Source organism: Rhizobium sp. CCGE531 (assembly GCF_003627795.1).
Lineage (GTDB): Bacteria > Pseudomonadota > Alphaproteobacteria > Rhizobiales > Rhizobiaceae > Rhizobium.
Genome location: NZ_CP032685.1, coordinates 1368883 through 1426288 on the forward strand (window position 1 = coordinate 1368883; position 57406 = coordinate 1426288).

Below are 57406 nucleotides of genomic sequence, written 5' to 3' on the forward strand. Positions count from 1 at the left end.
CGCCGGCGGCGTCGAGAGCATGTCGCGCGCGCCCTTGGTCATTCCCAAGGCCGAAAGCGCCTTTTCGCGCAATGCCGAAATCTATGACACCACCATCGGCTGGCGCTTCATCAATCCGCTGATGAAGAAGCAATATGGCGTCGACTCCATGCCGGAGACCGGCGAGAACGTCGCCGAGGACTACAAGGTCACCCGCGAGGATCAGGACGCCTTTGCCGTTCGGTCGCAGGCAAAGGCCGCGACAGCGCAGGAAAACGGTCGGCTTGCCAAGGAAATCACGCCGGTAGCGATCCCGCAGCGCAAGGGCGATCCGGTCGTCGTCGGCAAGGACGAGCATCCGCGCGCCACGACAATGGAAGCACTCGCCAAGCTCGGCACGCCCTTCAAGAAGGAAGGCGGCACGGTGACGGCCGGTAACGCCTCCGGCGTCAACGATGGCGCTGCCGCACTCATCATTGCCTCCGAAGCGGCAGCGAGGAAATACGGCCTGACGCCGATCGCCCGCATTCTCGGCGGTGCCGCCGCCGGTGTTGCCCCGCGCGTTATGGGCATCGGCCCGGTTCCCGCATCGCGCAAGCTGATGGCCCGGCTCGGCATGCGCCAGGAACAGTTCGACGTCATCGAATTGAACGAAGCCTTCGCCTCGCAGGGGCTTGCCGTGCTGCGCGAACTCGGCATCGCCGATGACGACGCCCGCGTCAATCGCAACGGCGGCGCGATCGCGCTTGGCCATCCGCTTGGCATGTCCGGCGCCCGCATCACCGGCACCGCCGCCCTGGAGCTGAAGGAAACCGGCGGCCGCTATTCGCTCTCGACCATGTGCATCGGCGTCGGCCAGGGAATTGCCATCGCCCTCGAACGCGTCTGATTTTTCCCGATCGGCTTTGGTCCGTCGCTGCATGGGCGGCGGGCCATGCCCGCTGCCCGGCCCCGGATACCGGGCGCAATTACCGACGCCATCGGGAACGGCAAAGGCTCTGGCGCGTTTTCCTGCTGCTCAGTGGGATCGATCCATGCCGTCACGCCAGAAACTCCTAAAGTTATTTTCTTCAGGCGCACTTACCCTTCCCTTTGCCCTCATCCTGTTGCTATCGATCGCGCAAATCGCCTTCGCAGCCGAAGGGCAAAAGGCCAGCCACGCCTCCGAAGGGCTGTTTCTGGTGCAGATCGTTCTGCTTGTCGTATCAGGCAGGTTGCTCGGCGAATGGATGGTGCGCATCGGCCAGCCGTCGATCATGGGCCAGATCATCGCCGGCATCATTCTTGGCCCCTCCCTTTTCGGCTTGGCTTTTCCACATGTGCAGGCAAGCCTCTTTCCAGCGGACGCAAGCCAGAAAAACATGACCGATGCGATCGGTCAGCTCGGCATCCTCTTTCTTCTGCTGCTCGCAGGCATGGAAACCGATCTCGGCCTGGCAAAGCGCATGCGCAAATCCGCCGCCGGCGTCTCACTGACGGGCATCGTCATTCCCTTCGCCGCAGGTTTCGCCCTGGGGGAGCTCATCCCGGACGCCTTGCTTCCTGATCCCGAAAAGCGGCTGGTCACATCTCTCTTCCTGGGCACCGCGCTTTCCATCTCCTCGGTGAAGATCGTCGCCTCCGTGGTCCGCGAGATGGGCTTCATGCGCCGGAACATCGGCCAATTGATTGTCGCCTCCGCCATCATCGACGATACGATCGGCTGGGTGATCATCGCCATAACCTTCGGCCTTGCCGAAAAGGGCACGGTCGATCTCACAACTTTGGCGACCAGCGCGATCGGCACGCTGGCCTTCATGGCCGTCAGCTTCACCATCGGCAGACGGATCGTCTTTGAAATCATCCGCTGGACCAACGACAATTTTCGCAGTGACCTGCCCGTGCTCAGCGCCATCGTCGCGATCATGGGCACGATGGCGATCATTACCAACCTCATCGGCGTCCATACCGTGCTCGGCGCCTTCGTCGCGGGTATTCTCGTCGGTGAATCGCCGATCCTTACCCGCCAGATCGACGTGCAGCTTCGCGCATTGACGACGGCGCTGTTCATGCCCGTCTTCTTCGGGCTGACCGGCTTGCAGACCGATCTCACCGTGCTCGCCGACCCCTCCATCCTGTTGCTGACGGCCGCAGTCGTCGTTATCGCCAGCATCGGCAAGTTCGGCGGGGCCTTCGCCGCCGCCAAGATCAGCGGATACTCGAGATCAGAAGCCCTCGCGCTCGGCTGCGGCATGAACGCCAGGGGATCGACGGAAGTGATCGTCGCGACCATAGGCCTGTCCGTCGGCGTTCTGGACGAGAAGCTGTTCTCCGTCATCGTTGCCATGGCGGTTATCACGACGATGGCGATGCCGCCGACGCTCCGTTGGGCACTGGCACGCCTGCCGCTGCGCGAGGAGGAGCGCGACCGGCTCGAGCGCGAGCAATTCGAGAGCGAAAGCTTCCTGGCGAATTTCGAACGCATCCTGCTGACCGTCGACGGTTCGCAAAGCAGCCGTCTGGCGACCTGGATCGCCGCCTTCTTCGCGGTAACGCGCAAGATGCCGGTCACCGTTCTGGACATCCGCGGGCCGAAGGATGCCGAGAGAGAGCCGGAGCCGGCAACCGCGACAGCACAACCATCGCAAGGCCGGCCCATTGCCGACGATCTGCGCCAATATGCAACCGCTTTGTTGTCGTCGGCGCCGCCTGATAAGGAGATGGCCGCCGAAAGCGATATCCACGTCACGGTTCGGGAAAAGGACGGTGAACTCAAAACCGTCCTGGCGGATATATCGGGCGCCGGCCACGACCTTCTCTTCACAGGCATCGAACCTTCGATGGGAGAGGACGGTCGCTTCAGTGACGCCCTACAGGTCATGACTTCAGCCTTCAAGGGAACCTCCGCCATCGTCACGGCGCGGGGCGCGCTGCCGGAGCGGCCCCAGGACCTGCGAATCCTGCTCCCTGTCAGCGGCACGGAGCGCTCCGTCAGGGCTGCGGAATTCGGGCTCGCCGTCGCCAAGGCGGCGAACGCCCATTGCGCCCTGCTGCTGATCGTGGAACCGCGGCAGGCGAAAGCCATTCAGCGGATCAGCGATCACGGCAGCGATAATTGGGATGTTCTGAAAACGGTTGGAGCGATTGCCGATTACTATGGCGTGAAGATCGAAAAAGTCGTTCAGCAGGGACCTTCGCCCGAGCTTTCGATCCTGCGCCATGCCCGCGGCGGAAAATATAATCTGATCGTGCTTGGTGTGAGCAAACGGGCGAGCGGCAGCCTATCCTACGGCGGCGTCGCGGACACACTCCTGCAAACGGCCGACAGGTCATGCATTTTCATCGAAACCGATCTCGCAAATGCCCCGGTTGTTACGACTAGCGCCGGATGACTTTAGGTCTATTCGACCTAAAATCTGAATCCGTACGCGAAACAAATAGGGCGGGCATGATGTCGTCCGAAACCCGCGTACCCTTTTCGGCATCAAGCTCCAGGAAAGGCCAGTCCTGCAGGTTCAGGCAGACGATATAGTTTCGGTAGATCTCGGAGAGGTTGACGCTCATCGCGCTGCGGCCTTTGCGGTGACGCTGAGACCAGCTCCGGCGCTCAGGCCGATACCTGCCAGCGCCGATGTCCCGCATGCCTGACCGCAATCGGATGCTTGAGCGGCGGCGCGGGCCGGCCGATATGGTATCCCTGAACGGCATCGATGCCAAAGGATTTGACGAGATCGAGCTGCTCTTCGTTCTCGACCCCTTCGACCAAGATGCGATGCCCGCGATTGCGCACCAGGCCGATGATGTCTTCCAGAAGGATCTTGGCACCGTCGCTATTTGCCGCGTCGTGAAGAAACGATTTGTCGATCTTCACGGTTTCGAAATCCATCAGGCGAAGCCAGGATAGACCGGCAAAGCCCGTGCCGAAATCGTCCAGCCAGAATTTGATGCCGAGCCTCTTGAGATCCTGAACGCTGTCGAGCACGTCGGGGCGTATTTCCATGTCGACGCCCTCGGTGATCTCGAACGCAAGCCTGTGCCCGGAAACGCCGGTTTCGGCCAGGATGGCGGCCACCTGCGCTGCAAAGCCTGGAGCACGCAATTGGATCGGAGAAACGTTGACGCTGACCGTCTCGACGACGTCGCGGGATAGCAGCTCGCAGCACGCCCGCCTGATCGCCCAGTAGCCCAATTCGATGATGGCTCCCGTTCGCTCCGCTATCGGAATAAAGATCGCGGGGGAAGAACTCGAGCCATCGAGCAATTGCAGGCGCATCAGGGCTTCGTAGGCGCCTATTTCTCCCGTCTCGAGATATTGGATCGGCTGATAGACCAGAGAGACGAGATTCTGCTGGATGGCGATCTTCAATATGGCCGCGATGTTCTCGCTCGCGTCCCCACCCGGAAGCTCGTTCGGATCGAATATCCTGGCGCAGTTGCGGCCGCTCGCCTTTGCGGAATAAAGGGCGCGGTCGGCTTCATTGATGACGTTTTCCAGCTTCGTGCCGGCCATGTCTCTCGTGACGGTCGCCCCGACGCTGACGGTGACATGCCGGAAGCCGTCGAGCCGCTGGGCATGGACGATATCGAGCGCCTCGATCCCCTGGCAAATGGCTTCCGCCAGGGCCAGCGCGTCCGATCCGCGCTCCAGATCGAGTATGACGATGAACTCTTCGCCGCCATATCGTCCGACTGTCGCACCCAGGGGGGCCACAATATCCGACAGGGCATTGGCGACGGTGATGAGGCAATGGTCGCCTTCCTGGTGCCCGTAATAGTCATTGTATTTTTTGAAGAAATCGACGTCGACCAACAGGACCGCAAATGCCACGCCATCCTCGTGCCAGCGCTCCCAGAACTGCTTCAGCCTTATATCTGCTGCCCGCCGGTTTTCCATTCCGGTAAGGGGATCCGTGATGGACAGGCGCAGAAGTGCCTCCCCGCGTTCCGTCGCCTGGCGCTGCTGCAGTTCGGCTTCTCTGGCATTGAGGAAGACGTTGAAGCGTTCCTTGTTCAATTTCCAGTTCACATAGGAGGTGAAAACGAAACAGCAGAGGTAAAAGGTCGTAAAGGCCAGGCAATAGGCCGGGCTGTAGTGAAACTCCGCGAGCGACAGCAGAAAGATCGCGAAGATCAGCCCCGATGACGCGACGGCCAGAGCGAATTCGAGACTGAAGAAGAGGTTGACGCCCATCATGAAAATGGCGCCGAAGGCAGCATAATAGGAAAAGGCCTCCGCATTGACGGTCTGCAGCGTCGGCACCAGCCACACGACATATCCGAAGACCACGGCGCCCGCGCATGTAGCCTCAAGCTCTCCCGCGCGACGCTGGCGCGCAAACTGGATCTCCAGAATAAGGAGCGAGGCGCCGCCGATGAAAAAACGCGCCGGAATCGTCACATGAGAGACGTCGGGAGTGAATATCAGGTCGGTTACCAGGAAAAGAAGATAAACGGGCACCGCAAGCCACAGGCCGCTGCGAGCCAGGACACGACGCGCCTCGTTGCCGTAGTCCTTGTAGAGCGCACGAAGCTCGCCTGGATTACTCATCAAGCGAGCCTCCCTCCAGCCAAGACCGCTTTCTCCCGACAATCGACGCATACTCATCATCACCCAAGTTAGCCGAGACTTCATGTCCACCGCGTTACCTTTGCGTCGCTCGACTGAATAAATCACTCGGTTCACCAAGGCGGCTAATTTGATCCGTTTGATAACGACAGCGTTGCCGCAGCGACATTAACAAAACCATAGCGCTCAATTTTTATCTGAGATATGGTTTGCGGAGTGTTCACGGACTCGTTTAAAATTGAAACAATTTCAAACTGCTCTTGATGGCTATAGCCTCGTTACCGCGCAATCCATCTCCGAACATGCGAGATCGTCGGGTAACAATCTTACAACCGAACAAATTAAAGAGGGCGAAGCCGAACTCGCCCTTATTCTCTCATTGACACAGCAGGCATTTGAAGCGAGCGCGCCGGTTCAAGGCATCATGAAAGCCTTGACTGAGCGCCTGCAGGTGTTGAAGAACAAGGTGACGCCCCTGACCTGGACGCATCTCGCCTCCATTGCGCAGACGCATCCGGCTTCATCCTTCCTGCTTCAGGACCCTTTGACCCGATGGTCCTTCGAAAAGCCGCGCGGTTATAGTGGCGATGCCTACCTGCTTGACTTCATTTATGAACATCCATCTGTTGCCGCACAGGTGGAAGAAGCCTCGGCGCTCGGCGCCGAAGTTTACGATTTCACCCGGCGTGCCGCCTCCGCCGTCGCGGTGCGGGAGAGGCGGGATCTTCTGGCGGCGCATGTCGATACGGTGGCCGAGAAGAACGACAAGGCTGAAATCCTGGCGATTGCGGCTGGCCACCTTCGTGAAGCGGAGCGTTCCCAGGCTCTGCAAAGCGGCAGGCTCAAGCGCTGGATCGCGCTCGATCAGGATCCCGTCAGCGTCGGGACCGTGAGCTCGGCCTTCCACGGCAGCTGCGTCGAAGCGATCAACGGCTCCGTTCGCACCATCCTGGGGCGCGCGCAGAAGCTCGGCACGTTCGATTTCATCTATGCGGCCGGTCTTTACGACTATCTTGCCGAAAGCGTCGCCGTCCGGTTGACGGAGCGCTGCCTGCAGATGCTAAAGCCAGGCGGCAAGTTCCTTCTCGCAAATTTCGCAAAGGATATCGGCGTCGAAGGCTACATGGAAACCTTCATGAATTGGCCGTTGATCTGGCGAACGGACGAGGATGTTCACTCGATCATCGACAAGGTCAAGCATCCGGTCACGGATGTTTCGGTCACGCGCGGTGAAAACGGCGGCGTCATATATGCGGTCCTGACCGTGTAGCCCGCGAAAGCAATGCAATTGGCTAAGCCGCGTTGCGGCTTGGCCGGCAAAGACGGAATAAAGCAAAGAGCAGAAGATAGACCAGCATGATGGCTGCGAAGGCGGCGGATGTCGCCGTGTCTTGCGCGAAGACCTGCTTGCGCAGCATATAACCAGACGCCAGAAACGGCGCGTTCCAAACGACTGCGCCGAAGAATGTCGCGATGGCAAAGCCGGGTGCCGGTATGGCAAGCACGCCTGCGGGAAATGCCATATAGGCCCTGATCACCGGAATGAGCTGACCGACAAACGCCACCCATACCCGATGACGGCGGCAATGACTCTTCAGTCGCCAATACCACTCGTCCTTGATATCCAGATGCCTGCTCATCTTCATCACGAAGACATCTCCACGTGCAGCCCCCAACCATCGACCCATTCCATACCAGAACAACGAGCCTGCCGTTGAACCTGCAGCCGTGATGGCAATTGCGGCGGGCAGATCGCTGGAGTTGGTAACGCTCAACATGCCAAGCATGATGAACATGCCGATGGAAGGTATAATGGGTAGAAGTTTCTCGACCGTCGAACACAGCACAAGGCCAAGCAATCCCCATGAGGCCAGATCCGGCACGATACCCAATAGATCGGACGGATCGTTCATCTGCCGGCCACCGCACGAGGAAGCGGCTTGCGCCGGACGATCTTGTAGACCCTGGCGGGCGGAAAGTTGCGCAGCACCTGGCCATGCAGCGTTGCCTTGAAGCCGAACCGGTCGAGCAGCCGATACGGCACGGGACAGCGAACGCCATATGTGAACTGGTAGAGTGCGCCGCCTTCGCGCAGCCTCGACGAGACACCGGTCAGAATGGCGATGGCTGCCTTCGGCGACATGTTCAACAACGGCAGCCCGCTGATCGCAGAGCCGAACAGCACGCCTTCCGGCAAATCGTCAACGCCCAGCCGAGCCGCATCGGCGCAGACAACGCGAGCGGTGGGAAACCGCCGCCGAAGCATGCTGGCGAAATTATCGGCATACTCCACCAGCGTCAGATCCCTTTCGCAGACGCCGCGTGCAAGCAGGGCTTCCGTGAAGACCCCCGTTCCGGGGCCAAGCTCCAGAACGGGTCCAGCCGAGGGATCAACTTCGCTGGTGATGAGATTGGCCAGTATCGTGCTGGAAGGAACTATCGCACCAACCATTCGTGGATTGGTTAGCAGAGTTCGCAGAAATAGCGACGTGTTCGACATGTGTTCCCGCCTAAGAGAGATTCGCCTGCGCGGCAGGCCTTTCCTAGGTGGAACCGATTGCGGGAACATTGCACCGGAAGGTGCGCGACATCACCTATCTGTTGCAGGGAAGCTCAGCCGGAAAGCCGCGCCGCCGGTCGGTCCCTCCAGGAGGGCAACCCGTCCGCCATGAAGTCTGGCAATTTCCTGGACGAGGTTGAGCCCAAGGCCGAACCCCTTGCCGTGTCCCTGGAGACGATAAAACGGCTCGAAGATGCGGTTTCGCTCCCCCGGGGGAATGCCGCGGCCTTCATCGGCGACGGTAATGCCGGTCGCACGACCGACATGGACTGTTATCCGGCCGCCGCGGCCGCCGTGCTGGATCGCATTCTGCACGAGATTGGCAACGGCTCGCTCAAGCGCTGCCCGATCGCCGAGAATTTCAACCACGTCCTCATCCTTGATGAAACATGGCTCGTAGTTGGCGGCAATGGCGAGCGGCGCCAGCTCGGAAACCACATGCTGCGCGACTTCGACAAGATTGATCGCAGCCGGCTCGAAACGGTGATTGAGGCGCTGAAGATCGAGAAACTGCTCGGCCAAGGTCGCAAGGCGCACCGTATCCTCGAAGATCCGCTCCTTTAACGGGCCAGGCGGCAACCCATCAAGACGCGTCTGCAAGATCGCGACAGGGGTCCGCCACTCATGGGCAAGATGAGCGAAAAGACGCTTCTGTCGCTCATAACCTTCGTCCAACCGGCCGAATGCGTCGTTGACGGCTTCGACAAGCGGCAGGATCTCTCGCGGAACGTCATCCACCGGCAGCCTAGTGCCCTGACGATTGATGTCGATCTGCCCAGCGCGGGCAACGGCTGAATCGAGCGAGGAAAAGGCGCGACGGACGACCAACGGCGCCGCAACGAACGTTGCGATCGCCGTTACGATGAGAAGCGGCAGAAGGGCGCTGAAGAACACGATGCCCATGGCCATGACGATCCGAACAGTCGATACGCTGCCATCGACGCCCGTGAGCACCTGCACTTCGCCGGCCGGAGATCCTACCCATTGCAGCCGCGCGGCGGGCACGGCGCTTCCGCCGAGATTGCTGCCGAAGCGGGCCTGCCCGATGCCATCAAGCGAACCGCCGATATTCGCATAGGCCGGCGGAACGCTGCCATAGGCTATCATGGCACCGCCGCGATCCCGCACGACGAACCAGAGACCCGGCAACTCGGTGTGCCGTGCTGCAAGCGCCGGCGTCTCCTTCAGCATCAGCGTGCCATTCCGATGCCGGGCGATCGACCGCGCGATGGCGTCGATGGTTTCGTCTTCCGGCTGGAGGGAGATGAAGCTGCCGGTCATCCAGAGGGCGGCAACGATAAGAACCGCGAGAACAGTCAGAAAAATCGCCTGCAAGGCGGACAGGCGCAAAACGAGGCGCCATCGCAAGGAAGGCTGGCTGGCGCTCATGACGTCCTTCGCATGAGATAGCCGATGCCGCGAACCGGATGAATTTCCAGGCCGGATTCCATGGATGCGAGCTTGCGGCGCAAACGGGAGACATGTGCGTCCAGCGTGTTGGACTGGATATCGTCCGCGAAGCCATAAACAGCCTCTTCCAGTGCGTGGCGCGGCACGGTGCGCCCAATGCGGCGCGCAAGCGCTTCGAAGACAAGCAGCTCCCGGCGCGGCAGTTCGAGCCGTTCGCCATCGATCAGCACATCATGGCAGCCGAAATCATAAGATAGCTTGCCGAAGCTCACCACCTCGCTTCGCACATCACCCGGGCGGCGCATGATGGCACGCAATCGCGCCAGCAGCTCCTCCATGGCAAAAGGCTTGACGAGATAGTCGTCGGCGCCAGTATCAAGACCATCGATGCGGTCGTCGAGTTCGCCGCGCGCGGTCAACACGATCACCGGTGTTCCAACCCCGGCCGCGCGCAGCCTCGGAACGATCGAAAGCCCGTCTCCGTCCGGAACCTGGCGGTCGAGAAGGATAACATCGTAGGAGAGACTTCTCGCGGCCTCCTCGGCGTCGGCCAGCATCGATACGTGATCGACGATGGCGTCGCGAGCTTGCAAGGCGGCGCTCAGCGCAGACGCCATTTCCGGCTCGTCCTCAAGCAACAAAATCCGCAATGGCCACCTCTCTCATCGAACAACTGTATTGTATTAGGCGGATTGCGAGAACATTGCGGCGACAATCTTATGCGTCAGCGTTACGGCTGCAGAGACCGCACTCCGCCAGCCATCGAGCAGAACGATGTGGTCAACGATCATCGTCCACGCTACGGCAGGGGAGAACATCTGTTGCCCTCCCCCGCGCTAATGGCGGTGAAACCATTTTATTGGTAACCGGCGGCGCACGGAACCATTCTGGTCTGCGCCGCCGATCATGCTTTTTATACCTCGGATGCTGTCGGCCAAGGATCTTTCCGAGCCCGTTTCGATCGGCGGAATAGGATGCAGCGCTCGTGCCCATCCGTTCCAACCTAACCGAAGCGGCGCAGGTGCAGGGCCAGGGGATTGAGAAGGCTCCGTGTGTCCTCCCGTTCCGGCAGACCAATGTCACGAAGCTGATGATTCGAAAGTTCGGATACCTGCGCGCGCGTTTGCCGCTGCCTCCAGATGACGAGCAGCAGAGCGCGTGCGGTCCTCCAGACACCGAATTTCTGGCACAGTTCGTCGACCGTTGCCGTCAAACCTTCAGCAACTAAAAATTGTGAATGCGTCATTGTCCTTCCTGGCGCAATTACGCAGCCAGGTCCTCTTGAAGCTTGACCGGCTTCAGGAGCAAGCGCGCAAAGCGTGCGCGGATTCTTTCCCTCGGCAAGTCATAGTGTGGTTATTGGAAAAGTGCCTAAACGGCCGGAGATAAAGCTTTATTAGCTTTAAATAAAAGCTCGTCGCGTGGCTGGCATGATGCATACCGAACCAATAACGAGCATTCCGCCGGAGACGTATGTAAACATTTGTGTATGATGCATGTCACGCCTCCTCTGTCTGATTTGCGGATGAGCATATAATACGCGAGATCTAGGGATCGGCAACCCCACAATTTCGAATTGCAGGAATCCTGAGCGTGGTGTTGCGCGGACGCAACAGCTATTTCGGTGTAAAGTGCGGAGACACGGGGGGAGAATAGGTCAGCAAAAACTTTCGTTTGCAACGAAGCTCTGCGCCAAAGCGCCGCTAGAACGAATTGACGATGCCGCCGCCGGTGCGCATCTGTTGAACCATGATGTGGGCATGATAGTGCATAGCGCACTTAATCGCATAGATTTGCAGGACGACCGGGGAGCGGCGGTGCCGCAAGAGGTTGAGAAGCCGCCGGCGATAGACGGCGCGCAGATCCGCCTCCTTCACGCGACCCATCAAGCGAACGAAAATTCCGACCGCCTCCAGCGCCCATGTTGCGTTGAGAGCCAGGAGACGCAGGGGATGACGACGAAGATGGCGTAAGCGGGTGCTTTCCGGTTCGATGCGAGCATCGATGTAAAGTGCATCCAGCCGGTCGAAATAAGCCGCCGGCTGATGCAGATCGCTGAGGACGGCAAGATATCCATCCCGCAACGTTTCGCGCGAAAGATTAAGGGGAATGACGTTGGTGCCGAAGGCGGGCGGATCATCATGATCGAGCCTCCCTTCCTTGGCGAGACGCGTGTAGAGCGGCGTCTTAGGGATCGCCGCCAGCATGCCGATCATGGCATTGACGATGCGCGCATCCTTGATGAAGACACGCTGCGCCTCGAAGATGGTCGCATCGTCGCTGTCGAAGCCGAGGATCATGCCGCACCAGACTTCCATGCCCGTCTGCTGGATCGTGTGGATCTTTTCCAGCATCGTGCCGCCCTTGCGCAGATTCTGCAGCTTCTTGGTTTCGCGCAGCGCCGCCTCGTTCGGCGTCTCGATGCCGATGAAGACGACGCGGATATTGGCGTCGACCATCAGCTGCATCAGCTCCGCATCATCAGCCAGATCGATCGACGCTTCCGTCAGAAACGTCATCGGATAATGATGCCGCTCCTGCCAGGCGACGACATCGCGCAAGACTTCCTTGATCGCCTTCTTGTTGCCGATCAGATTGTCGTCGACGATGAAGGCCGTGTCCATTCCGGCGGCCAGCAAGGCCTCCATCTCGGCGATGACCTGCGCGCTGGCCTTGATGCGCGGCTTGCGGCCGAAAACCACGATGATGTCGCAGAAATCGCAAGTGAAGGGACAGCCGCGCGAGAACTGGATGCTGCCGACCGCATATTCATCCATCTTCAGGAGGTCGAAGCGCGGCACCGGCACCTTGCTCATATCCGTCTTGTCGGACTGCTCGTAGCGCCGCCCATGGTTGCCCTGCTGCCATTCGAGCAGGAATTTCGGCCAGGTTTCTTCCGCCTCGCCGATAAAGGAAACATCGACGAGATTGCCGAAATAGTCCTCCTTGACCGTAACCCAAGGTCCGCCGACGACGGTGAAGCAATTACGTCGTTTGAGCTCGGTCAGGATTTCCGTCATTCGGAAGCGCTGGACGATCATCCCCGTCAGCGCAACGATATCGGCCTTCTCGCACAGGCCGTAGTCTATCGGCTCGATATTCTCATCCACCAGCGTGATGGTATGTTCGGCCGGCGTCAGCGCCGCAAGCAAGGGCAGACAGGCGACCGGAAGATTGGCCTTCACATCGAACAGCGGCAGCGCGTGTTCCATGCCCCAGTAGGAGGTTTCGAAGCGCGGATTGATGATGACGATATGAGCCATTGAATATGCCGCTCCACGACTTTGCAGATCTGGTTCGGTATTGCGCTAAGCTTGTATCCCGTTCGCAGCCGTCATCGCCCGCCATTCGGCTGCGAAGCTTGGCATTGAGGCGGCTGTCTTAGCAGCCGTATATGAGCTCAACATTAAATTTCGCCCGGCCTGTGAGCGGGAGGTCGAACTCGCGCACGTTCCCGATCTCGCCGAAGCCCCGGAAAATTCTTCAGGCGCATGAATGAAAATTTTTCCGACAGCGATGTCGAAATCGACGGGAGGCGATCGTCTTTATTGCAGGCGCCGCGTGAGACGAATTCCTGGTCTTTCCCCGCGCTGATCAAGCTGGCTGAAAGGAGCTGCGAAATGAATTCGTCCTATCGTTGGGTGATTGTCGGTGCCGGTGCGCTGATGACCTGTGTGGCGCTCGGCGCGATGTTTTCCTTGGCGATCTTTCAGGTGCCCATTGCCGCCGACACGGGCTGGTCGCATGCCGGCATCGCGGCCGCCATGACGCTGAATTTCCTGACGATGGGTTTGGGCGCCTTCGCCTGGGGCGCCGCAAGCGACCGTTTCGGTATCCGTATCGTGGTCACGATCGGGGCGCTGCTGCTCGGGCTCGCACTGGTCCTGGCGAGCCGGGCCGGCTCGCTTCTGCAATTCCAATTGACCTACGGCATTCTCGTCGGCCTTGCGGCCAGCGCCTTTTTCGCGCCGATGATCGCGGCGACAACCGCATGGTTCGACAAGGGTAGAGGCCTGGCGGTGTCGCTGGTGTCGGCCGGCATGGGTGTCGCGCCGATGACCGTATCGCCTTTCGCCCGCTACCTCATTTCAGCTTATGACTGGCGCTTCGCCATGCTTGTCATCGGCATAATAGCGTGGGTCCTTCTTATCCCGGCGGCACTGCTGGTGCGGCGGGCGCCCGTTCTGGCAGAGACGTCCAGCTCGGGTGGGCAGGCGCAGGAGAAGGGCCTGCCGCTCGGCCGGATCTTCCGCTCGCCGCAATTCCTCGTCCTTGGCGCCACCTTCTTTGCCTGCTGCGCGGCCCATTCCGGACCGATCTTCCATATGGTCAGCTATGCCACGATCTGCGGCGTAGGCCCGATGGCTGCGGTCAGCATCTACAGCGTCGAGGGACTTGCCGGCCTCGGAGGCCGCCTGCTCTACGGCACGCTCGCCGACAGGCTCGGCGTCAAACCTGTGCTGGTCGCCGGCCTGCTGGTACAGGCGGCAGCGCTTGCGACCTATCTGCTGGTCAGCGAACTCGGCGAGTTCTATGCCCTGGCGGTCGTCTTCGGCAGTGCCTATGGCGGCGTCATGCCGCTTTATGCGGTGCTTGCGCGCGAATATTTCGGGCCGCGCGTCATCGGCACCGTCTTCGGCGCGGTATCGATGCTCTCAAGCATCGGCATGGCGGCCGGGCCACTGATCGGCGGCTGGATATTCGATAGTTTCGCCAATTACTCGTGGCTGTTCATCGGCTCGTCCATGGTCGGGCTGGGGGCAGCCGGCATCGCCCTTGCCTTTCCGCCGATGCGGCGCCTGCAGCTGCAGCCGGCATGAGATAGGCCAAGCAGTGCGGATACATGCCCGCGACCTCCGGCACGTACGGCATAATCAACGCGGCTGACGTCAACCTTCCCGACGCCGGCCTCCGGACACGGGTCCGCCGCGATAGCGACGGACCCGATATATTCGTATTTCTTGATGCTTTACGCACAGTTTTCCATAAGCGGCAGCGGTTGCAGGCATTGCAATTTTCAATTTTTAGCCAACACTCGCAGATGCATCAGGTGCGTGATCTCCCGGAGGAGGAAATCGGGAGAGCATCCACTGGCGCGACTTTCCGCGCCCATCGGCAGGAAAGTCCTGCGGAATGTCATCATGGGGGACAAGACACCGGTCTTTTGACCATGTCCCTGGTGCAATTGGGAGGAATGATTCATGGCAACCACGTCCATGGCCGAGACGAACGGTCGAGGCATGACCCGGGAAGAGAAGAAGGTCATCTTCGCCTCTTCGCTCGGCACAGTGTTCGAATGGTACGACTTCTATCTCTATGGGTCGCTGGCCGCTTTCATCGGTGCGGCCTTCTTTAGCGACTATCCGGAGGCGACCCGCAATCTCTTTGCCCTGCTGGCCTTCGCCGCGGGCTTTCTCGTCCGGCCATTCGGCGCCCTGGTCTTCGGACGGATCGGCGACCTCGTGGGACGCAAATATACCTTCCTCGTCACCATCCTGATCATGGGTCTCTCGACCTTTCTGGTCGGCGTTCTCCCGGGTGCGGCCAGCTGGGGTATCGCCGCCCCCGTGATCCTGATCATCCTGCGCCTGCTGCAGGGCCTGGCGCTTGGCGGCGAATATGGTGGTGCGGCCACCTATGTCGCCGAGCATGCGCCTGACAACAAGCGTGGCTACTATACGTCCTGGATCCAGACGACGGCAACGCTCGGCCTGTTCCTGTCGCTGATCGTCATCCTGATCGTGCAGAACGCCCTGGGCAAGGAAGCCTTTGCCGCCTGGGGCTGGCGCATTCCCTTCCTGCTGTCCTGCCTTCTGCTTGCTATCTCCGTCTGGATCCGGCTGTCGCTCAGTGAATCGCCGGCCTTCAAGAAGATGAAAGAAGAAGGCAAGGGCTCCAAGGCGCCGCTCTCCGAGGCCTTCGGCCAATGGAAGAATGCAAAGATCGCCCTTATCGCCCTGCTCGGCCTCACCGCCGGTCAGGCGGTCGTCTGGTATGCCGGCCAGTTCTACTCGCTGTTCTTCCTGCAGAACGTGCTGAAGGTCGACGGCCAGTCGGTCAACATCATGATCGCGATCGCGCTCCTGATCGGCAGCGGCTTTTTCGTGTTCTTCGGCTGGCTCTCCGACAAGATCGGCCGCAAGCCGATCATCATGGCAGGTCTCGTTCTGGCGATCCTGACCTATTTCCCGCTGTTCAAGGCGTTGACCCATGCGGCAAATCCGGCACTCGCCCAGGCGGAGCAGACCATCCGCGCCACGGTGACGGCAGCTCCCGGCGATTGCACATTCCAGTTCAATCCCGTGGGAACGGCGAAATTCAACAATTCATGCGATATCGCGACGTCGTTCCTGTCGAAGTCATCCGTTCCCTATACGGTTGCCGAAGGACCGGCCGGCCAGCCGGCAACCGTCAAGGTCGGCGACGCAACGGTGACGTCCTATGACGCCACGGCGGCGGCTGCAGGTGCGGCGGCCAAGAGCGCCGTCTTCACGCATGACATGAACCTTGCTTTGCAAAAGGCAGGCTTCCCGCTCGCCCGCGATCCCGCCAAGGTTCCCGACGCCAAGCTCGACGCCTTCATCGCCGCCAACCCGGAACTCGGGCTGAATGCCGCAACCGTGCGCGCGGGCGACAAGACGGTGACGCCCGTTGCCGATCTCGTGAAGGCGAAATTGCTGACGGCGGATCAGGCTGGCGGCGCAACCGAGATGCCGGTCTATACCGTCGCCAAGGGCGGCGCCTTCAAGATGGTTGCCGATCCCCCGGCAATCAATTGGCCTTTGACCATCCTCATACTGACGATCCTCGTCATCTACGTGACGATGGTCTATGGCCCGATTGCCGCCATCCTGGTGGAGATGTTCCCGACCCGCATCCGCTATACCGGCATGTCGCTGCCCTATCATATCGGCAACGGCTGGTTCGGCGGCCTGCTACCGGCAACGGTCTTCGCCATGAGTGCCGCCACGGGCGATATCTACTACGGCCTCTGGTATCCAATCGCGATCGCTGCGATGACGCTCGTCATCGGCCTTATCTTCGTTCGCGAAACCAAGGGCGTCGATCTCAACGCCATCAAGTAACCGCTGGGAAGCCCGGCCTGCGCTATGTCGCAGGCCGGGCTTTTCTTCGCTTGCCTTAGAGGACTTGATTGACGCGCGTTCAGGCCCCGCAAAGCGCGTGCAGCAATAACAAGAAGGAAAAGAGCACCATGAGGCCGGCCAGCAAATGTTGCAGGATCGACCAGATGCGTCGGCTTGCGGTGAGGCGCGGTTGAGTTGCAAGGGAAGCAAGGTAAAGAACTTTGTCCATAAAGGCTCCTGGCGCATATATCCGAATGGGCGAAGCGAATGCCGTCACGATTGCGGAAATCCGCGATATCTGAGCCCTTTATGTTGTCTATAAAATTAGTAGACTAAAGGAAGAGTTTTTCGGCTCTCTTGGCATTTCGGACAAATTAAACTCACGCACTGCAGGGCGTATATTGTCTGATTGATCTCATCGCCAGCCAACGGAGATCACCGGTAAAGCCAAGCCAAAATCGAATGAAAATTTATTCTATAGAATAAATCAACAAAGCAAGGCCGATCCTTGTGATTGGGTGGCAGTGGCTTACGTCTGTCGCAGACAATCATCGAGCCTGCACGCATGACCTTGCTGGATATCCAAAATCTCTCGCTTGCCTTCGGCTCGACGCAAGCCTTGGCGGGCGCGTCGCTCACCATCGACCGCGGCGAAGTCGTCGCGCTGATGGGAGCGAACGGCGCTGGAAAATCGACTTTGGTGAAAATCCTGTCGGGCATTCACCGTGCCGATTCAGGCAGGATCTTGTGGAACGGCAATGATTATTACGCCGATAGCCCAGCCGAGGCCGTAGCCCAAGGCATCGTCACCGTGCACCAATCCACCGACGTCGTCGGTGTGGCGGGCCTTTCGGTGGCGGATGCCCTTCTGCTCAATCAATTCGTCGACGGGCGACAGCCCTTCTTCCTGTCGAAGCGCTCGGTGCGGCGAAAGGCAGCGGCCATCCTGTCGGAAGCCGGTTTCGACCTGCCGCTCAATCGGGATTTCGGCGACCTCGGTACGGCGGACCGGCAGATGGTTGCCATTGCCCGCGCCCTATCGAACAAGGCGCAACTGCTGATCCTGGACGAACCGACGACAAGCCTTTCCGCACGCGAGACAGGCCGCCTCTACGACATCGTCCGTCAACTGAAAGCGCGCGGCCTCGGCATTCTCTATATCTCGCATCGAACCGCCGATCTCGATGCGCTCGCCGATCGCGTCGAGATCCTGCGCGGCGGCCGCAACGTCGGCGCCTTTACACGCCCCATCGATTTTAGCTCTGCCATCGAAACCATGATCGGGCGACCAATGACAGCGGCGCGCCCGCAGCGGCGCGAGCAGTTCGACCAGACGGTGCTGGAGCTTCAGGGCGTGCGGCTGCGTGCCGACAGCCCACCGATCGATCTCAAGCTCCATGCCGGCGAGGTCGTGGCGATTACCGGCGTTCTCGGCGCAGGCAAGAGCCGGCTTCTCTCGGCCCTTTTCGGCCTGGAATCCTTCGTCGCGGGCAACGCCCTTCTCGATGGCGCTCCCTTTCAGCCCGCCTCTCCGACGGATGCAATCGCGCGCGGCGTCGTCATGGCCGCCGCCGATCGGCATCGCTCCTCCCTCATGCCACCGGACTGGCCAGGCGAAAGCATTGCGGCCACGATCAGCCTGCCACATCTGACGCGATGGTATCCATCGGGCTTCCTGTTTTCAGGGCGAGAGATCCGTGAGGGCGAAAAGGCGATCCGGCGCCTTGGCATCAAGACGTCTCGCCCGGACGCATCCGTCTGGTCGCTGTCGGGCGGCAACCAACAAAAGGTCGTGCTCGCGCGCTGGGAGGCGGAGCCGAGCCGCCTGCTGCTGCTCGACGAGCCCTTCCAGGGTGTCGATGTCGGCGCTCGCCAGGACATTATCGCGGCGATCCGCGCCCATACCGATCGCGCCACGCTGATCGCGACATCCGATCCGGAAGAGGCGCTCGAAGTCGCCGACCGGGTGCTGCTGATGGAGCACCACACCCTGAAAGAAGTCGCTCATGCGAGTGCCGACGATCGGCAGAACGAGGAATACGCCTGATGAGTGAAGGAACCGTCCAAATCCCCCAGCAGAAGGCAGCAGACGGTGTGATATCCCCGCAGGAATTCGTGCGGCGGGGAGCGGTATTTTTCCTCCTTTTCGCCCTCGTCATCATCTTCAGCTTCGCCCAGCCGGCCTTCATCAACATCAACAATCTGATGAGCATCCTGCAGGCGGTTTCGGTCGTCGCCATCATCGGTGCGGGCGTTACCGTGACGCTTGCCATCGGCGGCTTCGATCTTTCCGTCGGCGCGGTGGCCGCCTCGAGCGTCATGGCCGCCAGCTATGCCATGATCGTCCTCAATCTCAACGCCTATGAGACCGTGCCGCTGGTGCTTGCCTTCGGCGCGATCGTCGGGCTCGTCAATGCCGTGCTGATCGTCCGGCTGAAAGTTCCGGATCTGCTCGCCACGCTTGCCACCATGTTCCTGTTGACCGGGCTGCAACTGATCCCGACGGCGGGGCGCTCGATCTCGGTAGGCCTCATCCTTCCCGATGGAACGACGGCAACGGGCAAGGTCGATCCTGCCTTCCTGGCGATCGGACGATCGAGCCTATTCGGCACCATCCCCTTCCCCGTCATTCTCATGCTGATCGTCGCCTTCGTGCTCTTTGTTCTTACCGAACGCACACGCCTTGGCCGCCTTCTCTATGCGACCGGCGGCAATGAAGCCGCGACCAGGCTTGCCGGCGCCAATATCGCCCGCCTGAAGACCTTTGCCTATGTGCTTTCAGGTACCCTTGCTTCGCTCGGCGGCATCATCGTCGCTGCCCGTGTCGGCCGTGGCGACGTCTCCTCCGGCGCCTCGTTGCTGATGGATTCCGTGGCAGCCTCGCTCATCGGCTTTGCCGTGCTTGGACTGCGGCGTCCCAACGTTCTCGGCACCACGATCGGTGCCGTCTTCGTCGGCATTCTTCTGAACGGGCTGACGATGCTGAACGCGCCTTATTACACGCAGGACTTCATCAAGGGCGCTGTTCTCGTGGGTGCGCTTGCGCTTACCTATGGCATCAGCCGCGGCAGAGCGTGATCCCTCGATCTATCCCAACCCGCGCTCACTGGATTTTCAATGATCAAATTGTTCAGGATCATCGCTTCGGCTTTTGTTGCCGGCTCGCTCTTCGTGACCACGGCATCGGCCGTTGGTCTTGCGTTCGCTCATTCCCACGAACCGGAGTTGAGGTAACCTGGAAACATTCGAGCCGCATGCTTTGCGCAATGCGGCTCGAACCAAATGCCCTAAAGCAGCTTTTCCAAGGTGATCGGCAGGTCGCGGACGCGCTTGCCGGTCGCATGGAATACGGCATTGGCGATCGCCGGCGCCACGCCGACGATGCCGACTTCACCGACGCCCTTGCCGCCCAGCGCCGAGGCATTGAAATCCGGCACGCCAACGGAGATCACCTGGATATCCGGAATGTCGGAATTCGTCGGTACGAGGTAGTCGCCGACATTGTTGTTGACGGTTCGCCCGTTGCGGGGATCGACCAACCCCTCTTCGAGGAGCGCTTGGCCGATGCCCATGATGATGCCGCCGCGCCACTGGCTTTCGACCAGCTTGGGATTATAGAGGCGACCGCAATCGAAGGCGGAGACCATGCGGGAGACGCGCACCGTGCCAAAGTCCACGTCGACCTGCACTTCGGCGAAATGGGCGCACCAGCTGTGCATCGAATAATCGCCCATGGTCGGTCCCTGAGCCCTGGCCAAGGTGGTCCAGGCCTGGAGCTGTTCCTGGGCGCTCGCACCGTCCGGCATGGTGTTGCGCCGGACTTCGATCTCTTCGCGCTTGAGCGCCGACATCAGTTCGGCCAGCGTGAGCGACGGTGCCTCGCCGCGCGGTGCAGCGATGCGGCCCTCCGCGAAATTGAGCGTATTCGCGCCCGTATCGCGGAACGGCGAATTGGCATCGCTGAGCGCAAGGCCGATGAGCTCGTCGCGCGCTGCGACCGCAGCCTTATGGACGGCTCCCATGATCGATCCGGCCAGCATCGAGCCGCCGGCGATCGCCGAACCTGGTAGCCGTGAATCGCCGAGATGGACTTCGACCTGATCCACCGGAATGCCGAAGACCTCAGCGGCACTCTGGGCGAGGATCGTATAGGTCCCCTGCCCCATGTCGATGGCGCCGCTGACGACCTCGACCCTGCCGTTCCCGAGAATGCGGATCATCGCCTCGCTCGGCGCCCGGATGACGGGGAAGGTGCCGCAACCGATGCCCCAGCCGATCAGGGTCTTGCCATCGCGCATCGAGCGCGGCGCGTGGCTGCGCCGCGACCAGCCGAAGGCTTCCGCACCCTCGGTCAAGGCCTCACGCAGCCGGCGCGTCGACCAGGGCTTGCCGGACTGATAGTCGTGAACGGCATAGTTCTTCAGCCTGAGTTCGAGCGGATCCATGCCGAGCTTATAGGCAAGCTCCTCAATCGCGCATTCGATGCCATAGGCGCTCGGGTTTTTGCCCGGGCCACGCAAGGCGCCGGGTGTCACGCTGTTAACAGGCACGATCCGGTGCTGCGAGGAAAAGTTTTCGACCTTGTAGAGGATCGATGTTGCCGCCCCGGTCTGTTCCGGCCAGTCAGCGGAGATGGATGTCTCACTGGCGCCACGATGGACGATCGCCTGCAGAATGCCATCTTCCGTCGCGCCGAGCGCGATCTTCTGTCTGGTCCCGGCGCGGCCGCCATAACTCGTGAAATTCTGCGGCCGCGTGACCGCAAGCTTCACCGGCCGGCCGAGCTTCCTTGCGGCCGCAATCGCGACGGCGCCATAGGCGAGCGGCTGCCCCTTCGATCCGAAACCGCCGCCGATGAAGGGTGAAATGATCCGGACATTTTCGTAAGCCATGTCGAACCATTCGGAATACATGCGCGCCATGCCGTGCGACCACTGGCTCGGTTCCCAGATCGTCAGCTGGTCGCCATCCCATTTCGCCGTCAGCCCGTGCGGCTCCATCGCCACATGATATTCGCGCGGCGTCGAGTATTCGGCCTCGATACGGACGGGGGAAGCGGCAAGCGCGGCCTCGGCGTCGCCCCAGGCGGAAGTGAGGGCGTCCACGAGCTTGCCTTCGCCGGCATTCGGATCGTTGAGATCGGCAACATGCTTGCTCTCTTCATAGGTGACGCGCACCAGCCTCGCCGCCTCCGTCGCCTGCTCGCGGCTTTCGGCCACGACGGCGGCGATCGACTGGCCGTTGAACTGCACCTGGCGCGGCAGCGGATAATAGGGTCCCTCGGCGGGCTTGTTGCCACCCCAGTCGGCACCGAGCTTGAGACCGAGATCGTCCTCCGGCGTCAACACCAGCAGCACGCCCGGCATTGCGAGCGCTGCCGAAGTGTCGACATTGACGATACGTCCGGCGGCGATCGTGCTCTGGACAAGGACGGCATAGGCCAGGTTTTCGACCGGATATTCCAGCGCATAGGTCGCCGTTCCCGTCACTTTCATATTGCCTTCGAAGCGCGACTGACGGCCGCCGACCGTCCCGTCGGAAGCATCGCCGTGCTTGCGGGGTTCCATCATGGTCATGCAAGGCCTCCCATCTTCAGAATGGCGCGGGCGATGACGCGCGGCGCGAGTTCGATCTTGTAACGGTTGCCGCCATGCGCGACGGCACCTTCCATGGCGAGACGGCTGGCCTTCTCAACGAGTTCAGCGTCGAGAGCTTTGCCGACGAGCGCCTGCTCGACGGCTCGCGCCCGCCAGGGCCTGGTGGCGATACCGCCGAGCGCCACGCGAATATCGCGCACGGTCCTGCCATCGGCTTCGAGCTCCAGGCCAACGGCGGCGCTTGCGGCGGCGAATTCATAAGACTGCCGGTCGCGGATCTTGATGTAGCTCGAGTTCCGGGCCGCGGCGGAAGCTGGAATAGTGACGGCCGTAATGATTTCGCCGCGATGAAGAATAGTTTCCTTATCCGGCGTATCTCCGGGCGCAAGGAAGAAATCGTCGACAGTCACCTTGCGGCTATCCGTCTCCACCACGGCGTCTAATGCAACAAGAGCGACCGCCAGATCGCCGGGATAGGAGGCGATGCATGATCCGCTCGTCCCGAGCACGGCGTGATTGCGCGTGATGCCGCCGATGGCAGCACAGCCGGAGCCAGGATTGCGCTTGTTGCAGGCCGAAAAGGTGCCCGGATCGCGGAAATAGGCACAGCGCGTCCGCTGCAGGAGATTGCCGCCGATCGTCGCCATGTTGCGAAGCTGGGCGGAGGCGGCCAATGCCAGCGATTCCGAAACCGCCGGGAATGCCATTCGGATATCCTCATGGTCGGCCACGTCACTCATCCTGGCAAGCGCGCCAATCCTGGCGCCGGCCGTATCGACCGCGATGCCGCTCATGCCGGAAAGATGGCTGATATCGACAACCGTGTCGGGTTCGCTCACCCCGCATTTGGCGAGATCGAGCAGCGTCGTGCCGCCGGCAAGGATCATCGCGCCGGCCTGTTGCGCCGCCTGACCGGCTTCGGCTGCGGATGTGGCGCGCAGATAGGAAAAGTTTCGCATCATGCCACCTCCGCTGCCTGGCGCACCGCCGCGACGATGCTGTTATAGGCCCCGCACCGACAGAGATTGCCGGACATATATTCGCGAATCTCCGCGTCCGAGCCGGCATGGCCCTCGCGAATGCAGGCGACCGCCGACATGATCTGGCCTGGCGTGCAATAGCCGCATTGGAAGGCGTCGTGCTCGATGAACGCGGCCTGCACCGGATGCAGATCGCCGGCGTCTCCGGCCAGTCCCTCGATCGTCGTTATCTCGCGGCCCTCGACCTGCGCTGCAAGTGTCAGACAGGAGAGCACGCGCTTGCCGTCGACATGGCAGGTGCAGGCGCCGCACTGGCCCTGATCGCAGCCCTTTTTGGTGCCCGGGAGGGAGAGATGCTCGCGCAGCGCATCGAGCAGGGTCACGCGCGGCTCGAGATCGAGTTCACGGCGCTGCCCATTGATGTCAAGCGCGATATGGATGGTTCGTGTCATGATAAGCTCCTGCCATCGTCACGAAAATGAGACCTACGAAATCTAGTAGCGTCTATTCGTCGGTCTACCGGTTGCTATATGATTTTTCAGGAAGACGAACCGCCAGTATTTCCTCACAGTAGCCGGCTCATCGGAATTAGACGTGGGGCGCGCGTCGATAAACGGAGGCGCCTCCGTTTAAATTACCGCCTCGTTTGTTTTCGTCAAGCCCCGACGCTGAGATGTGAGGGAAGACGAAATCAGCCTTCGAGGGATCGGGCTTGAATGTGCTTGGCGGTGGAACTGATATGCTGCGATGATGCGGTCCGGATTTGACGCGCAACAGCCGTCAAGCCGTCACATCGGCCTCATGGGCCTATGCTAAGCCCTCCGAAATTTGGAAGAATGCCGAACTGTTTGAACCAGGGAAATTTCACGCCATGACATTCTCTCGCCGCGTTACGGCTCTTGCCGCATCATGTCTTCCCTTCCTTGTCGCACCGGCCTTTGCCGATTCCGATGTGCTGTGGAAGATCGTGCATGACAAATGCGTCGTGCAGACTGCACCCTGCATTTCGGTGAATACGGCCGAACACTATGCGATGCTGAAGGATCTGCGCGGCGTTGCGCAATTTCTGCTGATCCCCACCGACAAGATCACCGGCATGGAAAGCCCGGCGCTTCTCGATCCGGCGACGCATAACTTCTTCGCCGATGCCTGGGCCGAGCAAGGCGATGTCGATGCCCGCCTGCCGCGTGCGATCCCGCGCGACGGCATGAGCCTTGCCGTCAACGCGCTGCAGGCCCGCTCGCAGAACCAATTGCATATCCATGTCGATTGCCTCAGCGCCGATGCGCGAGCCATCCTGAAGGCGGACGCCGACAAGATCGGACCGGACTGGGCGCCGCTTCCCGATGCCATTGCCGGCCACAAATTCGCGGCAATCCGCGTCAAGGGCGAGACACTGGGCGATTTCAATCCGTTCCTGGCTCTCGCCAAAACGTTGAAGGATCCGGCAAAGGAAATGGGCGATCACAATCTCGTGGTTGCAGGCGCCAATTTCGGCGATGGCCCCGGCTTCATCGTATTGACGGATGTGGCTTTGCCCGGCTTGGGCGGTGAGGATGTGCAGGATCACAGCTGCGCGATCATGTATTAAAAACAAAGAGATGCCGCCTTTAAGGCAGCAGACCCGGCTCACCGATGAGAAACCGCTCCCTTGCCAACCGGGGGCGAGCGGCCGATTTATGAACCCAGCCTCTAACAGCTATCACGATTCACGCCCTAATCTTTTAGGGGAAACGAATTCAATGTTATAGTCCCGGGTTGTGAGCCTGAGTCATGCGTCATCCGCTTGTTGAGCATCAGATCATCGCGCGGCGCTTGGCATGGAAGGCTCACGATCGAAAGCCCCAGGAGGCGCCTCATGAATCTTCAGATCAATAGCCAGTCCTATCAGGTCAACTCGGACGGAGACACGCCGCTACTTTGGATCATCCGTGACGAGCTGGGCATGACCGGCACGAAATATGGCTGTGGGCTGGCCCAATGCGGCGCCTGTTCGGTCCTTGTCGACGGAGAGGTGGTACGCTCATGCGTGACGCCGCTCGACAGCGTTGCCGGCCGCCAGATCACGACGATCGAAGCGATCGAGGCAGATCCGGTCGGCAAGCGGGTGGTCGCCGCCTGGATCAAGCATCAGGTTCCGCAATGCGGCTATTGTCAATCGGGGCAGGTCGTCGCGGCGACCGCGCTCCTTAAACAGACACCCAATCCTTCCGACGACGAGATTGCCGCGGCGATGATCAATCTCTGTCGATGCGGAACCTACAACGCGATCGAAGCAGCGGTCAAAGATCTCTCCTCGAAAGAAGGAGAAACGCTATGACCGAGACCAGCCGCAATCTCGTGCCGGAAGATGAGTTTCCGACCGGATCTCCCGTCAACATCTCGCGCCGGCACTTTCTCCTGACCTCCGCCGGCGCCGCGGCCGGTGCCTTCGTGCTTGGCTTCGGCGTTCCGGTCGGGCCGGCACGGGCCCAGCAGGCGGCCACCGCCATGCCTCCGGGGACACGCGTTCCCGCATTTCTGGAAATCCGTCCGGACAATACCATCCGTCTCATGAGCCCCTTCGTCGAAGGTGGGCAAGGCGTCTTCACAGCGATGGCCCAGATCGTCGGCGAGGAACTCGATGCCGATCCGAAAAGCTTCGCCGTCGAAAATGCGCCGACGGGCAACGACTATCTGGTCGTCTACGGCAAGATGCGCATTACCGGCGGCAGCATGTCGGTGCGCACGAGCTATGAGACCATGCGCAAGCTCGGCGCTCTGGCGCGCAACATGATCCTGCAGGCCGCCGCCAAGCGCCTGGATGCGCCCATTGCCGAGTTGACGACGGAACCGGGCCGCGTGATCCATGCCGCATCGGGACGCAGCCTTGCCTATGGCGACGTCGCTGCCGAGGCGCTGGATCTGCCGGTTCCCGCTCCCGAGAGCGTGACGCTCAGAGATCCGAGCAAATTCCGCTGGATCGGCAAACCGGTCGAGCGGCTGGATATGCACGACAAGTCGACCGGCAAGGCAATCTACGCAATAGATTGCAAGGTTGACGGCATGCTGCATGCCGCCGTCCAGCACGCGCCCCGCCTCGGCCTGACCATCGGCAAGATCCGCAACGAAGACCAGCTCAAGGCGATGCCGGGCGTTCATTCCGTCCACAGCCTGCCGGGCGCCGTCGCCGTCGTTGCCGAACGCTGGTGGAATGCCAAGCGCGCGGCCGAGGCAGCGCAGGTCGATTGGCGCGAACCCGGCCCGGATGCCGATCCCGCCTTCCGCTATATGCCGGCGGATTTCTCGACCGCGGCCTTCAACGACAAGCTCGCCAACGAGCCGGGCAGCGGCAAGGAGGCGGAGAATGTCGGTGATATCGCCAAATCATTCGACGGTGCCAAGACCGTCGTTTCGGCCACCTACAAGAGCCAGTGTCTGCGCCACGCGCAGCTGGAGCCGCCATCCACCCTGGCCCGGTTCAATCCGGACGGTAGTCTCGAAATCTGGCTGCCCAATCAGGCACCCGAGCAATTCCAGGCCGACATTGCCAAGCTGACAGGACTCGATCCATCCAAAGTAACGCTCCATAGCCCCATCCTGGGCGGCTTCTTCGGGCGGCACTTCCTATATCCATCCGCCAATCCCTATCCGCAGGCCATCCAGCTTGCCAAGGAGGTCGGGCGGCCGGTCAAGCTCATCTGGAGCCGCGAGGAGGAGTTTCTGCGCGATCCGATGCGCCCGATGGCGGCGGTGCGCTTCCGCGGCGCACTCGACGCCAGCGGCATGCCCGTCGCGCTCGAGGCCATCAGCGCTTGCGAAGGTCCGACGGAGGGCGTTTTCGGCCATAAGGAGGATTCGCTGGACCCGACAGCCCTGGAGGGCCTGACCGGCAAATCCTACGCCATCCCGAACTACCGCATCGCCCAGATCTATGTGAAAAACCCGACGATGCTTGCCTACTGGCGTTCGGTCGGCAACTCCATGAACGACTTCTTCTACGAGACGTTCCTGGACGAGCTGGCCGACAAGGGCGGGCAGGATCCCTATGAGATGCGCCTCAAACTGCTGCAGAAGAACGAGCGGCTGAGCAATCTTCTGAAAGCCGTCGGCGATCTCTCGGGCGGCTGGAAGCGGGGTCCCTTCACGGCGGACGATGGCTCACGACGGGCGCGGGGCGTGGCCATGGCCTCTCCCTTCGGCAGCCATACCGCGGCGATCGCCGAAGTCTCCATCCGCAATGGGCAGGTCGTCGTGCACGATGTCTGGGAAGCGATCGACCCCGGCAGCATCGTCAATCCGGCGATCATCGAGGCACAGGTCAATTCGGCGACCGCGCTCGGAATGTCGCAGGTGCTGATGGAGGAAGCCGTCTACAAGAACGGCGAGCCGGTGGCGCGCAACTACGATCTTTATCCGATCCTGCCGCCCGACCGCATGGCCCGCGTTCACGTCCGCATCGTCGAAAGCGGAGCCGAGATGGGCGGTATCGGCGAGCCGGGACTGCCGGCCATCCCACCGGCGATCGCCAATGCGGTTTCGACGCTGACCGGCAAGCGGATACGCAGCATGCCTCTCTCCAACTACACCTTTGAAAGCTGAGGCGCGGCAAACGCTGCGCCAGCCACACCGGCTCTCGGTCCATCCAGAATCGAGAGCCAGTGCGGTTGCCTCCTTCAATAGCCAAGTCCGAAATCCCGAAGCAAAGACATGAGGGCACATCCTTGAAGAGATTTCTTCTGGTTCTTCTTTTGATTGTCGTGCTTGTGGGCGGCGCCGTCGCGTGGTTCGTAACCCGCAAGCCGGCATCTCCCTTCGATAGCGTCGCCGCGGCGCAAACACCTTCGGAGGACCTGCTCCAGCATGGCGAATATGTCGCGCGTCTGGGAGACTGCGTTGCCTGTCACAGCACGCCGAAGAGCGCACCCTTTGCCGGCGGGTTGGAGATGGGGACGCCGCTCGGCGCCATCTTTGCGACCAACATAACACCGGACAAGGAAACCGGCATCGGCAACTATACGCTCGCCGATTTCGACCGCGCCGTCCGCCAGGGCGTTGCACCCGATGGACATCGCCTCTATCCGGCAATGCCCTACCCCTCTTATGTGAAAATGAGCGACGACGATATCCGCGCGCTCTATGCTTATTTCACGAGCAGGGTCGAGCCCGTTCGGCAGGCGAACAAGCCCTCCGACATCAAATGGCCGATGAACATGCGCTGGCCGCTTGCGCTCTGGAATGCGGTCTTTATCGAAAGCGGAACCTATCAGCCCAAAACCGCCGGCGATGATCAGTGGAATCGAGGCGCCTATCTCGTCCAGGGACTGGGCCATTGCGGCAGTTGCCATACGCCGCGCGCAATAACCATGGCGGAAAAAGCGCTCGATGAAAGCAGCCCGCTCTATCTCTCCGGCGCACTTCTCGACGGCTGGTATGCTCCGAGCCTGCGCGGCGACGCCAACACCGGCCTCGGCCGATGGAGCGAAGAGGACATATACGCCTTCCTCAAGAACGGCCGAAACGGCCATGCCGTCGTCTTCGGCTCCATGGCGGATGCCTTCAACAATTCGACCCAGTTCATGAGCGATGACGATCTCAGGGCGATCAGCCATTATCTGAAGTCGCTGCCCGGCGATCCCACCCGCGACGACACCCCCTGGCAGTATGACGAAGCCACGGCGAAGAACGTCGCCCTGCCCGCCCGTCAGCAAATACCTGGTGCCCAGACATTCGTTGCGAAATGCAGCTTCTGCCATGGCATCGATGGTCGCGGAAAAGAACAATGGATCCCGCCGCTGGCCGGCTCCGCCGCGTCGCTCGCAAAGGAAAACGCCTCTCAAATCAATGTGACGCTGAACGGCTCCAGCCGCGTCGTGGCGAACGGCATTCCGGACGCCTATCGCATGCCGCCATTCAGGCAGCAGCTTTCCGACCAGCAGATCGCCGATGTCCTGACATTCGTGCGCTCATCCTGGGGAAATCACGGTGGAGCGGTCGCGCCTGTTGACGTGAAATCCTTGCGCGAGCATACCGATCCGGTAAGCAGCAGCCCCATCATATTGCAGATGCGGTAGCTTCATGTTGCAAGCTGGCCGATTGCGGCCAACTGGACCCTTGCGGAGGGCTCGTCATGGGTGAAGCATTTCCCGCCACATCGATGCCCGACCGCGACTGGTGGTCGGCACTCTGGCCCGATCCGCAGGGCATGCTTCAAGCGCTCGGCATTACGCCTGGCATGACGGTCCTCGATCTGTGTTGCGGCGATGGATATTTTACGACACCGCTGGCGAAACTCGTCGACGGAAAGATCTATGCGCTCGATCTGGATGAAAGCATGATCGAGATGGCGAGAGCCGAAACCGCGCGACAGGGGGTATCCGTGCGGAAATGGATTCACGCCGACGCGCTGGATATGGCAGCGCATCTTCCCGAAAAAGTCGATTATGTCCTCATGGCCAACACGTTCCATGGCGTTCCCGATCAGCCGGCCCTCGTTCGCGCCGTTCGTTCCGTGCTCGCTCCACAGGGGCTGTTCGGCATCGTCAATTGGGAAGCCCGGCCGCGCGAGGAAACCACGGTGCTTGGACAGCCGCGCGGGCCGAGGAGCGAGATGCGCATGCCGCCCGCAAGGCTTGCCGCCATCGTCGAGCCCGGCGGCTTCATATCGCAGGCCACGGTCGAGCTGCCTCCCTATCACTACGGCGCCGTTTTCCGCGCCCTGTAGCTAAAGCTCAATCTTTGCCCTTGGATGCTATGCCCCTCTCACCGAAGCTTGAGGCTTTCGAGATAGGCGCAGAACATGTCCGCCATGGCACCGCCATGGGCTTCGATCTCCTGCTCTGTCTTCGAGCTCTCCGAAAGCTGCTTTCCCGTCGTGCTGAGCGTCGCGGCGATCAAGTCCGCAGCCAGGATACGGGCCGTTTCATCGACCTCTGGCAAGGCTTCGCGCATGAACAGCCGCAGGATACGCTCCCCGGATGACTTCGCCTCATGCGCCTCCGGCGCATCGCGATAAAGCGGCGCCGCGTCGTTGAGCGCAACACGCATAGCAGCCTCCTCGCATTCGGAGCGGATAAAGGCGTGGACGAGGGAGCGCAATCGGTCCGGCGGCGGTGTCGCGGTATCTTCAAGGATGCGGCGCAAAAGGTCCGACGTCTGCCGCCATTCGTCGCTCTGCAGGCGGAAGAGGATCGCCGCCTTGTTGGGGAAATATTGATACAAGGATCCGACGCTGACGCCGGCCTTTTCAGCAACGCGTGCCGTGGTGAAGCGCTGGGCGCCCTCCCTTGCCAAAACCTGAGCCGCGGCACTCAGGATTGCGGAAACGAGTTCGGTCGAGCGAACCTGCTTCGGCTGCTTTCGCGAGGAAATCCGGGCTCTTGGACGATCCGTCATATCGATGCCTGCCAATGCGAATAGGAAAGCTGACGAATTAATCGTATTTTGCGTGCCATGCAAACCGAAGAACATGGCGATGAAAGCAGCGGGCCGGTAACCAGGTCGATCGAAGCCGACGCCCTGGCAAAAGCATTCTCGCATGTGAGCCAGACCCTGGTGGAAACAGCACTTGCCGGCGTGAGCGACGCCGGGCTCGTTACCCGCGCGGGATCTTCACTTCGGGTGACCAGTCGATTTTGTGGAAAGCCATGTCACGGAGGGGCGCCATCTTGCACCTGTCCGATCCGGTTTTCGCATGATCGAGGCAGCCGACCGTCTTCGCGACGACATCGGGCAGGATCTTGACGCTGATGTCGCCAAGCACGTCCAGCATTGAATCAACACTGTAGTTTGGATGTTTGCCGCACTTCGGGCACCAGAAACAGGCGGTCTCGTCTTTGTGCTGGGATAGCCAATGAATGCCATCAGGCCACTTATAAATCACTTCCATGCGGGCACGCCCTTGCTCAAGGTTTTCGTTCGCCGCATGTCACGCCCAGCCGCCCCCGCCAGGCTGCATCAGAAATGGCAGACAGCAACCAAAGGCGCAAGTCCTGCGGTATTGAATTGCCATGCGATCCGATGGTGCCGTTGAGAATTTGAGGCGCCTCGACAAGGGCCTGGGACGTGCGGTTTCAGCGAATGTCCAATTAAGTCAGCGGAATTGAGCTATTCCGCTTCTGGCGGAAAAGGTACAAACGCCTTGAGATTAGCCGCGAGGGGTAAGATGTCAGAGGGTGGTTCAGACAATTCGATAGTTGGGATGAGAGACCTTCTGGGGGCAGAAGGCGTTGCGAAACAGTTACTCGGGCCAATTTCGCGCGGAATCGGCCGGATTAGCGCACCGTTTCTCAATAGGCTCGCAAACCGGAAGCAACTTGCGAATTTTGACGAATGGGACCAGGCTTTAAGGGAACGAGGGTACGACCCCAAAACGGTCGAGCTTACGCTCGGCCAACATACAGAGGTCCGGGTTACGGCGGATAACATCAGGCATCAAGCCAACCGCGAAAATGTCGCTATCGAAGCCATCTACTATATCCAGAATACCAGCGCCCGGATTGACCCGCACTTCGAAAATGAGCCTCTGCAGCCCGAATGGGTCGACCAATTTTGGCGCTTAGCTGAGAATATCAGCAGCGCCGATATGCAAGCGTTCTGGGGCAAAGTGTTGTCTCGCAAGTGCCTCGGTCTTTCGAATATTAGTGCTCGAGCGCTGCATTTTATATCGACACTCAGCGGTGAGGAGGCGCACGCGTTGGAACAGATTGCCGCGCGGTTGGTCACCGTTGTTGAGCCATCAGGCGCAACTATTTCCGGATTGGTGGGCAGCCTCCATCACTGGACATCGAAGTCGGATTGCCCGCCGCGACTGATCGAGATTCAGAAAGAGATCCACGCCCTCGCTGCATCTCCACACGAGGGGCTCTTTTCTGTTTTGGGAGTTTTTCATCAGGGTGGTTTTGTTCCAAGCATTCACGCTGATGCCACGCTTGATCCCTTGGAGTTCAGCGCTGCTGACCAACGACTACGAGTCACCGCCAAGGGTTTCGCCGCCGAATTCGGGCGGCTCTATATCGGTTCAGGTCCATACCTTTCTCCCTTGGGCGTAGAGTTAGCACAGGTGATTGGCGCAACGGCAAACCAAACGTATGTTGATCTCCTCATTGAAGGGTTCCAAGTGCAAGGCGTCACGGTGGAAAGGGCTTAAGCATCCATCCTTGAGCGTCCGGCTACAGCGGCGTGTTAAGGCGAGTTTCAGTTGCCATCTGATGTTGCGCGCTACGATATCGCCGGCTTCGATGTCTCCGGCACCTCCTGAAAATACGAATGGCTGCGCCGAAGAGATTGCGCCCACCTAATCAGAGGCGCCTATTTTTCTGCGTATTTTCAATTGGATACGCATATCGTCCGCAACCTCCGTCAATGCGATTAGAAAACGCGATGAATTGTTCGTATTTTTATCGCCAACGAAGACTTCAGCCCTGAACGGAGAGAAACATGACCACACTGACGAATGCCCCGCTCGCTCCATTGCTCGATCGCCTGTTCGAGGAAGCGGATGCGACAACGCCATCGGTTGCCGCTTACTGGAGCGGCCTTTCCAGCGAGGAGCGCGCGCGTCTGGTGCGCAGCAGAACCGACTATCTCGATTTCTATGCCCGGATGAAGGATATACCGCTTGCCATCTCGCGGGAGGCAGGCTCCTTGCTCTACATGCTGGCGCGAAGCACCGGTGCCCGAACCATCGTCGAATTCGGAACCTCCTTCGGTATCTCTACCCTCCATCTTGCGGCCGCGCTGCGGGATAATGGCGGCGGGCGCCTGATCACCACCGAATTCGAGCCTTCTAAGGTGGCACGGGCACGGGAAAATCTGACGGCCGCGGGCCTCATCGATCTCGTGGAGATCCGGGAAGGCGATGCCCTGCAGACGTTGGGTTCAGATCTGCCCGATACCATCGACCTGTTGCTTCTCGACGGCGCCAAGGCGCTCTATCCGGACATTCTGAAGCTGGTGGAGAGCCGCCTCAGGCCGGGAGCCCTCGTGGTTGCCGACAATGCGGACTTCTGCCCCGACTATCTGACCTTGGTGCGGTCTTCGACAAGCGGATACATGTCGGTAGCTTTCGCGGAGGATATCGAACTGTCCATGCGGCTCGGCTGACGCCGTTCACAGCGCAAACACGCTCCTGGCGCGCTTGCAACATCCTCAATACGCCCCGCATTCACCGCCGGATGCGGGAGCGAGACGGCTTTGCACCGTGCACGGCGTTTGCGGCGCGGCCGTCATGCCGCCGTATGAACGACCTTGAACTGCGAACGCCTGTAGAAAACCAGCATTTCCCGCTCGAAACTTTCCACGGCAAGCACGACCCATGGCTCGAAGTGGCCGTTGCGAACGTCCGCCCTCCTTCGGCTATCCATGTCGAGCATTCCAAGCAATGCCCAATCTACCAACCTCATCCCATCACTCTCACCCTGTCGGGACCCCTGAACCATCCGACGCTCGACCTCCGTCGCATTCGGCGGCATGGCCAACGGTAGATAAGTAAACCCTGATTGATGGAAAGGTGAACAAACGTTGTATTAAGGTTTGTAACATGCATTCAGTCAGTATTGTCTCATCCCGGCAACACTAACGCCCCTTCCTTGCCGGATGGCAAAAGAAGACGGGGAATGACGGCTTACTGGAACATGAAGCGCGTCACGAAGCGATCGATCGCCCGCGAATTCGCTTCCATCCAGCGCCAGATCACCGCCATGCTCAACATGGTCAGAAGCCAGCCGAGCATCACGTCCGACAGGAAATGAGCGCCGAAAATGACGCGGTTGAACGCCACAAACAGCAGGCACGGCGTCAGAAGCACCGCGGCAATCCATCTGCCGCCTGCGGGCACGAAAACCAGCAGCGAAAGTCCGGCCGCCGCAGCAGCAGCCTCGCCGGAGGGGAAGGAGCAATTGCGGGAACATGCAGCCGAGAACTGCCATACCGGGGTGAAATCCGCAGTGCCGCCGAATTCGAGGAGATCGCGGGGACGCACGCGTCCGATTGCGACCTTCAACGTCTGCACGATGAGGAGCGGCCCGGCGGCAAAACTCAAAAGCACGAACAAGGGCCTGTGCGGAGGGCAGAAACGAAGCCGCCTCGGCAGGAAGACATGTAGAATGACAATCACCGCCATGATGCCGAGAAGATAAGGCTGGCTCTGGCGGCTGATGTCCCGCACCGCCTTCAGGAATGGGTTTTCCGCGAGCCAGAAAACCTGTCCATGAGCGAACAGGCGCGTGATGGCCAGATCGAGTTTGGGAAAGACCACGAAGACAAAACTGGTCCAGACGATCATCATGCCGATGACCGCGAACTCTCCATCCGTGGTTGTCTCCGGCGCGCGCGGCCGGCCGGACGCAGAGCTCCAAGAATGCGATGCAAATTTCCACATGCCATGTCTCCCGAGGCGGAACGGTGGCAATCTGAATCGCGATTGTCAAGAATTGACGAAGATCGCGTCAAGGCCGTGTTCAGAATCGATCGTCAGGCCGCCGGAAGACTGTTTGGAAATTGCGGAAGTGGGTTTTGTCCGCGATACTGCGAGTCAGGCGGCAAAGCCGAAAGAAAACGAAGGAAAATAGGGCGCTAGGGTGAACAACAGTCTCGTTCTCATCGTGGAGGATGAACCGGCTATCGCACAGATATTGGAAGGCTATCTGACGCGGGACGGCTTTCGCACGGTCCGCGCCGGCGACGGCGAAACGGCGCTCCAGCATCATGCGCTTCTGAAGCCCGATATCGTGCTCCTCGACGTACGCCTGCCGAAACTGGATGGCTTCGGGGTACTCGGTCGCTTGCGCCAGGCCGCCTCGACGCCTGTCATCATGGTGACAGCCATCGCGGACGACATAGACCGCCTGAGCGGACTGCGCCTCGGCGCCGACGACTATATCGTCAAACCCTTCAACCCGCAGGAAGTCGTTGCCCGCGTCAGGGCGGTTCTGCGACGAACGCAAGGCGGCCGGGCGGAAACCATCCGGCGCTTCGGCGCCATTGAGGTCGATTTCGGCAGCTATTCCGTCTTTATCATCAAGGACGAGCGCCGCATTCCATTGCTCCTGACGCTCAGCGAATTTCGGATTCTCGCCTACATGATCCGCCACCCCACGCAGGCTTTCGCACGCGCCGACATTCTCGATGCCTGTCTGCCAGAAAGCGACGCCTTGGTCCGTACCGTCGACACGCACATTTCCAATCTTCGGCGCAAGCTGGAGGAAATGGGGCAGAACGGCTTTTTTCCCGCGGTGCGCGGCATCGGCTATCGTTTTTCGGATCCGAGATGAAGATACCAAAGCCCCCTTGCCTGCCGCTGGCTACGCTCACGGCCATCGTCACCGCCATCATGTTGCTCCTCAGCGTCGGCCTGACATATCTGGAGGTCAACTGGTATGCCTCCTATCTGGAAAAGAACATCACCGACGGTCTGCCGCCAAGGGCCGCAGCGGCTTATAAAATGTTGAGCGAGAACAAGGTTCCGGACGGGGATTCCCTCAGGATCCTGTTTGAGCACCTCAATTTGTTGACGGAACCGACGGATTTCAAAGTGCAGCTTTCGGTGCTGATAGGCGGCCTGCTTTCCGCCTTGGTCTGCGCCCTCATCGGTGTCTATCTGGCGCGGCGCCTTGCGCGCCCCCTTGAAGAGCTCACCACGGCCGCGGACAGCCTGAAATCGGGCGATTTCTCGGTTCGCGTCGCTGCCTCCCACCGCAGCACCCGCGAGGTCGCGAGCCTTGTCGAAACCTTCAATGCGCTCGCAACAAGCCTGGAGACGATGGAAGAGAGGCTGCGCTTCAACAACATGGCAGTCGCGCATGAACTGCGAACCCCGCTGACGATCGTGCAAGGATCGCTGCAGAGCATGATCGACGGCATTTTCCCGATGGACCGCAAGATCATCTCCGACCTTCTCCTCCAGGTCGAAGGTCTCGGCCGGATTGTCGAAGACCTGCGCACCTTGTCTCTGGCCATCGGCCAGAAGCTCGTGGTGGAGCGCCGGCGCATCGATGCATCGCAATTGGTCGAGACGGTCATCGCCTCGGCAAAGCCCATGCTGGACGCAAGCAAGCTACGGATTGAAACGCATCTGCGGCCTGCCTGGATCTCGGCGGATTCCCCCCGCATAAGACAGGCTCTTCTGGCGCTTCTCGAAAATGCCTGCCGCTATGCCGCCGACGGCGGCTGGCTGCGATGCGAAACCGAGCGTTTGCCGGATAAAAGCGTCGTTATCCGCGTTCTCGATCGCGGCCCGGGATTTCCGCAGGACATGGACGCCGTCGCCGTCAACCCATTCTGGCGAGGCGATCTATCGCGTTCGCGTGCAACCGGCGGCACGGGACTGGGACTATCCGTCGTGCAGGCAATAGCAGTTGCCCATGGCGGGTATCTGGAATTTGCAAACCGGCCGGAGGGTGGCGCCATGATCGCACTCCACCTGACTGAAGGCGATAGGCTGGAAAGAGCACACGAGCCTTCGCAATAGAGCAATTCCAGAAAAGTCCGGATGCGTTGCAATCAGAAGAGCGCGCCCGCCAACAGATCCTCATCGCTCGCCGAGGCTGGGCGGCTTTGGGCCACAGGATTCACCACGCCGAAGATGCCGGCGTGGATCTCGCGTTCGGCGGCCATGGTATAGATTTTGAAAATGCGCTCGGAAATGGCCGCCACGGGCGATTCCAATCCGGCCATGTCGGCAAATGCGCGGCGCGCAAGCCCGGCCTCACTGGTGCAGGAGGCCAGGGTTCCCCCGATCTCGGAACGGAAATCCAGACAGGCGGCAATTTCGGCCACTTGCGACGTCATGGCCTCGCCGCATTGGCGCAGTTCCCGCATGTTCAGATCCATCGACACTCCGGTGTCGCCGATATGGACGAGAGCCACGTCGATATGGCCGCCGAGACCGGAAGAATTTTCCGGCTCGTCGGCCTGCCGCCAGTCCTTGAGGCCGGTGGCCTGCGTTTCAAGCCTGCCGAGCCCGACCAGTAGCTTCTCGGCATCCTCGTCGAGCAGCGATGCAAACGACCGCAATTCGCCGGCGACAACATTGATTGCCCGCCCGTCTTCACCAAGTTTGCCGCAGCGCAGATTGGTGTTGAGCGCCATATATTGAATATCGCGCCGTACGAGCTGAATGGTCTGAATGCTTGTGGTTAGTTCCTTGACCATTTCCGACGTCGTCTCGCTAAGCCGGTTTGCTCCAGCCGCGGCAACGTCAATGCGATCGACAACCGCCCGGGCGGCGGAAAGATCGCCGCGCAGCGAATGGATCGGGCTCTTTCCGTCCTGACCGCTCTGCGACATCATCGTCCGGTAGAGGTCGAGCAGCTTGCCGATATCGCCGCTGAAGCCGCGGATATTGTCGACGATCCTGGCGGTCTCGCGGTCGAACCCCTTTGTCGTCTCGCCAAGCAACGCGAAGATCAGCGTCATCGTCAATTGCGAGAGGCGCTGGCGGTCGGAGGCGGAAAGACCGGCCGGAGCTTCGGATGTGAGATAGGCTTCGGTCATCGCGTGAGCAGCCTGGCAATGCTCGACCCTCTGCAGCGTGATATCGCCGATCTGCATGGCGGAGAGCGTGTGGGCGACCTTGCTCTGGATCTTGCGCGCCAGACCGGCAACCGTGTCCGCCAACTCCGAAAGATTGCGGCGCTTAACCTGGATCTCCCCGGCATTCGACACGAGGCGCTGGGCAATGGACGATATGCCATTCAGACACTGGGCCAGCGAACCGTCCTCATTGGCAGCGGCAGCTTCGATCTGGGCCTCGAGCAAGCGGATCTGCAGCGACAGCGCCTTGACCTCCTTGGAGGCGAATTCGATGCGCTCGACGATTTCGCTGGCGAAGCTCGAAAAATCCGGGATGCGCGCACCCGCTATTTTGGCGGTCGCGGCAAAGGTTCTCAGATAGCGCAGCGTTTCTTCCATCGAGAGCACATGCTCTGAAAGCGATTGCCCGGTCTGGCCGATCGAAGCCACGCACGCGTGGCGCCGCGCTTCGGCCGGTGGCAATTTGTTCAGCAGATCCACCGTCTGGAGAAGGCGAGCCGTCGCTTCGGCAGCGTCCTCCTCCTTTAGGGAACTGCCAATATGTTCCAGCAGGCTGACCAGCTTGGCGAGAGCTTCCGCGACGGTGACGAGGACCGCGCCGCCACCCAGGAAGCGCTGCTCGATCTGCAATCGGGCGCTTTCCAGACGATCGACGAAGCTATCCGTCGAAGGGGTAAATTGTCGGCTTGTCGCTGCATACGCCATACTGTCTTGGACTCCGCCTAGGACCATCCCGGGAAACTAAGAGGAACAGAAAAATACGGAGTTAACGCCGAGGACGAAACAGGGACGCTTCCCCACTGCTGCCCCCCGAGCGCCGGATGGATCGCACAAGCCGCCTGGGTTCCCAAAAAAACTCAAGAGCCTGCCGCACCGATCCATAGCCGGCGCGGCAGGGCCTGATATCAGCCTAGGAAAGCGCGGATCTCGGCTGCGATCTCGGCCGCATGCGTTTCGAGCGCGAAATGGCCGGTATCGAGGAATTTGACGATCGCCTCGGGAATGTCCCGGCGGTAGGCCTCGGCACCGGGCGGCAGGAAGAAGGGATCGTGCTTACCCCAGACCGCCAGCAAGCGCGGCTTGTAAGTACGGAAGTACTCCTGAAAGGTCGGATAGAGCGCGACGTTGCTCTTGTAATCGCCGAAGAGATCGAGCTGTACTTTCTCCGCGCCAGGGCGCGCCAGATAGAAACTATCGAGCGAATAGCCGTCCGGAGAGATCCTGGCAGCATCCGGAACGCCATGGGTGTATTGCCACATCGTTGCTTCCGGCTCCAGGAAAGCCTCCAGCGCACTGCGGTTTTCCTCCGAGGCCTCGCGCCAATAGGCCTCGATCGGGTTCCAGCCTTCGCTCAGGCCCTCCTCATAGGCATTGCCGTTCTGGGAAATGATCGCGGTGATCCGTTCCGGATGCTTCACCGCCAGCCGGAACCCGGTCGGCGCGCCATAGTCGAAGACATAGACGGCATAGCGATCGAACCCCACGATTTCGGTGAAGCGGTCGATCGTCTCGGCGATGCTGTCGAAACTGTTGCTGCCTTTCGGCGCGTCGGATTGCCCGAAGCCCGGCAGATCCGGCGCGATGATATGGTAGCGATCGGCCAGGAGCGGGATGAGATCGCGATACATATGGCTGGAGCTGGGGAAGCCATGCAGCAGCAGGAGCTTGGGCGCACCGGACAAACCTGCCTCGCGATAGAAGACTTTGACACCTTCGACATTGACGGTGCGATAGTTGATATCAGCCATGATAAGGTCCTTTCATAACCTTCCTAGTTGAATTTCTGGAGTTACAGATTAAGAATTCAAATCGTGGCGACGGCATCCCTGATGACATCGATGACGGCGGCCGGCGCCGTAACCATCGGCATGTGATCGGCCGGGATGGAGCATTGCTCCGCCTTCATGCGTGCCGCCATGAAGCGCTGGTTGTCGACCCGGATCATCCGGTCTTCCTCGGCGATCAGGAACCACGCCGGACGGTCCTTCCAGAGCGGACGGACGACGGGAACGGTGATACATGCCGGCGAGATCGGTCGCTGCGAGGCAGCCAGAACAGCCAGTTCATCGGCCTTCGCGTTCTGGGCAAAGGCCGTGGCGAACGCATCCTGAGGAAGGTAGATCAGCCCGTGGCTGTCTGGCGCCAGCTTCGGCGCCTGCGGATGCGGCTCGCCGCGATAGAAGACATTGGCGACCGTCTCGCCTTCATCCGGGGCAAGCGCTGCGACATAGACCAACGCTTTGACTTTTTCGCTGCGAACAGCGGCAATCACGGCACCGGCATAGGCATGACCGACCAGAACGACCGGCCCTCTCGTCCGTTCCAAAGCACGTTCGAGGGCCGCGACATCATCGGCAAATGACGTCAAAGGCAGCGGCGCGGCGGTTACCGAAAAGCCGGAGGTCGTCAATGGCACGATCACCTTTGCCCAGCCCGATCCATCCGCCCAAGCGCCATGGACAAGAACAACATCTGCATTTTGCGACGACATCAGCTTTCTTCCTGTGACTCGAGATAAGTAACCGTTCAAATTGCCATAATAGGGTTACTACTGGCGATCATAACTTGTCAAGCGACTTTTGACGGGTTATATCCGAGGCAGATTTTCGAGAAGCGCTCGACATCCCGTCGGCCCAAACTAGGAGTTGAGATGGACAACCACTCCCCCGCCATTTTTGTCGGCGATACGCTGGGGCTGGATTTCCTGAATTCGGTGGCGACGCCGTTCGATGTGCCAATTGACTGGCTCGAGGATGGTGAAGGTTTTCTTCGCTGGCTGGAACAGGCTGGGCTGGTAGCGCCAGAGACGCTCGCAGCCATGCGCAAACAGGCGCTGCCTAGCGAACTCGACAAGGTTGCCGATCAGGCGCGAGCCTTGCGCGAGTGGTTCAGAGCTTTCGTACACACGCACAAGGGCAGGCCGCTGGGCTCGAGCATGCTGGGAGAGTTGGAACCTCTGAATCGCCTGCTGGAACGCGACGAGGGCTTTGGGCGTATCGTGGCGAAAGAGGCGGGTGCCGGCCTCGACTTTCAACCGGCGCGAAAATGGCGCTCGCCGGATGCGCTTCTGCTACCGATCGGCGAGGCGCTTGCCCGCTTTGTCTGCACGGAAGATTTCTCAAACGTGAAGGCCTGTGAAGGCCACGCATGCACGCTGATGTTCGTCGACCACACGCGCGGCCACCGCAGACGCTGGTGCAGCATGGCCATGTGCGGCAACCGTGCCAAGCAGGCTGCCCATCGGCATCGCCTCAAGCAAAGCTAATATCGGGCGACCGCGCCGGCCCTTTCAAAAGCCGGCGCGGTCGCCCGCACTATCTATTCGCTCGAAACCTCGGCTCAGACCGGATCTTCCCGGTGCAAATCATGGATGGCGACGGCATCGTCGGTGAAGGGCGGCAGCAGCCATTCGCTATGGCGCAGCGTGCGCTTGGTATCCTCCAGTCCCATATCCCAATGCTCGCGCATCGAGGTGCCAGAGAACTCATAGTCCTTGGCGTGGCCTTCGTAGTTCTTGTGCTGGTAGATCAGATGCACGATGTTGACGACGCCGGCATCGGAATAATCGGCAATCAGCTCTTCCTCCTCCCGGGTCAACTGATCCTTCGGAACGCGCTTCAATGCACCCAGGAGCTTCATCTTCAGCCCGTGAATGCGCTTGAAATTGTCGGTGTTCTGCCGCGTGCGGCTGGAATACATGATGTCCTTGTGACGCGACAGCACGTCCGGCATGCTACGCGGAAGCACGCCGCGGGCGCTGAACAGATCCACCTGGAACACGAGCGAGCTCCGGTCTTCCTCCTGATCGAGCAGATATTGCAGCGGCGTGTTGGAGACGATGCCGCCGTCCCAATAATACTCGCCTTCGATGCGGACCGACGGCAAGGCGGGCGGCAGGGCGCCGCTCGCCATGATGTGCTCGGGGCCGATGCGAAGATTGTCGGTATCGAAATAAACGAAATTGCCGGTGCGGACATTCACCGCGCCGACGCTGAAGCGCTTCTTGCCATCGTTCAGCAGGTCGAAATCGATCAGCATCTCCAACGTCTTCTTCAGCTCCGCTGAATCGTAGAAGCTGGTCGCACCTTCGGCTCCCGGCAATTCCAGCCAGGGATTGGGGAAGCGCGGCTTGAAAAAGCCGGGCTGACCCATGGTCATCGTCATCCACGAGCTGGTGCGATTGCGGATATCGCGGAAGAAATCGCCTTCCGGCGTATAGGCCCAGATCTTGCGGCCGGAGATGATCTGCCAGAACTGTTCGAGGCGCTGCAGGCGCCGGCTCGGCTCATTGCCGGCGATGATCGCCGCGTTGACCGCGCCGATCGAGACACCCGAAAGCCAGGTGGGCTCGCATCCTGCTTCGGCAAGCGCCTGATAAACGCCGGCCTGATAGGCGCCGAGCGCGCCGCCGCCCTGGAAGACCAGGGCAACGCGATCATATTGCGCGGCGATTTCCGGGATGGTCGGCGCTGCCGCCTTGGTGTTTCGTTCGAGCACGGTCCGTCTCCACTATGGTCTAACAATAAGGCTTTCGATTACCTGCGCTCGGCGAGATAGTCGTGAACGACCTCGCCCAGCCCGAGCGTCAGATCGGCGGTGAAATGAACGGCCGAAACCACTTCGAGAACCGGCAGCCGCGCGACATCGGCCATGACATGCGGCCTGAGATCGAGGGCGGCGGGCGAAGTCCAGGCTTCCTTAATGGTAATATCGGTCAGATAATAGCGCACGAGCTCGCAAATGCGTGGACTGGCGTCGACATGCGGCACGATCTTGATCAGGAAGTTGGGCTCGGACAGAGCGGCCAGAAGCGGTCCCTGATCGACCGGCTTATGCTTGTAACCCATCGTTCCGGTGGCGCAGAGGACGCTGCCGTAATGCAGCGTGCCGACGATGACCTCGCCTTCGTTGACGATCTTCGGATTGGCCAGCTTCTTGGGAAAGCCCCAGATCTCGCGGCCGCCGGTGATCGGCGCATCGTCGTCCAGATACATGGAGTGGACATAACCGCCCCGTTGCCCGCGATATCGCACGGGAATGACCTGTCCCGTCTCGGTATAGTCGCCGAAACCGGTGGAGTCGGGCATGCGGATGAACTCGTATTTCACCAGCGGCTCGTCGATCTCGAGCGGCTCCGGCACGACAGCCTCAAGCGCTTCGCGCGTGGTGCGGTAGGTGATGATGATATATTCGCGATTGAAGAACCGGTAGGGTCCTGGGGGATAGGAAGGATTGGTCAGCGGCATCGCATAGGCATGCTTGAGAATGTCTTCGACCTTCATCGTATTTTCCGTCGTTGGAGGAAATCGCCGGGCACCGGAGCGGAAACTTGCACGGTTGCATGACAGTGAAGTGTCAGCTGCCAAATGGTTGCGCGGGAGCGAACCTGCCACTGTTATCAAAGCGACATATCCGGCTGGCAGTGTGCGCTTATCTTGAGCATTTCCCTTTACCCAACCATGTCATCGCGATTGCGGGAGTAGCCTTATGGGTTCGTTGATTTCGAAGAATGCGCTGGTCACCGGTTCGACGAGCGGTATCGGCCTTGCGATCGCGCGCGCCTTTGCCGCCGAAGGCGCGAATGTGACGATCAACGGCCTCGGCGATGCCGATGCGATCGAAAAGGAACGGGCTGCCATCGAAGCCGATTTCGGCGTGAAGTGCCGCTACTCCGGCGCCAATATGATGAATGGCGAAGAGGTCACCGCCATGGTGCGTGAAGCCGAGGAAGCCTTCGGCAGCCTCGATGTCCTCGTCAACAATGCCGGCATCCAGTTCGTGGCCCCGATCGAGGAATTTCCCGACGACAAGTGGGAAGCGATCATCCGCATCAACCTCCTTGCCGCCTTCTACGCCATCAAGGCCGCCATCCCCGGCATGAAGGCCCGCAAATGGGGCCGCATCATCAACACCTCCTCGGCGCATGCGCTGGTCGCCTCGCCCTTCAAGTCGGCCTATGTCTCGGCCAAGCACGGCATTACCGGCCTCACCAAGACCATCGCGCTCGAAGCCGCTCAGAACGGCGTCACCGTCAACTCCATCGCGCCCGGCTATGTCTGGACACCGCTCGTCGAGAAGCAGATCCCCGAGACGATGAAGGCGCGCAACATGACGGAAGAGCAGGTCAAGCACGATGTGCTGCTCGCTGCCCAGCCGACAAAGGAATTCGTGACCGTCGACGAGGTCGCGGCCATCGCGGTCTTCCTGTGCAGCGACGCTGCCAAGCAGATTACCGGCACGACGCTTTCCGTCGACGGCGGCTGGACTGCCGAATAATAGCAAGATCATAGCCGGCACATGTTCGAAGAACGGGCCGGCTTCCTGCAGCCGAAGGCTGCTGCAGTCACATGAAAACAGAGCAGGAGGCGCATAATGACCGATGAAACACAGGATCCGCTCAGCCGCATCAAGGATGAGATCGTCGATAGCTTTGACGAAGAGCTGGAGATGCAGCTCGAAGAGGACCGGATGGACGAATTGGTCGCAGAGGGCCTTATCGGCGAAGGCGAAACGGCGCTCGACCGCCGCGTCTATTTCCGCGAACTCTTCCGCCTTCAGCACGAGCTGGTGCGCCTGCAGGACTGGGTGCAGTACAAGAAGCTCAAGGTCGTCGTACTGTTCGAGGGCCGCGATTCCGCCGGCAAGGGCGGCGCCATCAAGCGCGTCACGCAGCGCCTCAATCCGCGCGTCTGCCGCGTCGTCGCATTGCCGGCTCCGACCGAGCGCGAGCAGCATCAGTGGTATTTCCAGCGCTACACCGCCCACCTGCCGACAGCAGGCGAAATGGTGCTGTTCGACCGCAGCTGGTACAATCGCGCCGGCGTCGAGCGCGTCATGGGCTTCTGCTCGCCCGACGAGCTGGAAGAATTCTTCCGTTCCGTGCCGGATTTCGAGCGCATGCTGGTTCGCTCCGGCATCATTCTCCTGAAATACTGGTTCTCGATCACCGACGAGGAGCAGGAATTCCGGTTCAACATGCGCATCCAGGATCCGCTGAAGCAGTGGAAGCTTTCGCCGATGGATCTACAGAGCCGCGTGCACTGGGAAGAATACACCAAGGCAAAGGAAGAAATGCTTGATCGCACGCATATTCCGGAAGCGCCGTGGTGGGTCGTCCAGGCCGTCGACAAGAAGAGGGCGCGTCTCAACTGTATCGCGCATCTCCTGAAACAGATTCCCTACGAAAACGTGCCGAAGCCGGAAATCGTCCTGCCCGAGCGCCTGCGGAATATAGATTATCATCGCACACCGGTTCCGCCGGAAATGTACGTGCCCGAAGTCTACTGACTGGGAACGATGAGGGGTCCGTCTCCGGCAGGCCCCTCAACTCCTAACTCCGCCACCGGCAAGCAAGGCCGGCTCAAGGTCGGACCGGGCGGTAGGCCCATTCGGATATGGCGCCCAAGCCCAGCCGCCGCAGGAGCTCATAGGCAACTCTTCGGTTGATGGGATTGTGCAGCCTGAGGACTTTCGAGCCGAGAAAATCCATCTCGGCATGCTCGAAAGGCATGAGATGCCGCGCCGCGCTAAGTGCGGCTCGATAGACTTCATGAAAATCCCGCCGGCAGACATAGGTCTTGTACTTCGTCATGCAAAAGGCAGCAAAGGTATCGCTGTTCCTGCGTAGAAAATCCGAGACGCCGATCGTCACCTCCGGCCAAGCGGGATTGAACGTATCATCGAAAGCGATGATGCCATGATCGGCCAGCACGCTCTTCGCCAACCGGCTGTCGGCAACGATGTGGCGAAGCAAATGTCCTCCATCGACGCTGAAAAAACGAACCTGCCCAACCTTGTCGATGACGGCCTGCGGATCGAGCCTGGTGCTGTCGCCGGTTATGACGAGTTCTTCATCGACAGGAATGCCTAGTGATCTTCCATTGTCGAGGAAGCGTTGATATTGCGCACCATCCGCTTCTATGTCGAAGAGGTCGATCGCAAGTACATTGTCATCGGGTGCGCTGATCTTGCGCAGCAAAAAATAGGACCGCCCGTAATAGACCCCGATTTCGGCGAGACCGCCATATAGTTTCTCCTGCCTTTGCTTTTCGATCAACGACAGGAAGACAAGCGCATCCGGCGGGTCGATATAACCATCGATTTTCTGAAGATCGCGAAATACAAATTTTCGAACGCCCGATTTCAAATGTGGACCTCACTAGTTTTCTTCGTGCATTTCGCGATCGGACGCCCTCATCGATAGTGATCAGCCGGTCGAAAAATGCACCGTTTCTGCACGAACCGCGCGCCGCGAACTCGTGAGCTTCCGAAAACTGGGATGGGACTGTGTCAAGACGAGCGGTACTAACCGATATAGCGCCCTTTCTGTCGTATTTCGGATAGTGATGCGCGGATTGGATAGTTCCAGCCTATATCAGCCCCAATATCGAAACCGCATCGCAGGCAATGGCGAATAGCGAGCCGACATCTTAAGTGATGTATAATGTGAGTCTAAAATTCACATCATCGGCCGAGGAGACCGTCATGACTGCGCCGCATCCCTCGAAAACGCATATCGGCAACCACGCCCTGCATCCCGAAACCCAGATGCTGAATTACGGCTACGACCCGGAGCTGTCCGAGGGCGCGGTCAAGCCGCCCGTTTTCCTGACCTCCACCTTCGTCTTCAAATCGGCCGAGGACGGGCGCGATTTCTTCAACTACCTATCCGACCGCAACGAGCCGCCGGCAGGCAGAGGCGTCGGACTCGTCTATTCGCGCTTCAACCACCCCAATAGCGAAATCGTCGAAGATCGTCTTGCGGTTTATGAGCGAACGGAAAGCGGCGCGCTGTTCTCCTCCGGCATGTCGGCGATCGCCACCACGCTGCTGGCCTTCGTCCGCCCCGGAGATGCGATCCTGCATTCCCAGCCGCTCTATGGCGGCACGGAAACGCTTATCGCCAAGACATTCCTCAATCTTGGCGTCTCCGCGGTCGGGTTCGCCGATGGTGTTAGCGAGACTTCGGTGATGGTGAGCGCGGAGGAGGCATTGGCCAAGGGCCGAGTGTCCATCATTCTCGTGGAGACGCCCGCCAATCCGACGAACAGCCTGGTCGACATCGCCATGATCCGCCGCGTGGCCGATGCGATCGGCAAGAAGCAGGGCCATACGCCGATCATCGCCTGCGACAATACCTTGCTAGGCCCGGTCTTCCAGCGGCCGATCGAGCATGGCGCCGATATTTCCCTTTATTCCCTGACCAAATATGTCGGCGGCCATTCCGACCTGATCGCCGGCGCCGCCCTCGGCTCGAAAACCGTGATCAAGCAGGTCAAGGCGCTACGCGGCGCGATCGGCACCCAGCTCGATCCGCATTCCTGCTGGATGCTCGGCCGCTCGCTGGAGACGCTGCAAATCCGCATGGAACGGGCCGACAGCAACGCCCGGGCCGTGGCGGATTTCCTGCGGGATCATCCGAAGGTTGAGCAGATTCATTATCTGCCCTATACCGACCCCGCATCGGCCACGGGCCGCACCTTCGCCGCCCAATGCAGCGGCGCAGGCTCCACCTTTTCCTTCGATATCAAGGGCGGCCTACCAGCATCGTTCAAATTCCTGAATGCGCTGCAGATCTTCAAACTCGCCGTCAGTCTCGGCGGCACGGAATCGCTTGCGTCCCATCCGGCAACAACAACGCATTCCGGCGTTCCGGTGGATGTGCGCCACCGCATCGGCGTGCTGGAATCGACGATCCGCCTGTCGATCGGCATCGAGCATCCCGAAGATCTGATCGCCGATCTGGCGGCTGCTCTCGACGCCGCCTGATGAGGCCTACGCGACCGAGCGAGATGGATCAGCTGTGTGCGGTCAGAAGGTTCGCATCGCGCGCAAGGCGCCACTCGCCATCGGCTTCCTTGCGCAGAAGCGTGAGTGTATAGCCCGATTGATGGATGGCGTCGCCGCCTGGCGGTGTCATCGTGATGTCGATGTGGTTGCGAATGAAAGCCCAGTCGCCGAGCACCCGCAATTCGACGATCTCGCTGGTACCCTCCATCTTCACGCCGTCCCTGCCCTTGGAGGCTGTGGCGAAGGCTTGCTTGCCAAACGGCTCTCGGCCCGGCACCATGAAGACGACATCGTCCGTCATCAGCCCTAGAACGGTGGCCATATCGCCCGCCTTGCTTGCGGCGGTCCAGGTTTCCACGACTTTCCGGATTGCCTTTTCATCCTCGGTCATTGCGAATCTCCTCCATAGGCAACGCCGCATAGCAACAGCGGCTGCGTTTCAACTCATGAGGCGAGAACTATTGGACGGAGAAAGTCGGCATTGCGTGTGCTCAATCATCCGGCCAGGTTTCGATATCCGGATTAACAATATAGTGCGTTCCGTCATGCCGGACATAGCAGATGGCAAGCCCCTTACCGTGGGAAACCGATCTATTCCGGCTCGTCCTTGGGCTTGGCGGCGCGCAGAGCATCGCTAAGCTCCATTCTGGCCGTTCCGATCAGCTGCTCCATGGCAAAGCGGGCGGCATCCGGACGGCGCATGCGGATCGCATCCAGAACATCCTGATGCCGGGCGATGGCATATTCGTGTGATTGGCTCGCCCGATTGGTCAGGCGGAAACTTGCAAGCAGGGCTGCCCGGATGGCCGTGGCAAATTGTCGGAAAACCCAGTTGCCGCTGGCATTGATGATGGCCGTGTGAAACTCCAGGTCCGCCTGGCTCCACGCCTCGTTGTCACGGGCGTTCGCGGCAACCATATCCTCGAAAGCCTCGGCGATCTGCGCGAGCTGCTTTGCGGTGGCATTGGCGGCTGCTTGTGCGGCGGCGGCAGGCTCCAGCACCTGGCGTGCGTCAAGGAGGGACTCGTAGAAGCTGCGGTCATTGCTCAGCGCCAGGGTAGCGTCGAGAACCAGCGGATCCAGATAATTCCAGTTCTCTCGTGGAAGGACCGTTGTGCCGGCACGGGTGCGGGAGCGGACCATTCCGAGCGCCGAGAGATATTGCATGGCCTCGCGCAGGCTGGTGCGGCTGACGCCGTAAACCTCCGAGAGCTCGGCCTCATTGGGAAGGACGGAACCCTCCGCAAGAGCCCCCGACACGATCTGCCCGATGAGTTTCTTCAGCAGTTCCTCGCGCACGGTGCGCCTTCCCTGCTCGGGCGCGGCCCCGCCCTGCATCGTGCGTAAAGACCCCAAACGCGTACTCATCACTTGCACTCCCTTCCGCTGGCCCGGTGGCGATCATGAGCGGCACCACGCCCAGGCATCAATGCGCAACTGCAAGCCCGGCAAACTTCTCCCAAGGAATCTGATCGTCATAAGCGGGCGCGATGCCCTGCCGCCGACGAGCGCAGATTGTCAAGCAGAACCGCAATCAGCAGAATGCAGCCGCGCACGAGATATTGATAGAAGGCCTGAATATTGAGCAGGTTCATCACGTTCTCGGCGATGCCCATGATGAGGACGCCGACGATCACGCCCGTCATCGCCGCGCGGCCACCCGCCAGCGACACGCCGCCGAGCACGCAGGCGGAGATGACGGACAATTCGAGCCCGGTTGCCGCATTCGGCTGACCCGACGTGATGCGGGAGGCAAGCAGAATGCCGGCAATGGCACAGACAAGTCCCTGCAAGGCGAAGATCCAGATCCGCATGTTGACGACATTGACGCCGGCAAGGCGCGAAGCCTCGGGATTGCCGCCGATCGCAAGCGTGTTCTTGCCGAAAACGGTGCGGTTGAGCGCGAAGCCGAAGACGATGAACAGCAACACCATGATCCAGATCGGCGTCGGCACCGTCAGCAAACGCGACAGCGCCAGCTGATAGAAGGCCGGATCGTTGATGCCGACGGCGCGCCCGTCTGAGGCGATCAGTGCGAGACCACGAACGATCTGCATTGTTGCGAGCGTGGTGATCAGGGCGTTGATGCGGAACTTGGCGATGACGACGCCATTGACGAGGCCGACGAGGCCGCCGCAGATCAATGCCGCCAGCAGGCCGACCGGGATGGAGCCGGTCGAGTTCGACACCATGACGGCGATCATGCCCGAGAAGGCGACGGTCGAGCCGACCGACAGGTCGAAGTCGCGCGAGGCAAGGCAGAACATCATGGTGCAGGCGACGATGCCGATTGTCACGACCGACTGCAGCAGACCAAGCATGTTGCGCTCCGTCAGGAAGCTCGGAACGAAGAGCGACACGATCACGAAGGCGATTGCGAAGATCACCACCAGACCCTGTTCGCCGAGAAGAAGCTTTTTCAACGAGTTCATCACTACCATTCCTGAATTAGATTGTGCCGGCGGCATTCTTGTCGGGCAGGGCCGCGGTCAGAATGGCCCGCTCGTCGAAATCGGCGCGGGCGACATTCGCCGCGACGCGGCCCTGGCACATGACCATGATGCGATCCGAAATACCCATGACCTCGGGAAGCTCGCTGGAGATGACGACGATCGCCATGCCGCCTGCAGCAAGCTCATAGAGGATTTCGTAGATTTCCGACTTGGCGCCGACATCGATGCCGCGCGTCGGCTCGTCGATGACAAGCACCTTGACACCCTGTTCGGAAAGCCAGCGGCCAAGGATGACCTTCTGCTGATTGCCGCCCGACAGATTGACGATATCCTGCCGGCGCGAGGGCGTGCGAACCCGGAGCTTGGCGATGAACCGATCGGCGACCGAGGCTTCCTTCTTCAGGTTCAGGATGCCGAACGGCGAGAAATGCCGCCTTGAGGAGATGGCGATGTTTTCCTCGATCGACCGCCCCTGAATGACGCCGTCGAACTTGCGGTCCTCTGGGCAGAGAACCATGCCGGCGTTGATGGCGGCCTTCGGGTTGTTCGGCGCGACGGCGACGGCGTCTATCGAGACGCCGCCCTGGCGACGATGATCGGCGCCATAGAGAAGACGAGCCATCTCGCTGCGGCCGGCGCCGATCAAGCCGAAGAAGCCGAGAATTTCGCCCTTGCGGACAGAGAAGCTGACGGGATTGCGCAGCTTCGAACCCGACAATTGCTTGACCTCGAGGCGCACCTCGCCGAGCGGCCGTTTGCGCCAATTCCAGATATTGTTGATCTCGCGGCCGACCATTTGCGCGATGATCTGATCCCGCGTCGTATCGGCGATGCTGGGATGATGCGCCGCGAGCTTGCCGTCGCGCAGGACTGTGAGGCTGTCGCAGAGCCGGAAGATCTCATCCAGGCGGTGCGAAACATAGAGAATGACGGTGCCGTTGGCTCTCAGCCGGTCGATCAGGGAAAACAGGATTTCGCTTTCGCGGGAAGACAGCGACGAGGTCGGCTCGTCAAGCGCAATCACCCGCGCATCGACCATAACAGCCTTGGCGATCTCCACCATCTGGCGCGCGCCGATCGACAGCGAGGAAACCTTGGCTGCGGGATCGATGTCGATGCCGATTTCCTTGAGCTTGGCGCGCACGGTTTCCATCAGCATCCTGCCGTCGATCACGCCGGCCTTGCCGGGAAAGCGCCCGAGCCAGAGGTTCTCGGCGACGGTCAGCTCCGGCACCAGCTGAAGCTCCTGGTGGATGACGGTGACGCCGGCATGAAAGGCGTCGCGGACGGAGCTGTAATGCTGCTCCACGCCATCGATGACGATGCTGCCCGCATCCGCTGCCTGGTCGCCGGAAAGGACCCGGATCAGCGTCGACTTGCCGGCGCCGTTTTCACCCATCAGCCCATGCACGGCGCCTCTTTCCACATCGAAAGAGACGTCGGCCAGTGCCTGGACCCCCGGATAGCCCTTGGAAATGCCCTTGAATTCAAGGAAAGCCATGCTTGCTCCATCGAGAAAGAGCCCGGCAGCGGTGACAAAGCCGCCGGGATAGAGATCATTCTCAGGGGCTGATCATTCGATGCCGAGATCTTTGCGAATCTTTTCGTAATCGCCGCGTAGCGCCAGCGAGCCGGAGGTCAGCGTCAGCTTCGGTGGCTCCTTGCCGTTGGCGATCCAGTCATACATATCGAGCGCGGTCTCATAGCCATGGCGCTTCGGCGAGATGATGACCGTGCCGAAGAAGCCGGTCGCGGCGGGCTTCTTGAACTCGTTGATCGCCGAATCCGCCCCGCCGATACCGACACCGATTACGTTCGTTGCGGGTATTCCGACCGATTCCGAAGCGCGGACGGCGCCGAGCACGGCTTCGTCGTTGAGGCCGAAGGCGACCCAGTACTTGATATCAGCATGCTTGTTGAGAACCGTGGTCGCGGCATTGAGGGCTGCTTCCGTGTCGGTCTTTGCCTGCGGCGCGTCATAGATATTCGCGGCCGGGAAGCCCGCCGTCTTCAGGACCGAGATCGCGCCTTCGACGCGGTCGACGGCCGTCGGCAACTGATCGTAGGAAACGCGGATCGCGCCGACATTCTTCATGTCCCAGCCGCGCTTCTTGATTTCATCGATTATCGCCTGTCCCACGGTCTCGCCGATCTTGGTGGCGGAGATGCCCATATGCGGCACATCCTCGAGCGGCTTGCCCTCGGCATTGACCAGGCGGTCGTCGACGGTCATCAGCTTCAGCTGGTTGGCAGCGGCCTTGGCAACGATGCCCGGGCCGAGCTTGACGTCGGGCGTGCAGACGATGAAGCCCTGCGCACCCTGCGCGCCGAGATTGTCGATCGCCGACTGAACCTTTTCGCCATCCTCGGCGCCGATCTTGACGAGCGTGAAGCCCTTCTCCTTGGCGGCCTGATCGGCAAACTTCCATTCGTCCTGGAACCAGGGCTCCTCCGGTTGCTTGACGATGAACCCGATCTTGACGTCTTCAGCAAGCGCAGAGCCGGCGGCCAGAACGGCAAACGCGCCCGCAAGGATGGCTGCTTTGAAAAAGCGCATGGTCTCTCTCCCTAAAATCTCGCTCTGCCATTTGTCGGCAGCAGAGTGTGAATAAGAAAAAACATCATACCAGTCAATATTTATGTATGATTTTTATGCGGTCATTTCGACATGAATTGGCCGCGCCATGCGATAAATGGCTTCATTCCATGGAATGTAACGCGGTAACCCATGAGAAACCGGCGCTATGGGCAAAATAAATCCTATATATCTGTTGACATTGAAAGGCGCGAATATAGGGTTCCCATCCATTCTGGATCGGCCTTGATTGTGAGGGAAGGCAGCCGTTCAATGAGCATCATCGATTTGCAGGACGGCTCGTTTTCGGTTCGCGCATCAACCTTGGGCGGCATATTGCTCGACTATTCCTGGGCAGTGGATGGCGACAAAATTGCGCTTCTGAGACCGGCTCCCGACGATGCCAGCGCCTCCTCCTCAGCCTGCTACCCGCTGGTCCCCTTCGGCAACCGCATCCGCAACAACCGCTTCACATTCGAAGGGCGCGATTACCAGCTTCGGCCGAACACGGCGTCGGATCCTCATTATCTGCACGGTGACGGCTGGCAGGGGGAATGGTCCATTCTCTCCCGCAGCAGCAACCAATTACAGATCGGCTTTCGCCATCGAGGGGAAAATACGCCCTACAGCTACGATGCAAAGCAGATCATCGCCCTGTCATCCGAAGGGCTGATGCTGCATTTGAGCGTGGAGAATACCGGCACGGAGGCGCTGCCGTTCGGGCTTGGCTGGCATCCCTATTTCCCGATGACGCCGCAAACGACACTTTTCGCGCCGGCGAAGCGATTTTGGACGGAGGCCGAGGGCTTTTTGCCGGGGGAACGCACCGCTATTCCGGCGGATCTCGACTTTTCCCAGCCATCGCCGCTTCCTCGTCGTTGGGTCAACAACGGCTTCGAGGAATGGAGTGGCGAAGCGCGGATTGTCTGGCCGGAAAGGCGCGCCAGCCTGCGGCTGACCGCGGACGCGTCGATCAGGCACGCCTTCATCTTCGTCCCCGACACAAATTTCAACCCAGCCTTTCGCCACGACTATTTCTGCTTCGAGCCGATGTCCCATGTTGCAAACGGTCATAACCTTCCGGATCTGGGAGATCTGAAAATCCTGCAGCCCGGAGAAAGCCTTGCGGGGTCGATCCGCCTGCAGCCACGAAAATATCCGGAATAGCCCGCAACCGGCTCATCGCTCAAATTTCCGGACCAAGCCGAACGAGGAACACCGAATGCCAAATCGCCTTTCCGGAAAAAGGGTTTTCATTACCGGAGCAGCACAAGGGATCGGCCTGGCAATCGCCGAGGCTTTTATAACCGAAGGCGCGCATATCTTTCTCATTGACCGCGATGAAGCCCTTCTCGAACAGACCGCTGCCAAGCTGAAGGAAGAAGGAGCCGTCGTCGGCTATCAGGCGGCCGACATTACCGATGCCGCCGCCATAGGCGCAGCTGTTGCCAAAGCAGCCTCGGAGATCGGCGGCATCAATGCGCTGGTCAACAATGCCGGCGTCAACGTCTTTGCCGAGCCGCTGCAGATGGCGGACGAGGATTGGGAGCGCTGCTTCGACATCAACCTCAAGGGCGCCTGGAATTGCTGCCGGGCCGTTCTGCCCGGCATGATCGCCTCGGGCGGCGGTGTCATCCTCAATGTCGCCTCGACCCATGCCTTCACCATCATTCCGCACACCTTCCCCTATCCGCTTGCCAAGCACGCGCTTCTCGGCATGACCAAGTCACTGGGGATCGAATATGCGTCGAAGAATGTGCGCGTGAATGCCCTGGCGCCCGGCTACGTTGCGACACAGAAAGTCATCGATTATTGGAACGGCTTTGCCGATCCGGAGGCGGCAAAGGCGGAGACGATGAAGCTTCATCCGGGCGGGCGCATCGCCGCGCCACGGGAGATCGCGCTAGCCGCTGTTTTCATGATCTCGGATGAATGCCCCTTCATGAATGCCACATGCCTGACCGTGGACGGCGGCCTGAGCGTGCTGCAGCATCAGTGATGTTTGGCCCGCATTGCCGACCCGGCCCAATGCGGCAAACACAGAATACGTCATCGCGACCTGAGCTGGGCAATCGACAGCATGAGATCCGCGCTCATGCCAGCTCCGGAGCCACGGTTCAGGATGGCGGATGCAGGCGATGCGGTATTTGCGCCGTTTGCCGCGTCATATACGGCGGAGAAGCGCTTCAGCAGGTTGCTCACCTTGCCGGCATCATGCAAATCCTTGACCGGAAAAAGCTTCTCCAGCATCTTCGCCTGGCGGCTCACATCCATGTTCGACATGGACGCCGGCAGGGAGTAGGTCGTCTTGATCACATTGTAGAGCGCCGGATCGGACATGATGTCGTAGACGGAATTGATCTGCGGCGCCTTTCGCTGGAAATAAAGCGCAAGGCGGATACCATCGTTGGCGGCGCCCTGCTGCGTCTCCAGGGTCTGATGGAGATAGAGATCGTCCGTGGCGAGGCGCGCGCCCTTGTTCTGCCCCGGCTCGATCTTTGCGGTCGTCAGGTTACCCTTGGCGTCGAAATTGAAGACGTTCACCATGGCCTTGAACTTCTCGCCCGCCGGCGTGTTCAGGAATCCCTTGGCATCCTCGGGGTCGGCGGTGAAGGCCTTCTTCAATGTAGCCTTGTCGACCGTCTTCGGGTCGATATTGTTGGCGACGAGAATGAACTCCGTCAGCTTCTTATCCGCCAGGAGTTCATCGACGGTATCGACCTTGGCAATCGACTTGCTGAATTCAGTCGCCGCGTCCTTCGCATCCTTGATCGCCTTGTCCCGCATCTCACCCGTCAGCCCGAACGTCTTCGCCTTCGAATAGGCGGAGATGAAGCTGTTGATCGAGCTCTTCGACAGGGCCGTGACCGGATCTCGGAGATTGCCCTTGCTATCGAAGTTGAATGCCTTGGCAAGCTCGACATACCTCTCGTCCTTCAGGGAGCTGACATAGCTTTTGCTGTCATAAGGATTGCTTTCCAGGATCTTGCGCAATTGGTCCCGCGAGACCTCATTCTTGTTGATCCCGAAGGCACGGAGCGCCATGTCCTCGATCGTCGGCAGATCCTTGCTCTTGCTGTCGTTGGCGGCGAAGAAATCCTCGATCGTCTTGATCTGGCCGACCACCGACTTGTAGTGGTCCTCCGCATCCTTGAACAAGGCCTGCTTGGCACCCTTGGCCTGCTTCAAATATTTGATGGAGATATCGTCTATGGCTTGCGCCGATTGCGCGGGCTGCCCCGCCGGCAGCGTTCCGTCGGACGCGAAATTGAAATGAGCGACCATATCCTTCATGCCGGAGACATCAGCATAAGCGGGATTGGTGAAAGCGAGATTGAATTGAACCGGCGTGAGTTTGGCGCTGAGGCCGAAAGCCTCCTTGATATAGGAGAAAAGCCTGTTGTCGCCGGTGATGTCGCTCAGCGACGTCACCTTCGTGATTGCCTCGCGATAATAGTCGTCGTTGCCAATGGCCATGGTCGGAGTCAGCAGGCTCGGGACCGTATTGTCATAGCGAGAGATCATCGCTTCCTTCTGCTGCGTCGTTTGCGCTGACGCGGCGGAAAGCGTTCCGTCATCGTTGAAATTGAACTGCGATGCAATCAGTTTATAGGTTGCCTGAGCCGATGCCGAGGAGAAGTTGCCTGCCTGATTGACGAAGCTGTTCGGATCGCTGACATCACTGGTCAGAACCGACTTGAGAAACGACTTCGATATATTGTCGGGATTGATGCCGTGCGCTCGCAGGATGTAGTCTTTCATCCTGCTGCTGTTGACGATATCATCGACATTCGACACATTGTCGATCCAGCTGCCGTAGAACTTGCTCTCCTTCGTTGCCAAAGTTGCTTCATTGGCGAAAGATTGCTCATAGAGCCCGATCGTATCGCTCTTCTGGGCATCGCTTTGAGCCGTCTGATCCTTTGATTTGCCACCGAAGTTGAAGGCCGCGGCAAATTGCCGGTAGCGGTTATCGGTCAATTTGTTTGCGAAACTGCTCGGATCGCTGAGGTCGCTTGTCAAAACCTTCTTCATGAAGGCTTTGGCATAGGTCATGTCTTCAAGGCCATAGGCCTTCATTGCATAGCTGTAGAGCTTGTGGTCGGCGAGGAACTCATCGACATTCTTGATCTTGCCGATGTGCGTATCATAATATTGCTGGTCGCTTTTGACCGTTGTCTGCTTGGCGACGCGCGCAAGCGTCGACGCCATATCCTTCGTCGCGGTCACATAGCCGAGATACGTTGTAATCATCGATCGCCCCCACAGCGCAATTCACCAGTATTCGCCCCAAGGTCGACTATCGCAACCAGACCTTGCGCGAAGCTAGATCGCAATCTGCAGGCATGCTTTCGGGCGCCCTTCGGCCCATCGCGGCAACGGCTTTCCGGTCTTCAGGCCGGCGGCCGCGCGGCCAACGGGTAGCGAACATAGGCAAAGGCACTGGAATTCGGTGCCCAGGAACTCACGTTGATCGTTCCCTGCCCGCCATTGAAAGCGTCGAGATCTCGTGCAGCACCTCCATCCGCCGGCATGAGCCGGAGGATCACCTGCTTGTCCGCAGGATGGCCGATCGTTCCCGTTGGATAACTCAGATAGACGAGATCGCGGCCGTTGGGCGCTGGATGTGGGAACCAGTTCACCCGGTCGTCATGCGTGAGCTGCTCCCGCGCGGAGCCGTCCGGACGCAAACGGAACAGCTGCGCGTGTCCCGGCTGCATCGCCGCGGCCTCGGAATTGAAATAGATCCAACGCCCGTCGGGCGAGAATTCAGGCCCATCGACCGGGCAAGCACCGTCGGTCAGAAACAGGTCCTCACCGCCGGCAGCGGGGATGGTGGAGATGCGGGTGAAAATGCCGGCGCCGACGCGGCGCTCCAATCCGACATAGGCGAGCGTCCCGCCGTCGGGTGAAATGCCGTG

General features: G+C 60.2%; 51 protein-coding genes (2 of these 51 running past the window's edge). 22 read left to right on the plus strand and 29 right to left on the minus strand.

Going from position 1 to position 57406, the window contains the following annotated elements; genetic code table 11:
* On the plus strand, positions 1-868 hold the 3' portion of the coding sequence (pcaF, locus tag CCGE531_RS25860) for a 3-oxoadipyl-CoA thiolase (protein WP_120669048.1). Its footprint begins 338 nt before the window's first position; 868 of the gene's 1206 nt are visible here — the last part of the coding sequence; its start codon lies beyond the left edge, outside the window; its stop codon occupies positions 866-868.
* Positions 869-1013: 145 nt separating this feature from the next.
* A complete protein-coding gene (locus CCGE531_RS25865) occupies positions 1014-3350 on the plus strand; it encodes a cation:proton antiporter (RefSeq protein ID WP_120669050.1) in 2337 nt (778 codons plus the stop codon).
* A gap of 215 nt (positions 3351-3565) precedes the next feature.
* Here CCGE531_RS25865 and CCGE531_RS25875 read toward each other — a convergent pair whose 3' ends face one another.
* On the minus strand, positions 3566-5506 hold the full coding sequence (locus CCGE531_RS25875) for a bifunctional diguanylate cyclase/phosphodiesterase (protein WP_245459301.1): 1941 nt from the start codon (positions 5504-5506) through the stop codon (positions 3566-3568).
* Between the two features lie 442 nt (positions 5507-5948).
* Between CCGE531_RS25875 and CCGE531_RS25880 the strand changes: the two genes are divergently transcribed.
* Positions 5949-6794, plus strand: a complete 846-nt coding sequence (locus CCGE531_RS25880) for a class I SAM-dependent methyltransferase (RefSeq protein WP_245459303.1) — start codon at positions 5949-5951, stop codon at positions 6792-6794.
* Between the two features lie 22 nt (positions 6795-6816).
* On the opposite strand, the gene CCGE531_RS25885 is transcribed toward CCGE531_RS25880, so the two are convergent.
* The 7 genes from CCGE531_RS25885 to CCGE531_RS25910 all read right to left on the minus strand — a co-directional run bounded on the left by CCGE531_RS25885 (position 6817) and on the right by CCGE531_RS25910 (position 12757).
* Positions 6817-7437: a DedA family protein gene (locus tag CCGE531_RS25885; protein WP_120669058.1), complete on the minus strand. Its 621-nt coding sequence runs from the start codon at positions 7435-7437 to the stop codon at positions 6817-6819.
* Positions 7434-7976 carry a methyltransferase domain-containing protein gene (locus tag CCGE531_RS25890; protein ID WP_245459304.1) on the minus strand — a complete coding sequence of 181 codons (543 nt, stop codon included), beginning with the start codon at positions 7974-7976 and terminating at the stop codon, positions 7434-7436. Before CCGE531_RS25890 ends, CCGE531_RS25885 begins: the two co-directional genes overlap by 4 nt.
* 138 nt (positions 7977-8114) lie before the next feature.
* A complete protein-coding gene (locus CCGE531_RS25895; RefSeq protein WP_120669062.1) occupies positions 8115-9473 on the minus strand; it encodes a HAMP domain-containing sensor histidine kinase in 1359 nt (452 codons plus the stop codon).
* On the minus strand, positions 9470-10144 hold the full coding sequence (locus tag CCGE531_RS25900) for a response regulator transcription factor (RefSeq protein WP_120669063.1): 675 nt from the start codon (positions 10142-10144) through the stop codon (positions 9470-9472). Before CCGE531_RS25900 ends, CCGE531_RS25895 begins: the two co-directional genes overlap by 4 nt.
* Before the next feature lie 33 nt (positions 10145-10177).
* Positions 10178-10312: a hypothetical protein gene (locus CCGE531_RS35245; protein ID WP_281024461.1), complete on the minus strand. Its 135-nt coding sequence runs from the start codon at positions 10310-10312 to the stop codon at positions 10178-10180.
* A 185-nt stretch (positions 10313-10497) separates the two neighbouring features.
* On the minus strand, positions 10498-10740 hold the full coding sequence (locus CCGE531_RS25905; RefSeq protein WP_120669065.1) for a DUF1127 domain-containing protein: 243 nt from the start codon (positions 10738-10740) through the stop codon (positions 10498-10500).
* A 457-nt stretch (positions 10741-11197) separates the two neighbouring features.
* Complete coding sequence (locus CCGE531_RS25910; RefSeq protein ID WP_120669066.1) at positions 11198-12757, minus strand: radical SAM protein; 1560 nt, start codon at positions 12755-12757, stop codon at positions 11198-11200.
* 357 nt (positions 12758-13114) lie between these two features.
* Here CCGE531_RS25910 and CCGE531_RS25915 point away from each other — a divergent pair, with 357 nt between their 5' ends.
* Entirely contained in the window at positions 13115-14314 is a 1200-nt protein-coding gene (locus CCGE531_RS25915) for an MFS transporter (RefSeq protein ID WP_120669451.1), read from the plus strand.
* Between the two features lie 381 nt (positions 14315-14695).
* Complete coding sequence (locus tag CCGE531_RS25920) at positions 14696-16579, plus strand: MFS transporter (protein WP_120669068.1); 1884 nt, start codon at positions 14696-14698, stop codon at positions 16577-16579.
* A gap of 79 nt (positions 16580-16658) precedes the next feature.
* Here the strand turns inward: CCGE531_RS25920 and CCGE531_RS34410 are convergent, their stop codons facing one another.
* Entirely contained in the window at positions 16659-16808 is a 150-nt protein-coding gene (locus tag CCGE531_RS34410) for a hypothetical protein (RefSeq protein WP_162944008.1), read from the minus strand.
* 336 nt (positions 16809-17144) lie between these two features.
* Here CCGE531_RS34410 and CCGE531_RS25925 point away from each other — a divergent pair, with 336 nt between their 5' ends.
* Together CCGE531_RS25925 and CCGE531_RS25930 are read left to right on the plus strand one after the other, a co-directional pair.
* Positions 17145-18626 (plus strand): sugar ABC transporter ATP-binding protein, encoded by a 1482-nt coding sequence (locus CCGE531_RS25925; protein WP_120669070.1) that lies wholly within the window; start codon positions 17145-17147, stop codon positions 18624-18626.
* Complete coding sequence (locus tag CCGE531_RS25930; RefSeq protein WP_120669072.1) at positions 18626-19657, plus strand: ABC transporter permease; 1032 nt, start codon at positions 18626-18628, stop codon at positions 19655-19657. Before CCGE531_RS25925 ends, CCGE531_RS25930 begins: the two co-directional genes overlap by 1 nt.
* A gap of 209 nt (positions 19658-19866) precedes the next feature.
* On the opposite strand, the gene CCGE531_RS25935 is transcribed toward CCGE531_RS25930, so the two are convergent.
* From CCGE531_RS25935 to CCGE531_RS25945, 3 genes are read right to left on the minus strand one after another with little or no spacing between them, the layout of a single operon-like run.
* Entirely contained in the window at positions 19867-22155 is a 2289-nt protein-coding gene (locus CCGE531_RS25935; RefSeq protein ID WP_120669074.1) for a xanthine dehydrogenase family protein molybdopterin-binding subunit, read from the minus strand.
* Positions 22152-23135, minus strand: coding sequence for a xanthine dehydrogenase family protein subunit M (locus CCGE531_RS25940; protein ID WP_120669453.1), 984 nt, complete (start codon positions 23133-23135; stop codon positions 22152-22154). Before CCGE531_RS25940 ends, CCGE531_RS25935 begins: the two co-directional genes overlap by 4 nt.
* Positions 23135-23608 carry a (2Fe-2S)-binding protein gene (locus CCGE531_RS25945; RefSeq protein WP_120669076.1) on the minus strand — a complete coding sequence of 158 codons (474 nt, stop codon included), beginning with the start codon at positions 23606-23608 and terminating at the stop codon, positions 23135-23137. Before CCGE531_RS25945 ends, CCGE531_RS25940 begins: the two co-directional genes overlap by 1 nt.
* 419 nt (positions 23609-24027) lie before the next feature.
* Between CCGE531_RS25945 and CCGE531_RS25950 the strand changes: the two genes are divergently transcribed.
* From CCGE531_RS25950 to CCGE531_RS25970, 5 genes are all read left to right on the plus strand, one after another.
* Positions 24028-24747 carry a CDP-diacylglycerol diphosphatase gene (locus CCGE531_RS25950; RefSeq protein WP_120669078.1) on the plus strand — a complete coding sequence of 240 codons (720 nt, stop codon included), beginning with the start codon at positions 24028-24030 and terminating at the stop codon, positions 24745-24747.
* 267 nt (positions 24748-25014) lie between these two features.
* Positions 25015-25476 carry a (2Fe-2S)-binding protein gene (locus CCGE531_RS25955; protein ID WP_120669080.1) on the plus strand — a complete coding sequence of 154 codons (462 nt, stop codon included), beginning with the start codon at positions 25015-25017 and terminating at the stop codon, positions 25474-25476.
* A complete protein-coding gene (locus CCGE531_RS25960; protein WP_120669082.1) occupies positions 25473-27737 on the plus strand; it encodes a xanthine dehydrogenase family protein molybdopterin-binding subunit in 2265 nt (754 codons plus the stop codon). The genes CCGE531_RS25955 and CCGE531_RS25960 overlap by 4 nt, the downstream gene beginning before the upstream one ends.
* Before the next feature lie 122 nt (positions 27738-27859).
* Positions 27860-29209 (plus strand): cytochrome c, encoded by a 1350-nt coding sequence (locus tag CCGE531_RS25965; protein WP_120669084.1) that lies wholly within the window; start codon positions 27860-27862, stop codon positions 29207-29209.
* A 56-nt stretch (positions 29210-29265) separates the two neighbouring features.
* Positions 29266-29859, plus strand: a complete 594-nt coding sequence (locus CCGE531_RS25970; RefSeq protein ID WP_120669086.1) for a class I SAM-dependent methyltransferase — start codon at positions 29266-29268, stop codon at positions 29857-29859.
* Between the two features lie 38 nt (positions 29860-29897).
* Here CCGE531_RS25970 and CCGE531_RS25975 read toward each other — a convergent pair whose 3' ends face one another.
* Both CCGE531_RS25975 and CCGE531_RS34415 read right to left on the minus strand, forming a co-directional pair.
* The gene (locus tag CCGE531_RS25975; RefSeq protein ID WP_120669455.1) at positions 29898-30530 is read right to left on the minus strand and encodes a TetR family transcriptional regulator; all 633 of its coding nucleotides are present in this window, start codon (positions 30528-30530) and stop codon (positions 29898-29900) included.
* A 199-nt stretch (positions 30531-30729) separates the two neighbouring features.
* Positions 30730-31023 (minus strand): hypothetical protein, encoded by a 294-nt coding sequence (locus CCGE531_RS34415; protein ID WP_162944009.1) that lies wholly within the window; start codon positions 31021-31023, stop codon positions 30730-30732.
* Positions 31024-31335: 312 nt separating this feature from the next.
* Between CCGE531_RS34415 and CCGE531_RS25980 the strand changes: the two genes are divergently transcribed.
* Together CCGE531_RS25980 and CCGE531_RS25985 are read left to right on the plus strand one after the other, a co-directional pair.
* On the plus strand, positions 31336-32283 hold the full coding sequence (locus tag CCGE531_RS25980) for a DUF2806 domain-containing protein (RefSeq protein ID WP_162944010.1): 948 nt from the start codon (positions 31336-31338) through the stop codon (positions 32281-32283).
* Positions 32284-32573: 290 nt separating this feature from the next.
* Positions 32574-33239: an O-methyltransferase gene (locus tag CCGE531_RS25985; RefSeq protein ID WP_120669090.1), complete on the plus strand. Its 666-nt coding sequence runs from the start codon at positions 32574-32576 to the stop codon at positions 33237-33239.
* 122 nt (positions 33240-33361) lie between these two features.
* Here the strand turns inward: CCGE531_RS25985 and CCGE531_RS25990 are convergent, their stop codons facing one another.
* Positions 33362-33538, minus strand: coding sequence for a hypothetical protein (locus CCGE531_RS25990; protein WP_162944011.1), 177 nt, complete (start codon positions 33536-33538; stop codon positions 33362-33364).
* Positions 33539-33759: 221 nt separating this feature from the next.
* A complete protein-coding gene (locus CCGE531_RS25995; RefSeq protein ID WP_120669094.1) occupies positions 33760-34515 on the minus strand; it encodes a phosphatase PAP2 family protein in 756 nt (251 codons plus the stop codon).
* Between the two features lie 199 nt (positions 34516-34714).
* Between CCGE531_RS25995 and CCGE531_RS26000 the strand changes: the two genes are divergently transcribed.
* Both CCGE531_RS26000 and CCGE531_RS26005 read left to right on the plus strand, forming a co-directional pair.
* Positions 34715-35407 (plus strand): response regulator, encoded by a 693-nt coding sequence (locus tag CCGE531_RS26000; protein WP_120669096.1) that lies wholly within the window; start codon positions 34715-34717, stop codon positions 35405-35407.
* Positions 35404-36603, plus strand: a complete 1200-nt coding sequence (locus CCGE531_RS26005) for an ATP-binding protein (RefSeq protein WP_120669098.1) — start codon at positions 35404-35406, stop codon at positions 36601-36603. Before CCGE531_RS26000 ends, CCGE531_RS26005 begins: the two co-directional genes overlap by 4 nt.
* 32 nt (positions 36604-36635) lie before the next feature.
* On the opposite strand, the gene CCGE531_RS26010 is transcribed toward CCGE531_RS26005, so the two are convergent.
* From CCGE531_RS26010 to CCGE531_RS26020, 3 genes are all read right to left on the minus strand, one after another.
* The gene (locus CCGE531_RS26010) at positions 36636-38372 is read right to left on the minus strand and encodes a hypothetical protein (RefSeq protein ID WP_162944012.1); all 1737 of its coding nucleotides are present in this window, start codon (positions 38370-38372) and stop codon (positions 36636-36638) included.
* Between the two features lie 200 nt (positions 38373-38572).
* Positions 38573-39415 carry an alpha/beta hydrolase gene (locus CCGE531_RS26015; RefSeq protein ID WP_120669102.1) on the minus strand — a complete coding sequence of 281 codons (843 nt, stop codon included), beginning with the start codon at positions 39413-39415 and terminating at the stop codon, positions 38573-38575.
* A 56-nt stretch (positions 39416-39471) separates the two neighbouring features.
* Positions 39472-40158, minus strand: coding sequence for an alpha/beta hydrolase (locus CCGE531_RS26020; protein WP_120669104.1), 687 nt, complete (start codon positions 40156-40158; stop codon positions 39472-39474).
* A 159-nt stretch (positions 40159-40317) separates the two neighbouring features.
* Between CCGE531_RS26020 and CCGE531_RS26025 the strand changes: the two genes are divergently transcribed.
* Positions 40318-40932 (plus strand): ABATE domain-containing protein, encoded by a 615-nt coding sequence (locus tag CCGE531_RS26025; RefSeq protein WP_120669106.1) that lies wholly within the window; start codon positions 40318-40320, stop codon positions 40930-40932.
* 74 nt (positions 40933-41006) lie between these two features.
* Here CCGE531_RS26025 and CCGE531_RS26030 read toward each other — a convergent pair whose 3' ends face one another.
* Together CCGE531_RS26030 and CCGE531_RS26035 are read right to left on the minus strand one after the other, a co-directional pair.
* Positions 41007-42164: a patatin-like phospholipase family protein gene (locus CCGE531_RS26030; protein WP_120669108.1), complete on the minus strand. Its 1158-nt coding sequence runs from the start codon at positions 42162-42164 to the stop codon at positions 41007-41009.
* A gap of 38 nt (positions 42165-42202) precedes the next feature.
* Positions 42203-42949 (minus strand): acetoacetate decarboxylase, encoded by a 747-nt coding sequence (locus CCGE531_RS26035; protein WP_120669110.1) that lies wholly within the window; start codon positions 42947-42949, stop codon positions 42203-42205.
* Positions 42950-43154: 205 nt separating this feature from the next.
* On the opposite strand from CCGE531_RS26035, the gene CCGE531_RS26040 reads away from it, so the two are divergent.
* Both CCGE531_RS26040 and ppk2 read left to right on the plus strand, forming a co-directional pair.
* On the plus strand, positions 43155-43943 hold the full coding sequence (locus tag CCGE531_RS26040) for a 3-hydroxybutyrate dehydrogenase (protein WP_120669112.1): 789 nt from the start codon (positions 43155-43157) through the stop codon (positions 43941-43943).
* 96 nt (positions 43944-44039) lie between these two features.
* Positions 44040-44954: a polyphosphate kinase 2 gene (gene ppk2, locus CCGE531_RS26045; RefSeq protein WP_120669114.1), complete on the plus strand. Its 915-nt coding sequence runs from the start codon at positions 44040-44042 to the stop codon at positions 44952-44954.
* Between the two features lie 73 nt (positions 44955-45027).
* Here ppk2 and CCGE531_RS26050 read toward each other — a convergent pair whose 3' ends face one another.
* A complete protein-coding gene (locus CCGE531_RS26050; protein WP_120669116.1) occupies positions 45028-45813 on the minus strand; it encodes a class I SAM-dependent methyltransferase in 786 nt (261 codons plus the stop codon).
* Positions 45814-46151: 338 nt separating this feature from the next.
* Between CCGE531_RS26050 and CCGE531_RS26055 the strand changes: the two genes are divergently transcribed.
* Positions 46152-47435, plus strand: coding sequence for a cystathionine gamma-synthase family protein (locus tag CCGE531_RS26055; RefSeq protein WP_120669118.1), 1284 nt, complete (start codon positions 46152-46154; stop codon positions 47433-47435).
* A 28-nt stretch (positions 47436-47463) separates the two neighbouring features.
* On the opposite strand, the gene CCGE531_RS26060 is transcribed toward CCGE531_RS26055, so the two are convergent.
* From CCGE531_RS26060 to CCGE531_RS26080, 5 genes are all read right to left on the minus strand, one after another.
* Positions 47464-47847, minus strand: a complete 384-nt coding sequence (locus CCGE531_RS26060) for an SgcJ/EcaC family oxidoreductase (RefSeq protein ID WP_120669120.1) — start codon at positions 47845-47847, stop codon at positions 47464-47466.
* A 200-nt stretch (positions 47848-48047) separates the two neighbouring features.
* Positions 48048-48824 (minus strand): FadR/GntR family transcriptional regulator, encoded by a 777-nt coding sequence (locus CCGE531_RS26065; RefSeq protein ID WP_120669122.1) that lies wholly within the window; start codon positions 48822-48824, stop codon positions 48048-48050.
* A gap of 107 nt (positions 48825-48931) precedes the next feature.
* Positions 48932-49888, minus strand: a complete 957-nt coding sequence (gene araH / locus CCGE531_RS26070; protein WP_162944013.1) for an L-arabinose ABC transporter permease AraH — start codon at positions 49886-49888, stop codon at positions 48932-48934.
* A gap of 16 nt (positions 49889-49904) precedes the next feature.
* Complete coding sequence (gene araG, locus CCGE531_RS26075) at positions 49905-51410, minus strand: L-arabinose ABC transporter ATP-binding protein AraG (protein ID WP_120669126.1); 1506 nt, start codon at positions 51408-51410, stop codon at positions 49905-49907.
* A gap of 72 nt (positions 51411-51482) precedes the next feature.
* Positions 51483-52466 carry an arabinose ABC transporter substrate-binding protein gene (locus tag CCGE531_RS26080; RefSeq protein ID WP_120669128.1) on the minus strand — a complete coding sequence of 328 codons (984 nt, stop codon included), beginning with the start codon at positions 52464-52466 and terminating at the stop codon, positions 51483-51485.
* Between the two features lie 291 nt (positions 52467-52757).
* On the opposite strand from CCGE531_RS26080, the gene CCGE531_RS26085 reads away from it, so the two are divergent.
* Together CCGE531_RS26085 and CCGE531_RS26090 are read left to right on the plus strand one after the other, a co-directional pair.
* Positions 52758-53651 carry an aldose 1-epimerase gene (locus CCGE531_RS26085; protein ID WP_120669130.1) on the plus strand — a complete coding sequence of 298 codons (894 nt, stop codon included), beginning with the start codon at positions 52758-52760 and terminating at the stop codon, positions 53649-53651.
* Positions 53652-53706: 55 nt separating this feature from the next.
* Complete coding sequence (locus CCGE531_RS26090; protein ID WP_120669132.1) at positions 53707-54483, plus strand: SDR family oxidoreductase; 777 nt, start codon at positions 53707-53709, stop codon at positions 54481-54483.
* 50 nt (positions 54484-54533) lie between these two features.
* On the opposite strand, the gene CCGE531_RS26095 is transcribed toward CCGE531_RS26090, so the two are convergent.
* Both CCGE531_RS26095 and CCGE531_RS26100 read right to left on the minus strand, forming a co-directional pair.
* On the minus strand, positions 54534-56738 hold the full coding sequence (locus CCGE531_RS26095) for a DUF1217 domain-containing protein (RefSeq protein WP_120669134.1): 2205 nt from the start codon (positions 56736-56738) through the stop codon (positions 54534-54536).
* A gap of 140 nt (positions 56739-56878) precedes the next feature.
* A protein-coding gene (locus CCGE531_RS26100) for a biopolymer transporter Tol (protein WP_245459305.1) crosses the window boundary here: on the minus strand, positions 56879-57406 show its 3' portion. It continues 396 nt past the right edge of the window; 528 of the gene's 924 nt are visible here — the last part of the coding sequence; its start codon lies off the right edge, out of view — the gene reads right to left on this strand; the stop codon is at positions 56879-56881.

Bases quoted from the DNA above. Each gene is read 5' to 3' on its own strand.
- CCGE531_RS25865 (WP_120669050.1), top strand. From the start codon at position 1,014: ATGCCGTCACGCCAGAAACTCCTAAAGTTATTTTCTTCAGGCGCACTT.
- CCGE531_RS25875 (WP_245459301.1), bottom strand. From the start codon at position 5,506: ATGAGTAATCCAGGCGAGCTTCGTGCGCTCTACAAGGACTACGGCAAC.
- CCGE531_RS25880 (WP_245459303.1), top strand. From the start codon at position 5,949: ATGAAAGCCTTGACTGAGCGCCTGCAGGTGTTGAAGAACAAGGTGACG.
- CCGE531_RS25885 (WP_120669058.1), bottom strand. From the start codon at position 7,437: ATGAACGATCCGTCCGATCTATTGGGTATCGTGCCGGATCTGGCCTCA.
- CCGE531_RS25890 (WP_245459304.1), bottom strand. From the start codon at position 7,976: ATGGTTGGTGCGATAGTTCCTTCCAGCACGATACTGGCCAATCTCATC.
- CCGE531_RS25895 (WP_120669062.1), bottom strand. From the start codon at position 9,473: ATGAGCGCCAGCCAGCCTTCCTTGCGATGGCGCCTCGTTTTGCGCCTG.
- CCGE531_RS35245 (WP_281024461.1), bottom strand. From the start codon at position 10,312: ATGTTCTCCCCTGCCGTAGCGTGGACGATGATCGTTGACCACATCGTT.
- CCGE531_RS25905 (WP_120669065.1), bottom strand. From the start codon at position 10,740: ATGACGCATTCACAATTTTTAGTTGCTGAAGGTTTGACGGCAACGGTC.
- CCGE531_RS25910 (WP_120669066.1), bottom strand. From the start codon at position 12,757: ATGGCTCATATCGTCATCATCAATCCGCGCTTCGAAACCTCCTACTGG.
- CCGE531_RS25915 (WP_120669451.1), top strand. From the start codon at position 13,115: ATGAATTCGTCCTATCGTTGGGTGATTGTCGGTGCCGGTGCGCTGATG.
- CCGE531_RS25920 (WP_120669068.1), top strand. From the start codon at position 14,696: ATGGCAACCACGTCCATGGCCGAGACGAACGGTCGAGGCATGACCCGG.
- CCGE531_RS34410 (WP_162944008.1), bottom strand. From the start codon at position 16,808: ATGGACAAAGTTCTTTACCTTGCTTCCCTTGCAACTCAACCGCGCCTC.
- CCGE531_RS25925 (WP_120669070.1), top strand. From the start codon at position 17,145: ATGACCTTGCTGGATATCCAAAATCTCTCGCTTGCCTTCGGCTCGACG.
- CCGE531_RS25930 (WP_120669072.1), top strand. From the start codon at position 18,626: ATGAGTGAAGGAACCGTCCAAATCCCCCAGCAGAAGGCAGCAGACGGT.
- CCGE531_RS25935 (WP_120669074.1), bottom strand. From the start codon at position 22,155: ATGACCATGATGGAACCCCGCAAGCACGGCGATGCTTCCGACGGGACG.
- CCGE531_RS25940 (WP_120669453.1), bottom strand. From the start codon at position 23,135: ATGCGAAACTTTTCCTATCTGCGCGCCACATCCGCAGCCGAAGCCGGT.
- CCGE531_RS25945 (WP_120669076.1), bottom strand. From the start codon at position 23,608: ATGACACGAACCATCCATATCGCGCTTGACATCAATGGGCAGCGCCGT.
- CCGE531_RS25950 (WP_120669078.1), top strand. From the start codon at position 24,028: ATGACATTCTCTCGCCGCGTTACGGCTCTTGCCGCATCATGTCTTCCC.
- CCGE531_RS25955 (WP_120669080.1), top strand. From the start codon at position 25,015: ATGAATCTTCAGATCAATAGCCAGTCCTATCAGGTCAACTCGGACGGA.
- CCGE531_RS25960 (WP_120669082.1), top strand. From the start codon at position 25,473: ATGACCGAGACCAGCCGCAATCTCGTGCCGGAAGATGAGTTTCCGACC.
- CCGE531_RS25970 (WP_120669086.1), top strand. From the start codon at position 29,266: ATGGGTGAAGCATTTCCCGCCACATCGATGCCCGACCGCGACTGGTGG.
- CCGE531_RS25975 (WP_120669455.1), bottom strand. From the start codon at position 30,530: ATGACGGATCGTCCAAGAGCCCGGATTTCCTCGCGAAAGCAGCCGAAG.
- CCGE531_RS34415 (WP_162944009.1), bottom strand. From the start codon at position 31,023: ATGGAAGTGATTTATAAGTGGCCTGATGGCATTCATTGGCTATCCCAG.
- CCGE531_RS25980 (WP_162944010.1), top strand. From the start codon at position 31,336: ATGAGAGACCTTCTGGGGGCAGAAGGCGTTGCGAAACAGTTACTCGGG.
- CCGE531_RS25985 (WP_120669090.1), top strand. From the start codon at position 32,574: ATGACCACACTGACGAATGCCCCGCTCGCTCCATTGCTCGATCGCCTG.
- CCGE531_RS25990 (WP_162944011.1), bottom strand. From the start codon at position 33,538: ATGAGGTTGGTAGATTGGGCATTGCTTGGAATGCTCGACATGGATAGC.
- CCGE531_RS25995 (WP_120669094.1), bottom strand. From the start codon at position 34,515: ATGTGGAAATTTGCATCGCATTCTTGGAGCTCTGCGTCCGGCCGGCCG.
- CCGE531_RS26005 (WP_120669098.1), top strand. From the start codon at position 35,404: ATGAAGATACCAAAGCCCCCTTGCCTGCCGCTGGCTACGCTCACGGCC.
- CCGE531_RS26010 (WP_162944012.1), bottom strand. From the start codon at position 38,372: ATGGCGTATGCAGCGACAAGCCGACAATTTACCCCTTCGACGGATAGC.
- CCGE531_RS26015 (WP_120669102.1), bottom strand. From the start codon at position 39,415: ATGGCTGATATCAACTATCGCACCGTCAATGTCGAAGGTGTCAAAGTC.
- CCGE531_RS26020 (WP_120669104.1), bottom strand. From the start codon at position 40,158: ATGTCGTCGCAAAATGCAGATGTTGTTCTTGTCCATGGCGCTTGGGCG.
- CCGE531_RS26025 (WP_120669106.1), top strand. From the start codon at position 40,318: ATGGACAACCACTCCCCCGCCATTTTTGTCGGCGATACGCTGGGGCTG.
- CCGE531_RS26035 (WP_120669110.1), bottom strand. From the start codon at position 42,949: ATGAAGGTCGAAGACATTCTCAAGCATGCCTATGCGATGCCGCTGACC.
- CCGE531_RS26040 (WP_120669112.1), top strand. From the start codon at position 43,155: ATGGGTTCGTTGATTTCGAAGAATGCGCTGGTCACCGGTTCGACGAGC.
- ppk2 (WP_120669114.1), top strand. From the start codon at position 44,040: ATGACCGATGAAACACAGGATCCGCTCAGCCGCATCAAGGATGAGATC.
- CCGE531_RS26055 (WP_120669118.1), top strand. From the start codon at position 46,152: ATGACTGCGCCGCATCCCTCGAAAACGCATATCGGCAACCACGCCCTG.
- CCGE531_RS26060 (WP_120669120.1), bottom strand. From the start codon at position 47,847: ATGACCGAGGATGAAAAGGCAATCCGGAAAGTCGTGGAAACCTGGACC.
- CCGE531_RS26065 (WP_120669122.1), bottom strand. From the start codon at position 48,824: ATGAGTACGCGTTTGGGGTCTTTACGCACGATGCAGGGCGGGGCCGCG.
- araH (WP_162944013.1), bottom strand. From the start codon at position 49,888: ATGAACTCGTTGAAAAAGCTTCTTCTCGGCGAACAGGGTCTGGTGGTG.
- araG (WP_120669126.1), bottom strand. From the start codon at position 51,410: ATGGCTTTCCTTGAATTCAAGGGCATTTCCAAGGGCTATCCGGGGGTC.
- CCGE531_RS26080 (WP_120669128.1), bottom strand. From the start codon at position 52,466: ATGCGCTTTTTCAAAGCAGCCATCCTTGCGGGCGCGTTTGCCGTTCTG.
- CCGE531_RS26085 (WP_120669130.1), top strand. From the start codon at position 52,758: ATGAGCATCATCGATTTGCAGGACGGCTCGTTTTCGGTTCGCGCATCA.
- CCGE531_RS26090 (WP_120669132.1), top strand. From the start codon at position 53,707: ATGCCAAATCGCCTTTCCGGAAAAAGGGTTTTCATTACCGGAGCAGCA.
- CCGE531_RS26095 (WP_120669134.1), bottom strand. From the start codon at position 56,738: ATGATTACAACGTATCTCGGCTATGTGACCGCGACGAAGGATATGGCG.